This is a genomic window from Aporhodopirellula aestuarii (assembly GCF_023701485.1).
Taxonomy (GTDB): Bacteria; Planctomycetota; Planctomycetia; order Pirellulales; family Pirellulaceae; genus Rhodopirellula; species Rhodopirellula aestuarii.
The window spans coordinates 1-57,671 of record NZ_JAMQBK010000031.1; the positions used below are offsets into that span (position 1 = coordinate 1).

General features: G+C 57.1%; 36 protein-coding genes. 10 read left to right on the forward strand and 26 right to left on the reverse strand.

Going from position 1 to position 57,671, the window contains the following annotated elements:
* Positions 1 to 346: 346 nt before the first annotated feature.
* Together NB063_RS11760 and NB063_RS11765 are read right to left on the reverse strand one after the other, a co-directional pair.
* On the reverse strand, positions 347 to 1,663 hold the full coding sequence (locus NB063_RS11760; RefSeq protein WP_250928925.1) for a DUF3748 domain-containing protein: 1,317 nt from the start codon (positions 1,661 to 1,663) through the stop codon (positions 347 to 349).
* Positions 1,664 to 1,734: 71 nt separating this feature from the next.
* Complete coding sequence (locus NB063_RS11765) at positions 1,735 to 3,330, reverse strand: hypothetical protein (RefSeq protein ID WP_250928926.1); 1,596 nt, start codon at positions 3,328 to 3,330, stop codon at positions 1,735 to 1,737.
* A gap of 134 nt (positions 3,331 to 3,464) precedes the next feature.
* Between NB063_RS11765 and NB063_RS11770 the strand changes: the two genes are divergently transcribed.
* From NB063_RS11770 to NB063_RS11780, 3 genes are all read left to right on the forward strand, one after another.
* The gene (locus NB063_RS11770; RefSeq protein WP_250928927.1) at positions 3,465 to 4,172 is read left to right on the forward strand and encodes a PTS sugar transporter subunit IIA; all 708 of its coding nucleotides are present in this window, start codon (positions 3,465 to 3,467) and stop codon (positions 4,170 to 4,172) included.
* Positions 4,153 to 5,127, forward strand: coding sequence for a hypothetical protein (locus NB063_RS11775; protein WP_250928928.1), 975 nt, complete (start codon positions 4,153 to 4,155; stop codon positions 5,125 to 5,127). The genes NB063_RS11770 and NB063_RS11775 overlap by 20 nt, the downstream gene beginning before the upstream one ends.
* A gap of 582 nt (positions 5,128 to 5,709) precedes the next feature.
* Positions 5,710 to 7,164 (forward strand): Gfo/Idh/MocA family oxidoreductase, encoded by a 1,455-nt coding sequence (locus NB063_RS11780; protein WP_250929142.1) that lies wholly within the window; start codon positions 5,710 to 5,712, stop codon positions 7,162 to 7,164.
* A 237-nt stretch (positions 7,165 to 7,401) separates the two neighbouring features.
* On the opposite strand, the gene NB063_RS11785 is transcribed toward NB063_RS11780, so the two are convergent.
* The 7 genes from NB063_RS11785 to NB063_RS11815 form a co-directional block, all read right to left on the reverse strand.
* A complete protein-coding gene (locus NB063_RS11785) occupies positions 7,402 to 8,211 on the reverse strand; it encodes a lysophospholipid acyltransferase family protein (RefSeq protein ID WP_250928929.1) in 810 nt (269 codons plus the stop codon).
* Positions 8,212 to 9,009: a hypothetical protein gene (locus NB063_RS11790; RefSeq protein WP_250928930.1), complete on the reverse strand. Its 798-nt coding sequence runs from the start codon at positions 9,007 to 9,009 to the stop codon at positions 8,212 to 8,214.
* Positions 9,010 to 9,166: 157 nt separating this feature from the next.
* Positions 9,167 to 9,487 carry an HU family DNA-binding protein gene (locus tag NB063_RS11795; protein ID WP_009095042.1) on the reverse strand — a complete coding sequence of 107 codons (321 nt, stop codon included), beginning with the start codon at positions 9,485 to 9,487 and terminating at the stop codon, positions 9,167 to 9,169.
* A gap of 176 nt (positions 9,488 to 9,663) precedes the next feature.
* Positions 9,664 to 14,517, reverse strand: a complete 4,854-nt coding sequence (locus NB063_RS11800; RefSeq protein WP_250928931.1) for an Ig-like domain-containing protein — start codon at positions 14,515 to 14,517, stop codon at positions 9,664 to 9,666.
* Positions 14,518 to 15,060: 543 nt separating this feature from the next.
* On the reverse strand, positions 15,061 to 16,065 hold the full coding sequence (locus NB063_RS11805) for an ABC transporter substrate-binding protein (RefSeq protein ID WP_407652621.1): 1,005 nt from the start codon (positions 16,063 to 16,065) through the stop codon (positions 15,061 to 15,063).
* 41 nt (positions 16,066 to 16,106) lie between these two features.
* Positions 16,107 to 16,952 carry an ABC transporter permease gene (locus NB063_RS11810; protein WP_250928933.1) on the reverse strand — a complete coding sequence of 282 codons (846 nt, stop codon included), beginning with the start codon at positions 16,950 to 16,952 and terminating at the stop codon, positions 16,107 to 16,109.
* The gene (locus tag NB063_RS11815) at positions 16,949 to 17,764 is read right to left on the reverse strand and encodes an ABC transporter ATP-binding protein (protein WP_250928934.1); all 816 of its coding nucleotides are present in this window, start codon (positions 17,762 to 17,764) and stop codon (positions 16,949 to 16,951) included. Before NB063_RS11815 ends, NB063_RS11810 begins: the two co-directional genes overlap by 4 nt.
* Before the next feature lie 122 nt (positions 17,765 to 17,886).
* Here NB063_RS11815 and NB063_RS11820 point away from each other — a divergent pair, with 122 nt between their 5' ends.
* Positions 17,887 to 18,726, forward strand: coding sequence for an MBL fold metallo-hydrolase (locus NB063_RS11820; protein ID WP_250928935.1), 840 nt, complete (start codon positions 17,887 to 17,889; stop codon positions 18,724 to 18,726).
* A 41-nt stretch (positions 18,727 to 18,767) separates the two neighbouring features.
* Here the strand turns inward: NB063_RS11820 and NB063_RS11825 are convergent, their stop codons facing one another.
* Together NB063_RS11825 and hemE are read right to left on the reverse strand one after the other, a co-directional pair.
* Positions 18,768 to 19,838: a formylmethanofuran dehydrogenase gene (locus NB063_RS11825; protein WP_250928936.1), complete on the reverse strand. Its 1,071-nt coding sequence runs from the start codon at positions 19,836 to 19,838 to the stop codon at positions 18,768 to 18,770.
* The gene (gene hemE / locus NB063_RS11830; protein WP_250928937.1) at positions 19,835 to 21,823 is read right to left on the reverse strand and encodes a uroporphyrinogen decarboxylase; all 1,989 of its coding nucleotides are present in this window, start codon (positions 21,821 to 21,823) and stop codon (positions 19,835 to 19,837) included. The genes NB063_RS11825 and hemE overlap by 4 nt, the downstream gene beginning before the upstream one ends.
* Before the next feature lie 246 nt (positions 21,824 to 22,069).
* Between hemE and trmB the strand changes: the two genes are divergently transcribed.
* On the forward strand, positions 22,070 to 22,801 hold the full coding sequence (gene trmB / locus NB063_RS11835; RefSeq protein WP_250928938.1) for a tRNA (guanine(46)-N(7))-methyltransferase TrmB: 732 nt from the start codon (positions 22,070 to 22,072) through the stop codon (positions 22,799 to 22,801).
* 39 nt (positions 22,802 to 22,840) lie between these two features.
* Here trmB and NB063_RS11840 read toward each other — a convergent pair whose 3' ends face one another.
* The gene (locus NB063_RS11840; RefSeq protein WP_250928939.1) at positions 22,841 to 23,689 is read right to left on the reverse strand and encodes a UDP-2,3-diacylglucosamine diphosphatase; all 849 of its coding nucleotides are present in this window, start codon (positions 23,687 to 23,689) and stop codon (positions 22,841 to 22,843) included.
* Between the two features lie 479 nt (positions 23,690 to 24,168).
* On the opposite strand from NB063_RS11840, the gene NB063_RS11845 reads away from it, so the two are divergent.
* The gene (locus NB063_RS11845) at positions 24,169 to 27,672 is read left to right on the forward strand and encodes a family 16 glycoside hydrolase (protein WP_250928940.1); all 3,504 of its coding nucleotides are present in this window, start codon (positions 24,169 to 24,171) and stop codon (positions 27,670 to 27,672) included.
* A 53-nt stretch (positions 27,673 to 27,725) separates the two neighbouring features.
* Positions 27,726 to 29,201: a DUF7133 domain-containing protein gene (locus NB063_RS11850; RefSeq protein WP_250928941.1), complete on the forward strand. Its 1,476-nt coding sequence runs from the start codon at positions 27,726 to 27,728 to the stop codon at positions 29,199 to 29,201.
* Between the two features lie 28 nt (positions 29,202 to 29,229).
* Here NB063_RS11850 and NB063_RS11855 read toward each other — a convergent pair whose 3' ends face one another.
* Positions 29,230 to 32,715 carry a serine/threonine-protein kinase gene (locus NB063_RS11855; protein ID WP_250928942.1) on the reverse strand — a complete coding sequence of 1,162 codons (3,486 nt, stop codon included), beginning with the start codon at positions 32,713 to 32,715 and terminating at the stop codon, positions 29,230 to 29,232.
* A gap of 580 nt (positions 32,716 to 33,295) precedes the next feature.
* A complete protein-coding gene (locus NB063_RS11860) occupies positions 33,296 to 34,216 on the reverse strand; it encodes a DUF1571 domain-containing protein (protein ID WP_250928943.1) in 921 nt (306 codons plus the stop codon).
* A gap of 366 nt (positions 34,217 to 34,582) precedes the next feature.
* On the opposite strand from NB063_RS11860, the gene NB063_RS11865 reads away from it, so the two are divergent.
* Positions 34,583 to 35,047, forward strand: a complete 465-nt coding sequence (locus NB063_RS11865; protein ID WP_250928944.1) for a hypothetical protein — start codon at positions 34,583 to 34,585, stop codon at positions 35,045 to 35,047.
* Between the two features lie 87 nt (positions 35,048 to 35,134).
* Here NB063_RS11865 and malQ read toward each other — a convergent pair whose 3' ends face one another.
* Positions 35,135 to 36,733, reverse strand: a complete 1,599-nt coding sequence (malQ, locus tag NB063_RS11870) for a 4-alpha-glucanotransferase (protein WP_250928945.1) — start codon at positions 36,731 to 36,733, stop codon at positions 35,135 to 35,137.
* A 634-nt stretch (positions 36,734 to 37,367) separates the two neighbouring features.
* Here malQ and rpoB point away from each other — a divergent pair.
* Entirely contained in the window at positions 37,368 to 41,087 is a 3,720-nt protein-coding gene (rpoB, locus tag NB063_RS11875; protein ID WP_250928946.1) for a DNA-directed RNA polymerase subunit beta, read from the forward strand.
* A gap of 228 nt (positions 41,088 to 41,315) precedes the next feature.
* Positions 41,316 to 45,599, forward strand: a complete 4,284-nt coding sequence (rpoC, locus tag NB063_RS11880) for a DNA-directed RNA polymerase subunit beta' (protein WP_250928947.1) — start codon at positions 41,316 to 41,318, stop codon at positions 45,597 to 45,599.
* A 171-nt stretch (positions 45,600 to 45,770) separates the two neighbouring features.
* Here rpoC and NB063_RS11885 read toward each other — a convergent pair whose 3' ends face one another.
* The 11 genes from NB063_RS11885 to hpf all read right to left on the reverse strand — a co-directional run bounded on the left by NB063_RS11885 (position 45,771) and on the right by hpf (position 57,568).
* Complete coding sequence (locus tag NB063_RS11885) at positions 45,771 to 47,234, reverse strand: sulfatase (RefSeq protein WP_250928948.1); 1,464 nt, start codon at positions 47,232 to 47,234, stop codon at positions 45,771 to 45,773.
* Between the two features lie 111 nt (positions 47,235 to 47,345).
* Positions 47,346 to 48,350: a DUF3500 domain-containing protein gene (locus NB063_RS11890; RefSeq protein ID WP_250928949.1), complete on the reverse strand. Its 1,005-nt coding sequence runs from the start codon at positions 48,348 to 48,350 to the stop codon at positions 47,346 to 47,348.
* Between the two features lie 280 nt (positions 48,351 to 48,630).
* Entirely contained in the window at positions 48,631 to 48,834 is a 204-nt protein-coding gene (locus NB063_RS11895; protein WP_250928950.1) for a hypothetical protein, read from the reverse strand.
* 549 nt (positions 48,835 to 49,383) lie between these two features.
* Entirely contained in the window at positions 49,384 to 50,217 is an 834-nt protein-coding gene (locus NB063_RS11900) for a methyltransferase domain-containing protein (RefSeq protein WP_250928951.1), read from the reverse strand.
* 239 nt (positions 50,218 to 50,456) lie between these two features.
* Positions 50,457 to 51,497, reverse strand: coding sequence for a linear amide C-N hydrolase (locus NB063_RS11905; protein ID WP_250928952.1), 1,041 nt, complete (start codon positions 51,495 to 51,497; stop codon positions 50,457 to 50,459).
* A gap of 43 nt (positions 51,498 to 51,540) precedes the next feature.
* Positions 51,541 to 53,145 (reverse strand): Rne/Rng family ribonuclease, encoded by a 1,605-nt coding sequence (locus NB063_RS11910; RefSeq protein WP_250928953.1) that lies wholly within the window; start codon positions 53,143 to 53,145, stop codon positions 51,541 to 51,543.
* A 79-nt stretch (positions 53,146 to 53,224) separates the two neighbouring features.
* Positions 53,225 to 53,947 (reverse strand): TIGR03936 family radical SAM-associated protein, encoded by a 723-nt coding sequence (locus NB063_RS11915; RefSeq protein WP_250928954.1) that lies wholly within the window; start codon positions 53,945 to 53,947, stop codon positions 53,225 to 53,227.
* Positions 53,944 to 55,689, reverse strand: a complete 1,746-nt coding sequence (gene ptsP, locus NB063_RS11920) for a phosphoenolpyruvate--protein phosphotransferase (protein WP_250929143.1) — start codon at positions 55,687 to 55,689, stop codon at positions 53,944 to 53,946. The genes NB063_RS11915 and ptsP overlap by 4 nt, the downstream gene beginning before the upstream one ends.
* Before the next feature lie 499 nt (positions 55,690 to 56,188).
* A complete protein-coding gene (locus NB063_RS11925; RefSeq protein WP_250928955.1) occupies positions 56,189 to 56,500 on the reverse strand; it encodes an HPr family phosphocarrier protein in 312 nt (103 codons plus the stop codon).
* Between the two features lie 179 nt (positions 56,501 to 56,679).
* The gene (locus NB063_RS11930; RefSeq protein WP_250928956.1) at positions 56,680 to 57,159 is read right to left on the reverse strand and encodes a PTS sugar transporter subunit IIA; all 480 of its coding nucleotides are present in this window, start codon (positions 57,157 to 57,159) and stop codon (positions 56,680 to 56,682) included.
* A gap of 64 nt (positions 57,160 to 57,223) precedes the next feature.
* Entirely contained in the window at positions 57,224 to 57,568 is a 345-nt protein-coding gene (hpf, locus tag NB063_RS11935; RefSeq protein ID WP_250928957.1) for a ribosome hibernation-promoting factor, HPF/YfiA family, read from the reverse strand.
* Positions 57,569 to 57,671: the final 103 nt, after the last annotated feature.

A 57,671-nucleotide genomic window follows, 5' to 3' on the forward strand; every position in this document is an offset into this window, starting at 1 on the left:
ACGGCGCGAGCCGTCCGGTGGCTCGGGACCGGACGGCTCGCGCCGTTCCGCTAAAAAGGCACTCAAACAATCGACGTCCTGAGGGAGGGTGATGGGATTCGTACGATGGGGACAAGTGGGATCGAAAAACGTCAACGACATGGTAATCGGATCTGGCATCGAGTTCGAGCGTCGCAAAGGAGGTTGGGGCGGACTGGCGTCGGTGTCCCTCATTTATGAACCCGAAACGAGCCGATGTTAGTTGGCTGGAGGCGTGGGCTGCGTGAATTCGAACCGTTTTGTGTGGTCCATTCCTTGAACGGATTCCGATAATCTCATTCTCCCGCAGGACCGTTAGATGATCGCTTCACGAATCGACGAACTGCTGAGGGCGTAGCGTTGTGGAGCCCACGAAGATGTGGTTGCGTGGGCCGGCGGGAGTAGCGATCCGACGTAAGTAGGTGATTTGAGTTCCGTCGGGGCTGTACACGCATGCGAGACGCAGAGGGGAATCTGTAGAGTTGACCTTTGGTGCTAACGCGTGAATAGAACCATCGTCTACGTCCACCTCGCAGACGCGGGTGTCGATGACGCAAGCGATGGTACGACCGTCACTGCGGTAAGTAAACGCGGACTGGATCGGTGTGGGAGAGTGGGTGAGTTGGCGCATGTTATCACCACGAGGGGAGATGAGCCACAGCTGCGACACGCCACGTTCATCTCGCATCAGGAATGCGATTCGCTCTCCGTCAGGACTGCTGCGGGGCCAATGCCGTACACCGGAGATGCCGGGATGTTTTCGGTCTACGGTGTGCGTGAGTCGTCGCTGGCGCGTGCCCGCTGGCGGTGAGGGGCGGTTCGTTTCGGTGCCACACAGTGGTGAGTCGCCCGCGACGGTGACGTCGTCGGGGACGTCGACGATGAACAACTCTGTAATGGTGGCCCCTTGTTCGTCGAGGCAATCACCGAGGAAAGCGATGGCTCGGTCCTGGCGTTCGCCATTGCTTTTTCGATAGCCGCGGATACCAACCCACGCGTCGCTGTAGGCGCGGTTGATCTCGTCGCTGCCTGGTGTCGGGCGATCCCAAGTTTGCGTGACCAAAACGCTGAAGTGTGTCCCGTCATGATTGCGTGGATGCGTCTTGGGGACGTCTACGCCGCGGGTCGGGACGCTGACTCCGACCCCACGTTGATTGAGTCGGGCGGCGGGGTGCTTATCGGTCGCCAGTACGTGGTCTTCATACGTGAAGCTGACCCATTTGCCATCGCCGCTGAACACATGCACGTGTGAACCGCCCCGTAGCGCACCGGGTGTGAACGGCGGCGACAGATCGCGAGCGTCCAGATTGCAGGTTTGCTCGGGCCGATTGGGAATCGTCAAAACGCCTCGGCGGTGATAGGCGTTGTACTGCCACGCTGCAGTCGGATTCTCAGGACCGTGAATGAATACGACGCGGTCATCGGTGGGGCAGGCTGTGACAACGCCAACGCATGCACCCTGCCGGGCCTCGAAAACAGTCTCGACCCGCCCGCTCGGCACGTGCACGCGTCCGAGCGTTTGGCTATCGAAGATCGATCCATCACCGTCGCTGCGAGAGTCAAAGTAGATCCACTGGCCGTCAGGTGACCAAACGTCGGCGTTGGTCAAAATATGGTTATTGATCCCTTGAGTGAGTTGTCGCACGCGGATGATCGGTGGGTGGTTGTTTCGTGTTTGGGGGAACTCGATCGGCGGAGCGATCGGCCACGTGGGGGTTAGTATCCGTAGCCGGCGCGGACGATGAAAGCTTCGCCGAGATCTTGATCGTCGGGGGAGAATTCATATTTGAGTTCTCGTTGGAAGACGCCACCGAATTCGATGAACGCGGTGCGTTGTCCAGCGCGAATCAGGTCGCTGCGTCCCCATTCCCAACCGAATGTGACGGCGATTTGATTGACGTCGACGCGTTCTTCGATATTGGTGAAATTGCGTGTGACTGTCCACGAATCGCCACCGTACTCACCGGCGAGATACCACCACACGTCCTGTGTTCCGATCGTGCGCCAGTATTTCGCCAACTTGGGTTCAGGGAAGAAGATGTCGAAACGGGTGTAAGGGTCCGGTTGCCAGAGTAGACCGCCCGCGGGCAGCATCTTGATGCTCTCACGGTCCAGGTAATAAACGCCGGCTTTGAGCGTCGACGCGGGAGTCAGGCGAAACGACACCAGCCCTTTGCCCATGAACCGAACGCTATCGGAGTTAAAGGTATCAAAATCTGAAAACGCACCGACGCGGAATCCGAGTTCGCTCCCGATGATTTGGTTGGGATCCGATTGCCATCCGAAATCGAGAAAGCCGCCGTAGGCGCTGCCAGGGAGATCAGCGTTATTGCTCGCCGTCGTCATCGGTCCGTCGAAGAGGTACAGCGAGAACGAGGGGACGACGTAGAGCGGTCGGTTGCTGTAGAAAAAATTACCAAACGCGAAGCCGAGCGACACGTCCGTCTGGTTGATCCCCAGGTCGTCTTGATCGTCGCCACCGCCACCGATAAATGAGTGACGCAGTCGAGGGCCGTGGAGCAATTGGTAGGCGTTGAAACCGCCGGCGGAAAACAGCCCGGCGGGGAGGAGCGTGCCGCCGTACCCCGGGCCACCGAGTCCGCTGGGGAAGAGCGACGTCGGCGAACCTGATGGATAGGCGGACGCTGGGAATGGATCGCCACCGTATCCCGAAGGCGATGACGGCGACAAAATCGGTCCGTTCCCGTACAGCGATCCGCTGCCCATCGGGGCGGCACCGTAAGCCGGGGGTGATCCGTAAACAGAAGGTGCGTTGTAAGGAGCAGCCGTTGCCGACGGGTAGCCCGCGCCTTGGTACAGGCCCGTGCCGCTGTTGCTGCGGAACCAATTTCCAGAAAACAGACCGCCCAGTAAACTGCCGTTGGGATAGGAGGGATTGGGGCCGACGCTCGGTCCTACCGAGTAGGAGGGCGCGCCGGTGGGAGTGGGCGTGCCCAGCGGTGTGACCGTGCTGCCGCCGAATCCAGGCGGGGCAAAATTAAATCCGGAGCCACCGAGAGTGGCTCCACCAGAGGTCGCGTAGGGATCAAACGACGGCGTGGTGGGACTGAGGGACCCCGAAACGCTGGCTCCGGCCGGGTTGGCACCGTAAATGCTGCCAGAATTCGACGGAGGGTAGACGTTTCCGGACCCGGAGGGACCAATCGGCGCCAAGTTCGTTAGCGGGGTAGGTGAAAATCCGTTCTGGGCGGACACGCGGTCCGATGGTGCGAGTGCGGCAAGTACGAACGCCCCCACTAGCCAGAATCCTCTCTGGCGTAACGATAACCGGTCGTCCGATGCGGTAGACAAACAAAATACTCCGTGTGGGCACGTCGACGTCGGCTCGACGCTGGAATAACTTGAGTCGATTTACCGATTTTGTGTGACTTCCGTCAAGGGAAGTGTGGATAGAAGCCAAACGTTTACTGCCGATTGAAAATCCCATGGAAGACCTCGATATCCCCCAGCTTGCCGAATACCTGCACGTTACCCCTGATCAAATCACCAAAATGGTGACTCGCGGCAATTTGCCTGGTCGCAAGGTCGGGGGTCAGTGGCGTTTCAACGAAGCCGAAATCCACCACTGGCTCGAGGAACGGATCGGTTTGAGCGACCCCAACGAGCTGGACGAAGTCCGGCGGGTGCTGCACCGAAGCTCGGACACCCCCGCGCGAAAACTCAGTGAAATTTGCTCCGTCGATTTGATCGCCAACCCGTTATCCGCACGGACCCGCGGCAGCGTGATCCGCGGGATGGCCAACTTGGCCGCCACGACCGGGATGCTGTGGGACGCCCCGGCGATGGCCCAAGCGGTGTCCGAACGCGAAAAATTGCATCCGACCGCGCTCGACAATGGTGTCGCGTTATTGCACCCCCGCCGCCCGCAGACCTCGATCCTGGCCGACTCCGTACTCGCGCTCGGGATTTGTCAGGCGGGATTGCCGTTCTCCAACCGGGGGCAATTGACCGACATTTTCTTCCTCATCTGCTCTTATGACGATTCGAGTCACTTGCGTATTCTCGCAAAACTCAGCCGGTTGGTTTCTGACGATGCGTTCCTCGATGGGCTGCGTTCGAGCGATTCGCCCGGCGACGCTTGGTTGATTTTGAAAGAAGCCGAAGCAGCCATTGATGAAAACATCACGCTCTAATTCACCGCCTTTCGCGCTCCTTCGGAGCCAGCAAGCGGCCGCTGGCGACGAGCAAGCCTTCGGCTGCGATCGACTGCTGTGGGTCGGCGATAACGAACACCGTCAAATGCGACCGGCTTGGCGAATCTGCCAAAAACATTGCGACACGATTGCAGTCCGCTATGGCATCGATGAAGCCCTGGAATCGCCACCCCGACAGATGCCCACCCACGTGATCGTGGCTCAAACGAACCGTCACGAGCGAACGCGTTTGGCGATCGACGGCGTCGGCTACGCTCGTTTTCGTTCCCTGTATCCCGAAGCCGAAGTTCTCGTCGTACGCGGGCCGTTGGTCGCGTCGACCGTTCGTTTGCCCGAGTCACCTTCACCGCTTGCATCGTTAACGAAGCCCCGCATCGCGGCGAGTCCGGCGGATGCGAGATCCTGCGAGACGCCGATTTGGGTCGATTCGGTTTCCTCCGACGAAGCCCCCACATTCTTACCGCACTGGCTAACAAGTCAGAAACAAGCCGAATCCGGCGACGTGCGATTGGCTACGGGGGAGTCCTCCGCAATTGAAAACGATTCGGATCAGCTGCATGAACCAACGCAGCCAATCGTCGGACCGATTGCCATCGTGGCATCGCGATTTGCCGATGCCGAGAGTTATCTCGATGCGCTCGCGGGACTGTTGCACGACAGCGGGCGGTTGGAACCAATGATTCGGTGGCAGCGTGAGCTGACCCATCGAACGTCGAGTGGCTTTGCGACGGTTCTTTGGGACGAGTCGGCGGCTCCTGCGACGACGCCCGAGGATTGGCGAGAGCGTTGTGAGCGAGCCCCCGAGGCTCGTCACGTGTGGATGACCGGACTTGCCAACCTGGAGCAACGGACGGTGGCACGCGAGAACGGGATTCATAACGTGCTCGAAAAACCGGGCCGGCTAGAATGTCTGATCGCCAGCCTCGCGTTCTAACCCGGATATTGCGTAGGCCGGACTGAGGTCGCGAACAATCCTGCCGTATCCGCATCAACCTGATTTGCTCGAAATACATTCTGTTATTTTCAAAATCAATCGATTTGCGACCGTAGTTCCGGCTTGGCAATGGTTGATGCGATACGGCCTACGAATCGCGTGCAATATCCGGGCTAATACTGAGCGTCTCGAGTTGGGTTGAGTGAGTCCTGCTCGACCGCATCCCGATCGTATCGGCAACGCCTTGGCCGATCCGATCAGTGGCGTGCCCGGCCACACTATGAGGTCGCTCTCCTCGATCTTCAGCTCCTGAGATTGGTTGTCTTTGATGGGCGAAGCGATTGGCTGGTCGGGGTGCATTTCCAAATCAAAAGTACCGTCAGTTTGGTTCCCTTTCACAACACCTGTGGCTGCTTTCGGATAAAATGCGGCGTGATTGCATGTCGGTTGACGTCTGGTCTAAGTCCACCTGTTTGATGGTTTGACTCATCCGCCAAGCGCCCCCACGCGTTCCCTCCTTACACAACCCACCTTTGGTAGTTTATGAATTCCAATAGCACACCCCGCCGGCAATCGGTTTCCATGCCACGCATTGATCGTCGTCACCTCCTCGGCCTCGCTGCAGCGGGTATCGGAAGTGCAGCTTTGCCCCGTTTTGCTCGCGCAGCGGGAGCGAACGAAGAAGTCCGGATGGCGGTACTCGGTGCGGGCGGACGGGGTGGCGAAATCGCTCGTGCAATCCACGGAACACCCGGTGCCAAAGTCGTGATGGTCGCCGACCCGGACAAGGGACGCGCCGAAATGCTGGCGGGTAAATACAACGCGCAGGCCGTCACAGACTTGCGGACGGCATTGGATTCGGATGACATCGACGCGGTCGCGATCACGACGTGCAACCACTGGCACTGCCTTGCCTCGATTTGGGCCATCGAAGCCGGCAAGGACGTCTACGTTGAAAAGCCGTTGTCGCACTCACAGTGGGAAGGACGGCAAGTCGTGTTGGCCGCCGAGAAATCAGGACGCATTGTCCAGCTCGGCACTCAACAACGCAGCGATCCGATCCAGATGGAGGCACGTCAGTACCTTCACGAGGCGAAGGAACTCGGCGAAATCAAGTATGTTCAAGCAAATCGACTTGGGATTCGCGGATCGATCGGCAAACGCGACACGCCGCTGACTCCGCCAGCAGGCGTCGACTACGACTTGTGGCTCGGCCCGGCTGCGGACGAGCCGATCATGCGAAATAACTTTCACTACGATTGGCACTGGGACTGGAACACCGGTAGCGGTGAGATGGGCAATTGGGGCGTGCACATCCTCGACGATATTCGTAACGTCGCGTACCAGGACCAAGTTTCAACGCCGAGTCGTCTGATTTGCGGCGGCGGGCGGATCGGCTGGAACGATGCGGGGGAAACCCCGAACGTGCACTTTGCGTTGTTCGAAACCGAAACCTTTCCGACCCTGATCGCACTGAGCAACCTGCCATCGAAGCCGGGCGAGAAGAGCCCGTGGTCGGTCCAAGGCAAGATGAAGGTCGCGGCGCCGAACAGCGGCTACGCAATCGTTTGCGAAGGCGGCACCTACCTCGGCCAACGTGGAATCGGTCGCGTGGTGGATCAGGATGGAAAACAGGTCCGAACGTTTAAGGCGAAAGTCAGCACGATCCCGGCACACGTGAATAACTTCGTCGAAGCCGTCCGCAGCCGTGATGCGTCCAGTTTGGCGGCACCGATTGAAAACGGTCACCACAGCACGGGATGGTGCAACTTGGCCAACGTCGGATTCCGAGCCGGGGGCAGCTTCGATGCGGAGCAACTGTCTGCCGCGAGCGACCTACCCCAGTGGCATGCGGTGATGGATGACATGACCGCGCCGCTGAGCCTGTTCGGTGCCGACGCGAACGATTTGGTGTCCTGCCCGATGCTTGAGCACGATCCTAGGACCGAGCGTTTCGTGGGTGAGCATGCCGATTTGGCGAACCCCTACCTGCGGCGAGAATATCGCAGCGGCTACGAAGTCAAACCGGTTGCGTAAGTCGCCCAGTCGCTCTGCGGATGGGTGGTTAAAGAGCGAATCGCGGAGCGATTCGGCGACAATGGTTCAGCCTTGAATTGTGGCCAGACGCTCCGCGGCCGGGTGGGTGAAGAGCGAATCGCGGAGCGATTCGGCGACTGTGGTTCAGCCTTGAATTGTGGCCAGACGCTCCGCGGCTGGATGGGTGTGGAGCGAATCGCGGAGCGATTCGGCGACACTGGGCGACGATGGGCGGTGCTAGGCTGCTTTTTGGGCAGCTTGCGGGAGCTCGTTTGCCGGCTTTCGGGCATGGATGATCGCGGCTTCGTCGGGATCCTCCGCCCATTCGAGACGCTCAAGAGACGTCTCGACTTGGCCGGCGATCGCCGCGAGGTCGTCACTTTCCTGAACGTAAATCGGATCGCCAAAACGGCAATCGAGACGGCAGAACGGGATCGGAAGCTGCATCCGGTCCCAAGCGTTGGCGAACAGCCAACGGCGACGGGCGACGAGGACGACCGGTAGGATCGGGATGCCAGTTTTCTGGGCCAACATCGCGGCCCCTTTCTGAACCTTGCCACGGGGCCCCTTAGGGCCGTCTACGGCGATCACGGCAGGATGTCCTTGTTGGCAGTGGCGGATCAGTTGCGAGAGCGCTGTGGCCCCGCCTTTGCGTCCCTCACCGCTGCTGCCGCGGATCGGCACGCAGCCGCACGATTCGAGCAACGGAACGAGCAGATCGCCGTCGCGTGACCGTGACACCAACGCACCCGTGTTCGGGTCGGATAACGCAACCGCGGCGACTTGGTGGGCGTGCAGGATCGCGTAGATGAACTGACGATCGGATTGATACCGAATCTGGTCACGGCGGTCATTGATCACTCGAATCCGCACGGTGCGGCGGATAAGCGTGAAGAACCAGCGCAGACCGAACAGTTCAAGACGTTTGCCGAACGTGAGTTTTTTGGGAGCACTTTGGCGGCGACGGTGAGCCCGCGTTGGAGCGATGCCGCTCGGGGTTTCCTCGGATTGAGGTGGCACGGGAATCCCTGTATTGGATTGATACATTCAGTGCTCGTATTGATCCCACGGGATCTCTTGGAAAAGAACACGCATCGACTGCGTGTCTTTGATTTGTTTGTTAATGGAAGCGGTGATTTGATCGTGAATCGTCGTTGTCGAGCGTAACCGAATTTTGGCTGGTGTGCGGTCGACACCGATGTGGCGGGTCAGGGTGACGACAGTCTCTCGCGGCATGACATGGTGGTCCGTCATGATCGCATTGAGTTTCATCCGGGCGAACGGTGGCACACCTCGTGGGCGAGCGACGTTCAGCCGGCAGACCCAATCGACGAAGCGGCCGTACTCGGCGGCGACGCTTGGAGAGTCAGGCCGTATCGCGGTCACGCGGTAGTGCGTCTCGGCGTAGGCGACATCGAACTCGTTTTCGCTCACGCGGGTCGGCTGAGCGTCCATCCCGAATCGTGTGCGGTCGGCGGGATCGGTAACTTCGGATTCGGCGCGGGCGGACAAGCGGATCAGATCTTCGGTCGCAACGCTGGTCCGCATTTGACGCTCGCGGTCGAGAAGGACCACACTCGAGCGGGGCAGATCGAAAATCGTCCAGGGTTGTTTCGGGTCGGACGGAAAATCGTAGTAGATGCCGTTGCTGAACACGACGTGATGCGTTTCGGCGGGCTGCGGCTCGTCGCCCTGGAAAACATGTGTGACGGCCATCCAGGGGCCGACTGCTGGCAAGGACTGCGGATCGTCCGCGGACGCGTTGTCGAATGCCACGAGGCACAAAGAAGCGATCAGCAGCGCAGCGAGAACACGCGTTTGATAGATGCTTTGCAAGAGAATCATGCTATCACCCCGGCACCGACAAGAGACCAAAAACAGGTCAATAACAAACCGTGGGATTTATCTCTAGATCAGAATGAAACTGCCCTCCGTCCCGATGACAATCGAGAGGAAGGCAGGCGTGCGTCGTTGACGACTTGATCCAAATCCGGGAAACGGATTAGACCATTTCCTTAAGGCCCTTGAGCGGACGGATAGTCAGCTTTTTGCTAGCTGGCTTCGGCGCGAGCCAAATTTCTTCGCCGTTGGCTGGGTTGCGACCTTTTCGTTTGGGTTTGGCAGGAACGTCTTTGAGGACGATTTTGCAAAGTCCAGGAATTGCGAATTGGCCGGGCCCACCCTTCTTGAGCGACTTTTCGATTTCAGCGGCGAGCGCGTCCAAGACGGCGGCGACGTCTTTCTTGCTCAACTCCGTCTCTTCGGCGATGTTGGCGAGAATTTGGGTCTTAGTGGGCGCTTTGGGTGGAATGGCTGCGGGCATGGGCTGCACCTGTAAATTGGAAACTGAGACTGTAAAACGAGGGAAAACAAAATCGTTTCCACTTCGTGGTGGCTGCAAGTGTTATGTCGATACTCGAAAACCTGCAACCCTCCTGACCGACAAAAACCACGTGTTTTTCCGTGTTTTCGTCGAATCGGGACCGCACACCCCCCCGATTAGGCTTCCTCAGTGTTTGTCAAGACCTGATCCACCGCTTCGGTGAACGTTTGGACGCTCTCTGAAGCCTGTTCCGCGATCCGTTCTCCGGGACGTGAAATCAGCTCCAAAGTCTCCGAAACATCGTTCATTGCAGCATCCACGCTCGCCGTTTGTTGCGACGAAGACGAGCCCGAGAGTGGCTCTCCCGAGGCAGCCAACGTGCTGACCTCGTCACTCGATTCGTCCGATGCTTCTTCCTCGAGAGTCGCCAACGCGGCGGCTGAGAGCGGCTCGCCGGCGGGCACGAAGACGTCGTTGACGGACGAAGCTGCGGCAGCCACGGTGGCAGTCGAAGTGCCGGACTCGGTCAGATTCAAAGCACCCGAGCTGTTTTCCAAACTGACGAGCACCAATTTCATTTCACCCGACTCGCCACGCTGTCGAATGACAGTCGCATCGGTCACACTCGCCGCCAAGCCGACCGAGACAGGGTCGGTGCTTGTCGAGCCTGAGGCGGCTGGTTTCATCGCGTTCACCGTCACTGCCGAACCGGTGTCGTTGAGCTGCACCTGCAGATCGAAGACCTCGTCAAGGGCAGCCGTGGACGCTTGGGCGTAGACGGCCGAACTGCCAGGGTTCACGGCGGCCAAAACGGCGATTCGTGGTGCCGATCCGAACCAATCCGAGACGCTGTAGTACTGAGCTTTGATGGGACCCAAATTCAACTCGATCGATTCGTCGCCTTCATCCACATCGCTGCTGATATCGATCGTCTGTGCTTCGTCACCGTTGTGCAAAAACGGAATCGCTGGGACGTTGAGTTTGTAACTACCGGGCAACAGGTTAGGCACCCGGATGCCATTGGCGGTCACCTCCACGCTGCTGTGGTTGAGCGGCAAGGTCACCGTTTGATTCAGCAGGTCAGTGCCGGTGAGTGTGAACTGTGACAAGTCACCGGTAAGCAGTCCGAACGTGCTGCTGCGGAATTTGACTTCGATCGCGCGGCGTTGATAGTCGGCGACCGTGACGGTCATCGTTGCCGGGCCGCTCTTCAATCCGCTGGAGTCCTCGACGTAGAAGTCGAACGTCACTTCACCGGTGAAGTCGGCGTCGGCAGGCGTGAACGAGATCGATTGTCCGTCGGTAGACACCGTGGCCGTGCCGCTCGTCGGCGTGGTCAGGTCAACAAATTTCAATGTCTCGCCCGAATCCACGTTTGCTGGCAAGTCGGAGATCGATAGCACCGTTGATGCGGTCGCACCTTTCACCAATGTGATCGAACCTGCGGAGATCGGTGGGGCATCGTTGACGCTGGTGATCACGAAAGTCGCCGTCGCGGTAGCCAGTCCGCCGCCGGTGTCACGAATGGTGTAGGTGACGGTTTCAGTGCCGTTAAAATTGGCTTTCGGTTTGTACAACAGCGTGGTGCCGTTGTTGCCGATCGAGACGGTACCGCCTGCCGAAGGTGTGCCGAGCGCGGTGATCACAAACTCTTGGTTATCGCTATCTCGCGTGTCGTTGGCCAACACGTCATAGCTCGCCTGAGCCGCGTCTTCGTTAATCGCGGTGCCTCCCGTTCCCGGGAACGCGTCATCAACGGCTGTCGGCGGGTTGTCGGTCGGGTTGACCGTCACGGTAACTGAAACGGTGTCCGTGCTCGTTCCATCGCTGAGCGTGTACTCAAAGGTGTCGGTGCCGACGAACGAGGCGGGGGGCGTGTAGTTGACGGATTTGCCATCGCTGGCGATCGTCACCGTACCGCCGTTGGTCGGAGTCGTGACGCCGGTGACCGTGAGGGTTTCACCGGCTTCGGCGGTATCCGCTTCGTTGGCAAGCACGTCGAGTGAGTTTGCGGTAGAGTCCGCATCGACGATGAACGTGTCATCCACACCGACAGGAGGATCGTTTATCCCCGTGACGGTGACCGTCACCGGTACTGTTTCTTGAACCCCGCCAGGACCGGAGACGCGGTATGTGAACTCGGCCGTTCCGACAAAGTCGGTCGCGGGTGTGAAGCGAACTTCGCCACCGCTCAGAGTCACGCTTCCGCCGCTGGTCGGCTGAGTCACGCTGACCACCGAGAGCGTGCCGGTACCCGAGGTGATGGTGTCGTTGGCGAGCACGTTCAGCACGGTCGCACCGCTGTCTTCGGCAACGGTGAAGGTGTCTGCGAGCGCGGTAAACGATTGTCCGATCGCCAGCGAAACGCTGCCATAAGCGATCGCGTCGGCGGGGATATTGTTGTTGTTAAAGAACAATAACACTTCGCGGTTCGATCCGTCGGCGGGATCGGTTACGAAATTGACCGATCCTGCGGCGAGTGCTTCCATTTGGATCGTTGCGATCAGCGTTTCGACTTCGTTGGAAGGAGTCGTCCCGCTGCTGACGGCACCCAGCTCGTCAATCAGTCCGGTGCCGATGGTTCCCGACCGAGTGTTACCAAACGTGGTTTCGTATTGAATGCTGGTTCCGGGAACCGCACGGACAAGCGTTCCGTCAAAGACGACGTCGGCGTATGCGGCGTAGATCCCGCCTTGGCTACCGCGAGCGCGTTCGTCAGTACCGTAGAAACGCAGCAGGAACTTGTCGCCAACGTCGAGCGAGGTGATCACGTTGCCGTTCAAGTCGGTGGCTTCGAGTTTGATGCCGGCGAGTGGTTCACCAGCGACGGTGACGGAAAAGGTTTCGGTGCGAACGTTACCCGCTCTGTCCGTCAGCGTAACGGTGAAGGTATTCGCCCCGCTTTGTGCTTCCGTCGGCGTCCAATTGATCACGCCGGTTCCCGCAACGATGGTCGCGCCGCTGGGGAAGGTCGACAGCGAGTAGGTGGCGCCGTTGCCTTCTTCGGCGCTGACTAGGTCGGTCGTGTAAGCCGTGCTAACGTTACCGGTGGTCTTGACGTTGGTTACGTCGAAAGTCGGTGCCGCGGTGTCATAGACGACGGTGATTGAAGGCGAGAGGTCGCCGGCGACGCTATCGATCACTTGGCGAGCGGCCAACGTGTAACTGCCCTGGCCCATCGCCGAGAGATTGTTGGTTGTGATCGCAATCGTGCTCCCCGTTGCGGTGCCGACACCGATGACGGTGTTGTCCGACGTGTCGATGATTTGGACGGTGGCGCCCGAGGTTACACCCGTGATGTCAAACGTCAGGGAACCGACATTGGTGACATTATCCGTGTTGCTCGAACCCGAGTCGCTCGAGGCTCGCAGGTCGAGCGAAGTTGGGACCGCGATGGCCTGATCGTCAAACGTGAAGGTGACGGTTTGAGTATCCGATGCGCTGCCCGCACCGGTCTCGGCGAAGACACCCACTGACACGTTGACGCTGCCGATAAAGCCATTGGCGGCGGTGACCTCGACCAATCCCGTAGTCGGATTCACCACCGCGGTCGCGCTGCTCGAACTCGTGCCGCCAATAAAGTACCGGACCGGGTCGCCTTCAACGTCAACGCTTTCGAGTTGCAATTGTGCCACGTTACTGCTCGTGACGATCGGGTCAGCGATCGGTTTGAGGTACGGTTGGCTGTTGATCGGGACGCCTTGGATGCTGAGGTCTTCGGTCACGGTGACCGAGACGACTTCTTGGAACTGATTGCCATCGCTGTCGGTGATCGTGAACGTAACGTTTGTTGTTCCGGTGCCGCCTAGCGCCTTCAACATCACGACCGAGTTTTCGGTGTCTTCAAAAATCGTTGCGTTGTTGATACGTACGGTATTGGTGGGCTTTTCGTTGGCGTCGGTGTGGTTTTGGCTGATCGCTTCACGAACGCCTTCGCCTTCGACGAGTTGTCCAAACACCGAGTGATTGAAGTCCAGGAATCGGGCATCGGTTTCGGCGATGAAGAACTGCGAGTTATTGGTGTCGTCTGATGATTTTGCAAACGACAGCACACCCGACCGGTTGTGTTGCAGATCGGGATGGAAATCATCATCAAACGTGCCCAGCGACGATCCGCCCGTTCCCGTTCCACCTGGATCGCCACCCTGAATGACGAAGTCACCGTCAATGCGGTGGAAAATGATCCCGTTGTAGAAACCGCTCTCGGCAAGCGTCACGATGCGTTCGGTGGCGACGGATGCTCGTTGTTCAAACAGTTCAAAAACCATGTCGTCATAGCCGTCCATGTCCAACCGCAGCGACCGGTTGCCCGTGATGACTTCGGCAGACAATAGCGCCGGGTTCGCGACCGAAACCGTCACCGTGAGCGGTCCGCCTTCGGCGTCATAGGCGTCGATCGGAATGTGCAACGGCGAGCCGATCGCAACCGTTTGCGAGCCGATCGTTTCGAACATGGGGCGTTCGTCGGTCGGATTAACGAATCCACTTGCCTGGATCAGTTCTTCGATCGTGAGGACTTCTTCGTGACGCGTGTTGTCAGGGAATATCCAGGTGGGGTAAATCGTGATTCCCAAACTCGCAAACTGCGGGTCTTGCGAGCGGGTCGCGTTGGGTAACGTCACGTCCGTAAACGGAAGGTACTTGCTGCCATCTTCAAACAATTGCTTCTGTTCGGTACACGCTGGGCACCAGTTTGCCCCGTAGAATTCGAACCCGGTTTGATCGAGCCACTTGGCAAGCTCGACGAGGTTGATCCCCTGTTCACCTTCGGCGGCGAGGCTCGACGTACCGCGATCGGTACTGGATGTGCCCGTGGCTGACGCGTCGCTGAACGCGGAAACGTTCTCCGCCGGCGCAGAGGGATCGGTGAACAAAAGCTCCACATCCCCCGCCATCATCTGTCGCCCCTCGAGCGTCTCGAGCAACAAGCGACCGCGATCAGCCGAAATCTTGGCCTGAACACCGCGTCCGGAAGCATCCATGGCAACCATGCGGGCGAGACGTTGGCGTAATTTTTGAGCGAGATTCATCAGCGGGTGTGTTTCTAGCGGGGATTTTTGGGGCCTGCGTTACCGTGTCGATTCATCTTTTGGGATCGAATCGACTCCGACGAAACGCGTAATAGTCGGAATTGGGAAAGCAGGATGTATCGGAAAAGTCGACCATGTTCGGTCGCAGTAACAAGGTTTTTCAGCACAGGCGTTGTCGTCTCGCCATCCCGGCAGGTTGGCCCAACCGGCGCAGTAGCCTCGATCCATCATCAGCTGGCTAATCCGCAGAAATTGCCACGCCGAGCCTGTCCCGACACGCCAGTTTGACGGACCGGCAACCTCCCATTTACGTCGGGAACTTGCCTTTTTGCCAATGTTTTAGCAGGTGCGCGTCGTCGATTTTGCGACATGAACGCTGAATATGCATGGCAAAACCGCTGTGACGACCTTACCGATATTGACGTTTGCGGGACCAAATAGGTTCCCAATCGGCGGCGTTTTGGGTAACCACCCCTTTGGGGGAGACTGTGTTTTGAGGCGTGGGCATGCGGTAAGGGATTTTCCCGCCGAAGTCCGTCGCGACTACTGCAAGGGCAGGAAATCGGTCGTGAAGCAGTCCTCCGCTCGCACCGCATCGGGGGAGATGACCTTGAGTTCGGCCATCTCGTTTACCAGCGATTCCCAGCGGTCGAGCGTCATTTCGCCAAACTGCGTCGTCTCCTCCGGATACGCCAAAGTGCGCATTTGTTCAGCACCAAACTGAAGAACCTCGGCGGTCATGCCGTGTTTATTGGCGGCCAAGATTTGCTCATTGGCTTGCGCCGGCGATTTGAGGTAGTTCACCCATCCCTGCCGGGTAGCTTCGACGAACTGTCGGACCATATCGGGTGATTCGCGAATGAGCGTTCCGGTGGTAACCAGGACGCTGGAATAGGGATTCCAGCCCAAGTCGCTGACCATCAACGTCCGTACATCGACGCCCTGCTGCCGGGCGAGCAGTGGTTCAGCCACGACGTAGGCTTGGACGGCCATTTTGGGGTCGTTGACCATTCCCGCAATCGAATTGAAATACGGAACCTCCTTAACCCCTTCCAGGTAACCGTGCTTTCGCAAAAACGGCAAAAACGCGCGTCCGGGTTGGCACTGAAGCGTTATTCCGGACAGATCTTCGAACGACTCAACACCGCTATCAGCCCGCACCAGCAAACATCTCGGGTTGTCCTGCACCGCCGCCAACACGGCAACAATTTCCGCACCCTGGGCCCGAAACAGCACGACATCGTCAGCGTTCGTGATCGCAAATTGGCTGCGGCCGAGCAGCAACTCAGCGGCGACAGGAGTTTCGCTGCCCCCGGGTTTGATCTCCACCTCGAGGCCCTCGTTCTCGTACGTGCCGTCCACCAAAGCTTGGTAGACGCCTCCGTGTTCGACCTCGGGAAACCAATTCAATTGAACGCTGACTCGCTTCGTTTGGTTTTCCGAGGATCCATCTACCGTCGTTGCTGTCCGACCCGAACAGCCTGGGATCGTGCCGAAGAGGAGGACGGCGAGGGCGGCCAAAACGGCATTGGAGGATGGTCGTTGAATCACTTCTGTCGTCACTAAATAGGGAGGTCGCAAGTTCCAATTCAATCTACACGAGTGTAGCGACTGAAGAAGAGCCATCCGATGCCGTTGACCAATCCGAAGAGAGCCAGTCCGAGCAAGGTGGACATCCCGAGTGCCGCGATCAACGCGTCGGTTTGCGACAAGCCTTGCCAACGCGTCATCAGGGCGCCGAGCCCGACATAAACGGATCCGTTACTGACAAAGAATTCTGCCACGATCGCTCCGATGACCGCCAACCCGCTGCTGATCCGGGCCCCGAGCAACAAGTAGGTTATCGAGGTCGGAATCTGGAGACGGACGAGGGTTTGTAACCGCGAAGCACCATAAAGACGAAACAAATCGCGGTGTTCCGTCCGACAGGACTGCAGTCCCGTGGTGATGTTGTTGACGATCGGAAACAGGCAAATGATCACCGCGGCGATCACGGTTGTTCGAAATTCGTAACCACTCCAGATGATCAACAACGGAGCGATCGCCACGATTGGGACCGTTTGTAGAAAGATGACGTAGGGAAAGAACGCCCGACGCAGCATGCGAGATTGACTGAAAATAATCGACAACACGCCGCCGATTAGGATCGCCACAGCCAAACTCACCGCGGCCGCGTAGAACGTCACCCAGCTCGCCATGAGCAGTTCTTCACGTCGCTGCCACCCCGCCGCAGCGACTTGGCCCGGAGTTGGCAACAGGATTTTGGGCAGATCGAAAATGCGGACAAAAAGGTGCCACACAAGCAGTCCAAAAACTGCGACCACCGTTACGCTCAGCGTGCTGAACAACGCGTCTTGCCAACCGCGATGGTTCAGGCCGGGTTTGTTGCTCGTCTCAGGGAGTCGATCGTTATCGGTGCGGTCGCTACTTCTCATCGTCCCGCCGCCTCCCGCAATCGATCGCTGACCACGCCGTAGAACGCGGCGAACTCGGGCGTGCGACGTACGTCGACTTCATCGACTGATTCAGTCTCGTCACCGGATCGAGCAACCGGATTATCGAGCACCGCGTTGATTTGGCCGTTGTGCATCACGCAGACCCGATCGCTCAACGCAATTGCCTCGGCAATGTTGTGGGTGACCAAAACAATCGTGAAATGATGCAGACGCCATAACCGGGTGACCAATCCGCCGAGCTGTGTCCTCAAGAGATCATCCAGAGCCGCGAAGGGTTCGTCGAGCAAGAGCAGGTCGGGGCGTGTCACAAGGGCTCGAGCAATCGAGACCCGCATCTTCATCCCGCCTGAAAGCTGATACGGGAAACGCGAGGCGACATCGCGGAGTTCGACCTCGTCGAGAGCCGCACCGGCCGCATCCTTCGCAGCCGCACCGGCATGTTTGCGATTTTGCAGTTCAAGCGGCAGGGACACGTTGTCGATCACCCGACGCCACGGCAATAAAGCAGGCTGTTGAAAAACGAACGACGTCGAGCCTCGACCAGGATGTTCGCATCGACCGGAACTCAGCTGTTGAAGTCCAGCGATCACCCGCAAGAGCGTCGTCTTGCCGCAACCGCTCTGACCGACAAGAGCCAGCCGTTCACCGGAGATCACGTCCAAGTCGACGTTGTCGACGGCTTTGACGCGGTCACCCGCTCGCCGTCCACCAGCGAACTCAACCGTTGCCTGCCTGATCGTGACAGCGGCTTTCGGGGAGGAAATCGTCTCGGGATTTTGAATCAGATTCAAAACGAAAGGGGACCAAAGCGGATAAACGGGCGGGTGTATTCCGACTCCTGGCGGCGTCGATTGGGATCGCCGGAGCCATTTCGACCGAGTTTCCCAGTACATTGTGAGCGAGGCAACTAGACTTGCCAGCCACCACAGACGACGATAGCGAAAAGGAAACCGCACAACAGCGAGTATTTGCTGGAACTCCAGATCACAATCCCATGCAGCTTCATTGCCTCGGCACGGCCGGCTATCACCCCAACGAAATGCGGCACACGTCGTGTTATTTCGTCCCGGACACCGGTCTGTTGCTCGATGCCGGGACGGGGATCTTTCGTCTGCCGTCGCTGCTGAAAACCGAGACGCTTGACATTCTGCTCTCGCACGCCCACCTCGATCATATTGTCGGCCTGACGTTTCTGCTTGATATTCTGTACCAGCATCCGCTGAAACAAGTTCGAGTCTTTGGCGAAGCCGAAAAAATCAACGCGATTCGGACCCTCGTCTCGAGTGAGTTTATTTTTCCCGTTGAATTGCCCGTTCAATGGTGTGCGATCGACGAAGACTACAACACCGATGGTCAACAATCATTCGACGTCGCGGGCGCACACGTGAGCTGGCGACGCCAAGAACATCCCGGAGGATCCGTCGCGTACCGCATCGAGTGGCCGGCCCAGGAACGTGTGCTGCTTTATGCCACGGACACGGTCGGTGCGTCCGAGGACGCGATGTTGGATTGGATGAAGGGGACAGATGTCTTGTTGCATGAATGCAACTTTCATGACAATCAAGTCGAGTGGGCGATTAAGACAGGGCACTGTTATCTCGATCGCGTAGCCCAAATCAGTGCCGTGACTCAACCCAAACGGGTTCTACTGACGCATGTCAATCCGATCGACGAAATGACACTGAATGCAAACGAGAATCGATTTGCGATGCCTTGCGAAGTCGTCAGTGACAGACAAATCATCGAGTTCTGACACGATCTTCCATCGATCAAGCGGTGCGTACGCCAACGCAGCTATTGGATCCAAAGCCGGGACAGCACTTCACCGGGAGTCACCATGTCGCTTGGGATCGGGGCCGAAAGTGGCAGAGAAACCGAACCGTCGCCGCGGATGACCATGCCCCGGCGATGAAGCCCGGCGATGGAACTGGCGCGGTACGCTTTCGCCAAGCGAGGTCCTGGATCGACGCCACCAATCTGCAACGCCGCTGGACGCGAATCGCTGCAGCGTGGCGAACCTAACCGGACATCGAAGGCGGCGTTGGTGAGCTGATCTTCGACCGAAGCGGGGCTTTCATTGGTCTTCCACAAACAAACGCTTCGCAGCGTCGCGGCCGCATCGAGCGTGAGCAGAACGCAGCGAGTGTTTTGGTTACGCAGCCGCGCGATTCGGCACAGCATCGTCGCCGAGATTGTTTCCTCACCGGCCTTAAACGCTCCCGGCCCAACGATGATCGCCGCGTATTGGGCGGAGTGCCAGCGATCGATCTTTTGCGTGGGGCAGGACGCTTTCGCGGTTGTTTGTCCCGCCAACCTAGAGGCTGATTCGGTTGCCGCGGCGAACTCCGCAAGGGCATCTGCCGAGCACGAACCAAATCGCATCACACCGTTCTTGCCACCGTTCGCTGACTTTCGACGGAGCTTTGCCAACAGTCGCGGCCATGTCTTTTCGACATCACCAATCATCCACACGAGGTCCGCGTGTGTGGCGACGTCGGCGAGCGTTGCCGAGACGATTCCATCACGACTGATGACTTCAATCAACGCTTGAATGCTGGGATCGGATTCGATTGTCAAATCGATTTTGCCGCCATGGTGCCAATCCGACAACTGCCTCGCCGTAGCTAGGTCGACACCCGTGGTGACGCCCCGAATCGGTCGTGTGAGCTTTGTCACGTCGACATCGATCTCGCCGCGATCCATCGGTGCGATCAGTTGCGGGCCGAATTCGCTGACGAGCGAGCAGCCATCGGCAATCCATTCACCCGTCTTACTGATCTGTACGTCATCACAGTGCAGCGGACACAGCGGGCAAACGAATGTTTGATCGCTGGTGCAAACGGGATCACTCGGTTTCGGGTTCACAACTCGTCTTGCCCGTCGTTACTTCCCGATGCACCGGAGAAACCATCTCGCACCGAAAGTTCTTGCACGGCGCGGACGAGTTCGATCGCGTTTTCAACGGGGGTCATTTGCATGACGCCGTGACCCAAGTTGAATATATGGCCCGGCCGATTCCCGACTTCGTCGAGTAACTCTTTTGCGGCCGCACGGATCGTTTTTGGATCGGTTAAGAGTACCGTCGGATCCATGTTGCCCTGGACTGAAATGTCGTGGCCGATCCGTTTCCACGCCGTCGCCATATCGATCCGCCAGTCCACACCGACGACGGTGCGGCGATCTCCACGCAGCAGCGGCAGCAGCTCGGGGTTCCCGGTTGCGAAATTGATCAGCGGCACGCCCGGCGTGACTCCCATGATGATCCGCTGCATCCAAGGCAGTACAAAACGGGTGTAGTCTGCGGCCGACAGGCACCCGGCCCAACTATCAAACAGCTGAACGCACTGCGCACCGGCGGAGATTTGTTCGTTGAGATAAACGATGATCGCGTCGGTCAGTCGATCCATGAGCGCCGACCATCCTCCATCATCGGCTCGCATCAATTGTTTGGTCGCCGCGTATTGCTTGCTGCCACCACCTTCAATCGCGTAGCTGGCCAATGTAAACGGGGCGCCTGCAAAACCGATCAGCGGGATCGTTTCAGGGAGATCTTTTCGAGTTTGTCGAACGGTTTCATAGACAAAGCCGAGGTCTTGCGGATTGTCGAGCGGCTTGACGCGATCGACATCCGCGGCGGTGCGCACCGGATTATGGATGACGGGACCGTCGCCTTTGACAAATTCCAAATCGAAACCCATCGGCACGAGAATCGGCAGCAGGTCGGAGAAGATAATCGCTGCATCGACGCCGAGACGTTCGACCGCCGTGCACATCACTTCGCTGCAGAGGGTCGGGTTGGCGCACAGTTCGAGGAATGTTTGCTGTGACCGCACGGACCGGTACTCTTGCATGTAACGGCCGGCTTGACGCATCAACCAAACCGGGGTGCGTGGCGTTGGTTCCCCACGGCACGCTTTCATGAATAGGCTCGACTGTGACGGGTGTTCGTCGACCGCCTCGAGAGGTTCCCGTTCGGATGTCGCCGTCACCGACACGCGTGCGAATGACTCGGCTTGGTGGGCAGCCCGCCGCTTTTCGACGAGTGAGGCTGCTTCCCGTGCCGCTTCGTTGACGAGGTGTCCCATTTTGGGGTGTGATGGTTCCATATCGACATGCAGGTCGCTCTCGCGAAGCATCTCACTGGTGGTCGGACCGATTGAAACGATCACTGTCTTTGCCAGGCCTGCTCGAAGTGCCTCGGTGAGGTTCAGCGACTCGGCCATCCGCAGCATGTTGACGACTTGGTGCGCGCTGGTGAGCAACAGCATGTCGCGTTCACCCGCAGCAATCGCCCGGACGTTTTCTTCGAGCGGCCCCGTGTCCTCGGGATATTCCCAGCCATAAACACGAACGGTTTCCGGGATCGCCCCGCGAGCTTCCAGCCCCGCGATCAAGGAAGTATTGGTGACACCGTATTCTTGGATGCCGACGACTTGGTTGGCGATCGGAATACCTTCATCGATCGTGCGTAACAGATCACGCCACGTGTTGGGTTCGGGAACGCGGTGGGTCGCGGTGACGCCGAATTCTCGCATCGCCGAAGCCGGTTTCGGGCCGCGAGCGATCGTCGTGATATCGCTTAACGCGTCGAGGAACCGTTGGGAGTCGACGTGTTTCTCGGTGCTCTTGAGTAGATATCGAAAGCCGACGCCCGTCATGAAAATCACGATCGGGATCTCACCCGTAATGACACGGTACGCGAAGTCGATCGCCGGTCGATTGGGTTCGATCGGGACTTCTCGCATCGAAGGGCTCACGCAAGCCTCGCCACCAAATTTGGTGATCAGGCGTGCCATGTCCTCTGCCCGGCGGCTTTCGAGCGAAGCAATACGGAGTCCAGAAAAATTCATAGGGGCGGGCTAAGGGCTGAGAGGTCTGGTGATTGAGTGGGCGGGTTTACGCGAGTCTGAATCGGCATGTCGCGGTTTGCAAACTCGGCCGTGGCGAGCGTTGGGGACGGGAGGTTTCGCGGGCGGTGAAACCGGTTCACTGCACCCTATCTGGTCCCGCCCAGATTGTAGAGCAATTCTGACGCGTTACGATGGCGGTTCGCTTTCCCCCATTTTTGTCCGTTCATCCTCCGCAGCCTCCCCTCCATGCCTCGCGCCGCCCTGCGAAAACCGCACCCCGATCTCGATTTGTCCGCATGGTTGAAGACGCCGGAGGACCTGCCGCCGATCATTTCCAGCCAATCGCTCTTCGGCAACGATTTACCGCTCGAAATCGAGGTCGGCAGCGGCAAAGGTTTGTTCATCCAGACCGAATCGGATCGCCGGCCCGAACATAACTTCTTTGGCATTGAGATCGCACGAAAGTACGCCGCCCACGCCGCGGCGAGGTTGGCCAAGCGAAACCGAACCAACGCCAAAATGCTAGCCGGTGACGCCACTCCGCTGTTCGCGACCGGCGCCGGCGAAACCGGATCCCAGGTCGGCGAACCGGCGGCCGCAGATGAACACACGGGGCAACCCGCGGTCACGCGGATCGAGAGCGGTTCGCTGGAAGCCGTGCACGTTTATTTCCCGGACCCGTGGTGGAAAAAGCGGCATCGTAAACGGCGTGTCTTGAGCGATGCCAACATCCGCCAATTCAGTCGCTGCCTGCGGACGGGCGGACGGCTGCATTTCTGGACGGACGTGCTCGATTACTTTGAGTTGACCGTTGAGCTGATCGCTGAGATCGCCCCCGAACTCGGGGTCCCCTTGCCCGAAACGCAACGCGAATCGACTCACGATCTCGACTATCACACGCACTTCGAGCGACGCAGTCGGAAGTTCGGTATCCCCGTCTACCGCGTTTGTTACATCAAACGCGATCGGAACCGATAGATGCTGATGTTGCAGACGTGAAGTTCATGTTTGCGACGATTAACGGCACGTCGCAAATCGATCACGCGTTGATGTGTTGGTTCGGCGTAGGCGTGGGTGCGTGGGCAGTTGCAGCATTCGGGGCGATCCGTAAATGGATTCCAAGCGGATGCTGCCATCGAGGTGCTCGACCAAGCCGGTGCAGTTCTCAACCCAATCGCCGGTGTTGCAATACAGCATCTCTTCGCTGTAGACGATTGCCGGTGTATGGATGTGTCCGCAGATCACGCCGTCGCAATTCTGATCGCGAGCGTGTTGCATGATCGCGGCTTCAAAACCGCTGAGCATCATGACGACGCGTTTGACGAGCGACTTCAACGTCGCGCACGCACCGTAAGGATTCTTGCGTCGTCGTGTCGGCAAGCGATTAAAGAGTCGGTTGGCACTCAAGACAGAGTCGTAGGCAAACGACGTGACTTTCGATATCCACTGGGCCTGTGTCTCGACCATGTCGAACAGGTCACCGTGCGTGATCAGGAACCGCCAACCGCCTTTGGATTCAAACACAAATTCGTTGGCAAACCGAACGTCGGAGAATTTCCCGGGCAACATTTCCAAGCTTTGTTCGTTCCGCAGGAACGCGTCATGGTTACCAGGAACATAAAAGACCTCTGTCCCCTGTTGGATCAGGGCTTCGAGGTGTTCAATGATCTCGTTGCATTCGTCCGACCAATGCCACCCTTGATTACAACGCCAGCCATCGATGAAGTCGCCGACGAGGTAAACCCGTTCCGGTGAGTAGGACCGCAGGAATTCGAGGCACTGTTTGGATTGAGAGTGTTTGGAACCCAAGTGCACGTCGCTGATCAGCACCGTGCGGACCTCGGTCATTTTGGAGTGTTTTGTCATCGTAGTCGCTGACCTTCACCAGTGATTTGAACGCCAGCCCAACGAAGGCAAGCTTTCGGGGTGCAGATTCTATCCAAGGAAATTACAATGCAACCACTGTTTTTTCATTTTGCCGGCGATGAAATCGGTTCGATTCGCGAGCGTATGTGATCGTGAATCGGCATGAGCTTTGTCGTCGCACCCGGTTAAGGTGGCTTTTTTTGCCTCAGTGACTGGTCTCGCCTTTTTGAACGCCCTCCTGGGTGTTCACTTGCCTACCACCAAACACTTGGTTCGTCCACTTTTGCGGCAACCACACTGTTTCCTCACCGCTTTTTTTTCAGAAAACCACGGTGGATTTCTGACCTAAAAAGCGCCGCCCCACCCCCTATTTGAGATTTCTGATTGTGAATTGTCCTGTTGCGCGCCGACCTTGGGCGTGGGTTGTCGGCGTGGTGATGGTTGGTTGTGGGACCACAATTTCTTGCCTCCCTCAGATCGTGAGTGCTGCGGGGACCGCCGATCGGCAGGTTGCCGAGCGTGATCCCGATTTTGCAATCCAAGGAGAATACGTCGGCACCGACCGAGCCATGCAGGTCATCGCAGCAGGGGACGGCGAGTTTGACCTAGTCATCTACGAAGGCGGTTTACCGGGTGCGGGTGCCAAAGGCGAACCGCGTCGCATCGAAAGCGATATCGACTCCATCGAAGATCTGATCGAGTCGATGGGACTCAAAAGGGTTGACCGCGTTAGCCCCACGTTGGATCGGGAAGCACCCGCCGGAGCGATCGTGTTATTCGACGGCACGCAGCGTTCGATTGATGAACACTGGGAAAAAGGACAACTCAGTGAAGATGGCTTGCTCAAGGAAGGAGCGTCAACGAAACAGAAGTTTCGCGACTACACACTGCACCTCGAATTTCGAACGCCGTTCGCGCCGCAGGAACGTGGCCAAAAGCGAGGCAACAGTGGCGTCTATCATCAAGGCCGATTTGAGACTCAGATTCTCGATTCATTCGGTTTAGAAGGGCTTAATAACGAAACCGGCGGCATCTACACGGTCAGTGCTCCTTCGGTCAACGCATGCTTGCCACCCTTGCAGTGGCAAACGTACGACGTTGATTTTACGGCGGCACGTTACGATTCCGCTGGTAAGAAAATAGCCAACGCCAAGATGACCGTCCGGCTTAACGGCATCATGGTTCAGAACGATGTCGAGGTGCCTGCCCCGACACGCGCATCGACGGTCAAGGCTGGTCCCGAGCCAGGGCCGATCGTGTTGCAAAACCACGGAGATCCGGTTCGTTTTCGCAACATCTGGCTATTACCGCGAGATGCCGATCGTGAAGCGGCCCGCCCGATCGTTCCTGGATTTGAACGCTTTGTCGGCGGCGGATCGACATCGCTCGCCGATTCCGGTGAGGTGCTGATGGGATCGCTCGCGTGTGCGGCGTGCCATGCGTATGAAGAAACGATGGCACCGGCCAAGCGTGGGCCTAACTTGAGCGAAGTGGGAGCTCGCGTCCGCGCCGATGCGATCGTTGCCATGATCGCGGATCCCCACTCCACCAAAACCGGTACAACCATGCCTGACCCTTGGCCCGGTGCCGATCCGAGTACACGCCAACAAAATGCCGAGGCGATCACCAGTTACTTGATGCTGCGTGGCAAAAGTGGACTCGCAGATCGCGTCGTCAGCCAAAATCTCGCCGATCGCGGTCGAGAGCTTTATCACCAAATCGGCTGCGTCGCCTGTCACGGTCCGCTCGGCGATGATGGCAAAAAAACACCGCTAGCGACCACCGTACCGCTGGGACAAACGCACCGCAAATACACGGTCCCCTCGCTGATGCATTTTTTGAAGAATTGCAACACGATTCGAGGAGGCCTGCGGATGCCGGCGATGGTCGGCACTGCAGACGAAGTTGCTGCGGTCGCCGCCTATTTGACCGCAAATACCACCGTCGGTGAAACCGATGCGAAGTTCATTCGGCGTCTCTATCGGGGCAAGTGGCAGACGCTGCCGAACTTCGAGGAACTCGAACCCGTGTCCTCCACCGAAGTTGACGGACTGCAAATAGACGACATCAAGCCCAAGAACATGTTCGGGGCCGTTTACGAAGCCAAACTCTCGATCGAAAGCGACGGTGAATACACCTTTGCCTTGTCCAGCGACGACGGAAGTGCGTTTGAAATCGATGGACACCGTCTGGAAAACGATGGGATCCATCCTGACAGGACTCGCCAAGACACCTACACGCTCAAAGCCGGGATCTATCCGATCCGGATCGAGTATTTCGACGCCGGTGGGCAAGTGGCGTTGAATCTGGAGATGACCGATCCGCGTTTGGGGCGGGACGATATTTCGATATGGCTGACAAACGGCAGTCGAGGTGGTCCGATCGATTTACTACCAAGTCAATTCCAACCCGATGAGTCGCTGGTCACAAAGGGACAAACGCTGTTTGCAGCATCCGGTTGCATCAACTGCCACGCGTTTGAGGCGGCCGGCTCCGACGAAGTGAAAATGGCGATGCCACTGAATCGGCTGCCTTCGGAGGGAGGTTGTTTGTCTCTCGATGTGAAATCACCCGCAGTCGATTACGGACTCGGCGGAACACAAGTCAATGCCATCACAGCGGCCCTCGATCGGCGCCGTGGCGGTGATCTGCCGGCCGCAAGCGATTCGCATCTCGTGCACACGACGATGATGTCGCTGAATTGCTACGCCTGTCATGAGCGAGATTCGGTGGGCGGTCCCGAGCCGAGTCGCGACGAGTTCTTCCTCACGAGGGTTCCCGAGATGGGACTAGAAGGACGCCTTCCGCCATCGCTCACGGGTGTTGGCGACAAACTCAACGACACGTATTTGAGTGATGTGTTGAAGTCAGGCGCGAATGCCCGCGGATACATGCATACCCGCATGCCGGCGTTTGACCATGCGAAACTCACCGCGTTTCAGAATGCGATCACCAAGCTCGATCGCAGCGACGAGATGGAGGTCTACCCCAAAACTAAAACGCTGGAAGAAGTGCAGTTCGACGGCCGCAAATTGTGCGGCGACTCAGGTTTGTCATGTATCAAATGCCACAGCTACAACGGAAACGATGCCGGCGGGCTCAACGCGATCGACATGTTGCTGATGCCCAAACGGCTTCGCCAAGAATGGTTTCAACGCTACCTGCAAGACCCGACGAAGTATCGCCCGGGAACGCGGATGCCTAACAGTTTTGTGGATGGTCGTTCCGCGGTAACGGATATCGACGACGGAGATCCGGCAAGACAAATCGATGCGATTTGGCAGTATTTGCTCTTGGGCACGGATGCGAAGGAGCCACAAGGGCTCAACCAAGAAGCCATCGTTTTGATGGCGACCGAGCGACCGAGGATCTATCGCAATTTCTTCACGGACGTCAGCCCTCGCGGCATCGGTGTCGGTTATCCCACCGAAGTCAACCTAATCTGGGATGTAGAGCGAATGTCGCTCGCGAAAGTTTGGAAGAATGGTTTCATCGACGCCTCCAAGCATTGGCGTGGACGCGGCCAAGGCAGCCAACAACCGCTCGGAGACGCCGTCATGACGGTGGACTCGGCCTCGCCGCTGGCGTTGCTGGCGAATTTATCCGACCCGTGGCCAAAAGAAACTGGACGTGACTTAGGCTATCAAATGCGAGGTTACGCCCTCGATAAAAAAGGCAACCCAAAATTCCGTTACACGATCGGTGAGATCGTGGTCGAAGATTTACCGCTTCCCGTCGAGGACGGACTACAACGTGAAATCACGGTCGAAGTGCCAGAGTCGGATGCAAGTGAGATTCTTGTTTGGCAGGTCGCGGCGGGAGAGATCGAGCCTGTCGAAGGTGGCTATCGTGTCAACGGACGAACCAAGATCTCTGTCGATGGCGTTGAGGCTCAATTGCTGAACGTCGACGGAGGGCAAGTTCTGAGGGCGCAATTGCCGACAGGCTCCACCACGAAGGTGACGCAGCGAATCGGTTGGTAACGATCGACGCTTATCTCTCCCATCCATTTTGTCCAACTACGAATTATCCCATCATGTCGCTACGAAAACCCATTTGGTCAGTCATTTCCCTCGCCTTCCTGCTCGCCGTTCCGACCTTGGCCGCCGAACCGAAGGAAGAGGACTACTATCGCATCACGCGGTTTGAATTGCCTCCTGATGAGGTGATTGAAGCGTGTGGATTCCAACGCATGCCCGACGACAAATTAGCGGTGTGTTCTCGCCGTGGTGATATTTTCATGATCACCGATCCGCTCGCTGAAACGGTAACCGCCGACCAAGTGAAGGTGTTCGCACGCGGATTGCATGAGCCGTTGAGTTTGGCCGAACGCGACGGATGGTTGTATGCGACCCAGCGTCCGGAAGTCACCCGGATGCGTGACACCGATGGTGATGGATTGGCTGATGTGTTCGAAACCCACGCCGATGGTTGGGGCGTTTCAGGCGACTACCACGAATACGCGTTCGGGTCGAAATTCGACAGCAACGGGGACATGGTATTGACCCTCTGTCTGACCGGCTCGTTCTCGAGCGAAGTGCCTTTTCGGGGCTGGGCGATGAAGGTCACTTCGGATGGTCAAACGCTGCCGATGTGCAGCGGTGTCCGATCGCCCGGTGGGATCGGAAGCGACTTGCACGGGAATCTTTTCTACACCGACAATCAAGGACCATGGAACGGAACCTGTGGGCTCAAGATATTGCAGCAAGGAAAGTTCGTCGGTCATCCAGGCGGATTCCAGTGGTACGACTTGGCACCGACGATGGGCCCTCGTCCGCCGGAACCGGAGAGTGGCAGCCGGATGCATATTGAAGCGGCAAAAATCCCTGAACTCGTCCCGCCCGCGATTTTGTTCCCGTATGACAAACTCGGAAAGAGTGCGTCGGGCATCGCGTGCGATACGACATCCGGGAAGTTCGGTCCGTTTGCGGGGCAACTCTTTGTCGGCGATCAAACTCAGAGCCGGATCATGCGGGTGTATTTAGAGGAGGTCGACGGTCTGTGGCAGGGAGCATGTTTTCCGTTTTGCAGCGGTTTCGGTTCCGGGAACGTCGGTGTCGAGATGGACGCCAGCGGGGCGTTGTTTGTCGGTGGCACCAACCGGGGTTGGGGATCGGTGGGACGACTTCCGTTTGCCGTCGAGCGTCTCGATTGGACGGGCAAAGTGCCGTTCGAGATCAAGGAGATGCGATTAACGCCCGAAGGATTCGAATTGGAATTCACGAAAGAATTGGATCCGACCACGGCTAGCGATCTCGGGGCCTATCAGATGTCGACCTACACGTATGAATACCGGTCTCAATACGGTAGCCCTGAGGTGGATGCGACAGAGCCGAAAATCACGTTGGTGAGCGTTTCGGAGGACCGGATGCGGGTCAAGCTGGCGGTCGATGGGTTGCAACTGGGGCACGTCCATGAGCTACATGCCGAGGGCGTCCGCAACGTCGATGGCGTTGGGCTCCTTCACAACGTCGCCTACTACACCCTCAATCGGTTGCGGAAAACGCAATAGTCATGAGTGTGCTCGAGCCGATCGCACTTCAGGGCGCTGCATCAAACCTGACGGCGTGAAGGGTGAGATGTTCGTCAACGTTGTTGACCATCGTGATGACTTGATCCTCATCTTTGGACAGCCCGATGCGGTAAACCCTTTGTCCGTTTAAGGGAAAACCTAATTTCCCGATCTCGTGGAAGTCACGCAAGCTCCACATCCGGCTACTGTTGCTCTCATCGATGCTAATCAACGTTTTTTGATCGTAACTCGCTGCGAGTTCAGAAACCTCCGCCTCATGGCCATGGAGAACTGCCAGTTGCGATCCCGAATCGATGTCCCAAACACGGATTGATGAATCGCGATGGCCAGTGACAAGTGTGGCACTGTCTTGGAGAAAAATCCCACAGCGCGTGCCGTCACCGGCTTCGACCACCCATTTCAATTCAAAGTCGTTTGTCGAAAAGAGTTCCGTTTTCTCGTAATTCCCCCCGGCGAGTAACCATCGACCGTCATGCGAAAAGGAAACGATTTCCCCGCTGTCGGTAAATTCACGCAGGAAGACTTTTTTGCCGTCATCAACCGACCAAACATGCAGCCATCGGTTACTGCACGTGGCAGCGACAAGGCGCCCATCGGGTGAAATTGCGATCGAAGTAATCAGCTCACTTGCGTAGGGTTCGATCCCGGTGTGAAAGTGCGTGATGGATGCTTGCGACTGAAGGTCAATGACAGCAATGCGACCGATGTCGTTACAGGCAACTGCCCGGGATTCGTCCCGACTGACCGCGAGCCACTGTTCGTCACCGGCGGTGTCAATCTTGCTGAGTGATCGCCAATTGGGAGACGGGCCGATCTGATCATTTCCGGTAGTCGCAAACGACGCGGTTTGGGACCACGCAAAAGGGGACTCGGGATCACGATCGAGAACGACGAGCCTCGCGTCGCAATCCAGCACGTAAATTCTCCGCCCGTTCCGACTACAACAAAAGTCAACAACCGCCAAATCGGGCGAAACGATCGGACTGGTCGGGGTCCCGGTCGGGTTGTAGGTGATGATGCGGCCATCTTCACCGGCGCTCACCAACCATTGGTCGTCGAGGTAGGCGATCGACATGCAAGGACCGTCATGCAGTGCGTCGGTGTGAAGCGGCGAGGCGGGGGCTGAATTTTCGGCATCGACACGAGCGTCGATTGTTGAGGCGTTCTTGATTGCCCACGTCTGCACGATGCCATCGCCATTGGCCATCGAAACTTGCGTCGCGTCGCGATTAAACGCGATTGATTCAGCGACGCCAACAGCGTCCTCAAGCAACTGTGTTTGTTCCCATTTCGGCGAGATGCGTCCGACGCGGATGAATTTCTTGTTGGACCGACGGTAGGCTAGTAGATTCCCGTCGATCGATACGTCAAAAAGCAAACGCCAGTCACCATCACCAATTCGCTGGACCACCTCCCCGGTCTCGACATCAAAACTGACAAATTCCTCCTCGTTGGGCAGCAGAAGTTGATGCGTGTCGCCTCGGATCGCAATGTGCAGGTTTCGAGTTCCGGTAGCCATTGTGCGAGTGATTCCCTGCCCACGCTTCCACAAAAAGGTGTGCCCGTAGCGTGCACCCAACGCGAGCCAATCTGCATCACGCGTCCACGCCAGCGTCTCGACCGTCGTCGGGGCACCTTCAATTTCATGCGACTGAGATTTGGTTTTAGGATCCACGAAGACGACACCGTTGAGCCCATGTTTGCTTTGGGTGACGCCGACCGCGATTTCAGATCCGTCGTATGTGATGGCGAGTGCATGCAACGAACCGGCATTGAGATCGATCTGATCGATCTCAATGCCGCGTTGAAAGTCAAACCTTCGGAGGATGCCATCCGTGCCGACGCTCCAGAAGTCACCAGTTGATGGATCGACTGCGACCTCGGTAGCTGGGCCCTGGTGGTGGGCAACAATCAAGTAACGGGCGCGGAGCTGAGCGTCGAGCCACTTCCAACTGAGGTCTCGATGATCCGTCGGATAGCCAACCAGAGGATAGTTGTCGAGCAACCTACGAGTGCTCGCCAAACGTTTTTGCTCGTAGAACCGATAGGCCTGTTGCATGTCAGTCTCATAGACGAGTTGACGTGCCAACTGTTCCTGACGCAGCGCCTTTGCTTGGGCGAGTCGAGCTTCCTGGAGCAGTCGGTCTGCCCTGGCACGTTCCTCGATTGACTTTGCCAGTGCAGACGAAAGCTGAGTTTCGTGACTCAATAATCGACTGGAATAAATCGACAATCCCCAAACACCAATTACCAAAGACGCGACGCACACGAAAACCAACGCGGCGGTGGACGGTGATCGGCGACTCCAGCGATGCAGTTCTTCCAAGATCGGGACTGGACGAGCGATTGTGGGGTGCCCGCTAGCGAATCGCCTGAGGTCGTCGCGAAGTGCCGCGGCGTTCTCGTATCGCTTGCCGATTTGTTTTTCAAGACATTTCATGCAGATCGCATCGAGGTCGCGTGGTATCTCACTGCGAATGGCGCGGGGACGTTTTGGCGTTTCCGTTTCAAGAGCAAGATGCGTGGCGCCGATCGACGTTCGCGCGAACGCTCGGCGGCCCGTCAAAAGTTCGTACAAAATGACGCCGAGCGAAAACACATCACTGGGGAAGCTGACTTCATCGTGCCGTGCGGCGGCTTGCTCGGGAGACGCGTAGCCGGCCGATCCGAGGGGCTGTCCCGGTTCGGTCAACACGTAGTCTTGCTCGTCCATCCGCGCTAAACCAAAGTCCGTGATCCGCGCCAGGTAACCCGCCAGCGATTCCAGACACATCTCGTCGGCATGCGGGTCACGCAACTGAAGCAAGATATTCCCTGGCTTGAGGTCGCGGTGCAGGATTCCCAATTCGTGGGCGTATTGCATGGCGTCGGCAAGCGATTCGATCAGCGACGCCGCTTCCATAATGTCGACCGGTCTCGTTCGGAGACGCATCCACTGCGCTAAGCTCGGGCCCTCGATGTATTCAGCAGCGATATAGGGCGTGCCCCCGGAGACTCCGGTTTCGTAGACGCCGATTAGATTGGGGTGCCGCAGTTGGGCCGCCGATGTCGCTTCCTGGTGAAAACGCTGAAGGACCTTTCGGTTCATGAGAGAATGCTGATGCGGAATCTTGATCGCAACTTTGCGATTAAGCAAAGCATCGTCCGCCAAGTACACGCTGCCCATTCCGCCCGCACCGATAAGCCTTCTGATTTCAAAGCGACCGATCCTCACAATCGGTTTGTCGTTCACTTCGCTAGGCTGCTCGACCTCATCGACGTCAAACTCAGACTCGTCTAGCTCCAAGAAATGCGCCCTGGTCTTGGCGTGCGTCTGCGAACTGGAATCGGTTCCGCAAAGCTTTGTGACCGTGCTGGGGTCGGCGTCATTCGCCGAAGTGTCAGGCGATGATGATCCCGACGCCGCGTGGGCGCGGCCCGACACTTGTGGCGTGATTGCGAAAACCCACTTGGGCAGATAACGCGTCAGGAAGCTGGCGGATCTTGAAGCCATGGCACTCGTTTCACGGTGTGATACGGTTCGACGGTACAGGGCTAGCGTTTCCCGCTGTGGCATTCAGCAGTTGCTGAACGATCGGGGCACCGTGTTTCGGCTTATCAAACAAAGGTCTGTGTCAGTCGGCAGACACGGTGGAGTAGCGGTACGAGTTTTATTGTAGACGAAACGAGAAAGCGATTGCGACATCTCGAAAAATTGCAGAATCGTCCGGCGTCGCCGTGAAACCGTCTCGCCGAACGATTCGGTTCTTCGGTACGAGATGGCGGCGTCCCTGACCAGGCGGACACGGTTATGTTTCTGGTGCGAGCAAATTTGGATCAAAAAGGAGTCGAGAAACAAACTTTCCAAACGGCCAACCGACGCCACTTTGATAAGCAGATCTCATCTCATTCCTGGAGGCGTGGTGGGTCACAAGTCGCTATCATCGACGAGATTGTCGCTGTCGCGGGCCGACGCGAGTGCCTCATTCACTGCCACTTGTTCGCTGCAATTCGTTCGCTATCAAACGACAAAACCCTGGCTCAATTTGCATGAGCCAGGGCGTCGAGTGACACACCAATACGGAGATCAGGAATCAGGAATAGAAGTTGTATTCCTTGTTATTGGGATCAAAGTCCGCGTCGGTCAGTCCCACGTTGACTTTGAGGTTGAGGTAGTTGTATTCCTCGATCACTTGACCAGGCTGTCCTTCGCGTGTCGGCCAGCTGTAAGCGATATAACGGATCGGCATGTTGAGCTGATCGTCCATGAAGACTTGGGCTTGATAGAACTCAGCATCTGGACGTTGCGTCGGCTGCGTGACTTCGAGGACCGTGCACACGCGGTCTTTGAGTTTTGCACCGCGACGGAATTCGCAAGTGACGTCTTCGTAACGCAATGCTTTTTCACCGCGTTCGATCAACTTGACAATCATGTTCTCGACACCGATTTCGGTGAGCGGATAGCGTTGGCCTCTCATCGCCAGCATGCCATCGACCGGCAAGCTTACCGTCGGCAGGAAGCGGCCTTTGAAACCGCCTTCGTGTGCGGTCAATTTGCCGTCGTTGCGGTTTTCGACGTAAACAACTTCGCGTCCTTTGACGGAGGCGGGTTTGAGGAAGCCGATGTAAACGCTGAACGGTTGGATGAGCTGCCCACCGGAGACTTTCCGGTTGCGAACTTTGATCGTCATGTATTCATGTTCGCCGATCGTGCCGTCGATTTGCTCACGCTTGACCAAGATCGCGGTGTAGTCACGGATCTCGTTACGTGAGATTTCAAGAGATTGGCGTGCCATCTCGAGTCCGCGTTTCAGCGCCGCTTTGCCAGGAACTTCCCGCGGGACTTCCGTTTTGGGTACCGACATGGCGTTGGCGACACGGTGAACCGGATTGGCCCATTGGGGGTGGCCCCCGGGGGACTGTGCCGCAGCCCGAGAGGCCATCGTGGCGGAGAAGAAGCCACCGGTGAGCAGTCCCGTGGTCAAACCTAAAAATTGGCGTCGTGGCGTTTTCATATTCTTTCCGTTCAGCGAAGTCCGTTTGCTGTTCATGCGATCCGAAGCGATCGCTGCACTCTCTCGCGAGAAGTACCTGAGTCCTTGGTTAAGACATCGACTTCGGCGAACCGCGGCGCCAACATTCTGGCGTCCCGTCCGATCGACCCGTTTAACTGACACAAACCTCAGGTCATCCAGATATTCGACGAAACGACGTCGTCGTGAAACTAGCAGAATAATTCAGTCGGCGACCAGTCGGATTGCAGATTTGACTTGCCACTACCCGGCCGCTTACCCTAGTGAGGTGTCGATTGACCCATCGGGTTAGGTCGTTTCGGTGCTTTGTGTCACCGCCTGTTTTCCGCAGAATCAAAGAGTTGACTGATGAAAAATCGAATGTTGTCCTGTTTTGCTGTGCTTCTGATCACTTCTGCCACGGTGTTGGCCGCCAACGGTCACCTCAGTAAAGACGTCGATCTGGAAGGTGTGAAATGTATTGTCGCTGACCGCGACGCTCAAACGGGGAAATCGGCCGACTACAAAGACGGGAAGGTTTACTTTTGTTGCGGTGGGTGTGCCGGCAAGTTTGCCAAGACTCCCAAAAAGTTCGCAACCCAAGCCAACCGCCAACTCGTTCAAACCGGCCAATACACCCAAACGGGCTGCCCAATCAGTGGTGGGGCAGTTGATGAGTCGACAATGATTTCGGTCGACGGTGTCAAAGTCGGCTTCTGCTGTGGCAAGTGCAAAGCCAAAGTGGAAGGTGCTGAAGGCAAAGAGGCCAGCAACTTGGTCTTTGGTGAAAAAGCCTTCGCGGAAGGTTACAAGAAGACCGAAAAAGAAGGCTAAATCAACCGTTGGTTGAGCCTGTTGTATTCACATGAATCAGCCTGGAACATTCGTTCCAGGCTGTTTTCATTGAATGCGAGTGCATTCTTACGAGCGGTTTGCCCGGGCGGTCATTTCCTTGAGCCTCTCGGTGAGTGCGGGCGTCAGCGCCGACTCGCTCATCCGCCACGTCCAGTTTCCTTTGGCCTGTCCCGGAACATTCATCCGGGCGGCGTTGTCTAGCCCCAGCAGATCTTGCATTGGGATAATCGCCGTTTCACTCGCGGATTGCAGCACGGCATTGATCAGCTGCCAATGCACCGGTTCACCTTCGGCGTATTGGTGGTCTTCGATCCAGGTTTCCAGCGGGTCGGGAGATTTCGGTTTCCGCGATTTCAGCCACCCGACGAGGGTGTCGTTGTCGTGGGTTCCGGTGTAAGCCACCGAGTCCTCCGGATAGGTGCTGGGGCGGTGGAAATCGTCTTCAAGGGTATCAAACCCGAACTGGAGCACCCGCATTCCCGGGAACCCGAGTTGTTCTCGCAGCTGGTGCACCTCCTCGGTGATGAGCCCCAGGTCTTCGGCGATGAACGGCAATTCGCCCAGGACTTCGCGAGCGGCGTCGAACGGTTTGCTCCCCGGGCCAATTTTCCACTTTCCACCGATGGCGGTGCGAGCGGAGGCGGGGACTTCCCAATACGCTTCAAATCCGCGGAAATGATCTACCCGAAGAAGGTCAAATTGGCGCATCGCGGCCCCGAACCGTTCGGTCCACCAGCGATAATGCGTTTTTTCGAGCGCGTCCCAATTGTATTGCGGGTTGCCCCAGAGCTGTCCCGTTTTGCTGAAATAGTCTGGCGGCACACCTGCGACGAGCGTCGGTTTTCCATTGCTGTCGACGGCAAAGAGTGACTGGTTTGCCCAAACGTCGGCGCTCTCATGAGCGACAAAGATGGGCATATCGCCACAGATCTGCACGCCTGCATCGTGGGCGTATTGCTTGAGTGCTTGCCACTGGCGTTCAAACAAGAACTGTTTGAAGTTCGAGTAGTGGATCGCGTCGGTGAGTTGGTCGTCCCATTTCACCAGTGCCGCGGGTTCACGAGCGATGAGTTCGGCAGGCCATTTTGACCAATCCGACTCATTGAGTTCGCGCATAATGGCCTCGAACCGGGAGAAATCTTCCAGCCAGGCGGCATGTTTTTTGCAAAATGTGAGCAGCGGCGACCGGAGCGGATGAGACGCGGTGTTCTGAAAACGCTCAAACGCACGACTCAGTGCGGCTTCTTTGCGGAAAGCAGCGGTTGCAAAGTCGACGTGAGACTGCTGAGCGACGGGTGCGGAGACCGCCGTGGCTGCCCCCCCGGACGAGACGCTTTCGCTGTCGTAGTGGCTTGCCGGGTCGGGACCGAGGTCGGGCGGGGTGAGTTGTCGGGTCTCATTGAGGTCTGCCTGGTCGAGAAGTCCGTCTGAGACGAGTCCCGCGAGGCTAATCATCAGCGGGTTGCCCGCGAACGCGGAGTAGGCGCTGTACGGCGAATTACCCTCGGCAGGGGGAGAGAGCGGGAGGATCTGCCAGATGGACTGCCCACTCGCTGAAAGAAAATCGACGAATTGATAGGCCGTCGCCCCAAGATCGCCGACGCCGTCACCTCCCGGTAAACTCGTGATATGCAACAGCACGCCGGAAGATCGAGGGAATTTCATGGCGTTTTTACCGAATGAGCGTGGAGGATTCGTGATTGGGCACCGGTTGGCAGAACCGGTTTCAACATGCGCCAAAGTCGGGCTGCGACCAAGGTACGCGATGAAAAGAGTGGCAGTTTGACGGTTTCTGCGGCAGTTGTCTGCCCTAGTTGTGGTAAGTCAGGCGGGTGAGAGCATAAACGGGACCAAATTCCTCGCGTTGCCCTTTGCGAAATGCAGATTTAGGGTTACATTTCAAATTCGACTATCGCCCCCCGGTATCCCGCAACGCGTCTCCACTATCTGCCGCCCACTCTCTGGATGCAAACTTTTCGTGGAATTGTGCCCTCCACGGCTAGCCAGTTTTTTGTCCTGAGAGATTTTTCGTTTCAACTCCGCCCCTCGATTGAAGAAATGTTCGATCTGATTGAACATTTTCGTGTGGGTCGTTTGGAGCGACTTGTTTTGAGTGCAGGAATGGGTCCGCCACATGTGGCCTGGCACGAATTTACCGCGGGTTTCGGTAGTCTAACTTAAGTTTAGTCATCTCACTCGTTTCCGGCGTTGGACGGATCTGGCCGCACCGAAATGGTGGCAGATTTCAACTCCGGGATGTGGTGAATTTGTTCTTCCCCGCGAAGGAGCTTTCCTCTCGATGGCAACCACGACTCAGCGTCGACTCGAGCCCACCAGTATCCGCAAATTTGGAACCGGCTTGGGCCAGTTCGAATTGCCCGATCTGACCGCACTGCAAACCGCTTCCTATTCCGCGTTCCTGCAGGCCGACACGGCTAGTTCAGAGCGTGCCAATCAAGGGTTGGAGTCAGTGCTGAGGGAGATATTCCCGATCAGCAGTTATGACGGCAACACCACGCTGGAGTACCTGCGTTATGAATTGGGCAAGCCGCGGTACACGGTTCAAGAATGCCGGCAGTTGCGGTTGACCTACGGGCGGCCGATGCGAGTTTGGCTGCGTCTGAATCGGGAAGAACCGATCGAGGAAGAGGTCTATCTCGGTGACCTTCCGATCATGCTCGGCGGCGGCGAGTTCGTGATCAACGGTGCGGAGCGTGTCGTTGTTAGCCAGTTGCACCGTAGCCCCGGTGTCGACTTTGTGCTCGAGCAGGACACGACCACCGATCGTAAGTTGCCTTCGTGCCGCGTGATTCCGGAACGTGGTTCGTGGATTGAAGTCAACGTCACGAAGAAAGATTCGCTCACCGTGCGAATCGACCAGAGCGGTAAGTTCCCGGCGACCATGTTGCTGCGGGCGATGGACCCGAAGTACAGCAGCGATGCGGAATTGCTTGCCGCGTTCTACGAAACCAGAGTCGTCAAAATTGCCGGCGGAAAAGATGCGCCGAAGCTAGAAAACAAGATTTGCGTCGACGACGTGGTTTATCCAAGCGGTCACGATCGTGCGGGCGAGATCATCGTCGAGCCAGGCCACAAGATCAGCACCGAACTGGCTGAAACAATTGCCACAGCCGGGGTGACGAGCGTCGCGGTGATGGACCTGCCAAAGGTTCCGTTGATTTTCCACACGCTCGCCGAAGACACGACGGCCAGCCACGAAGAGGCGTTGCTGCGGATTTACCAACGCTTGCGTCCTGGTAACCCGCCGCAGTTGGAAAAGGCACGCACGCTGTTCCAAGAGAAGTTCTACGACGAAAACCGGTATCGCCTCGGTAAAGTCGGCCGATTCCGGCTCAACCGTAAACTCGGTCTCGACATCAGCGAAGAGGTGATGACGCTGCGACCGGAAGACATGATCGCGGCGATTCGTTACCTGATCGATTTGTTCGACGCCGACAGCGATGCGGAAATCGACGATATCGACCACCTCGGCAACCGCCGACTGCGAACGATCGACGAACTCGCCAGCGAAGAGCTCCGCAAGGGCTTCTTGAAGCTTCGTCGTACCGTGCAAGAGCGCATGAGCGTCAAAGATGCTCAGGACATGACACCACGTTCGCTGATTAATCCGAAGAGCGTTTCGGCAGCAATCGATTACTTCTTCGGTCGCGGTGAACTTTCGCAGGTGGTTGACCAGACCAACCCGTTGAGCCAATTGGCTCACGAGCGACGTTTGTCGGCACTCGGCCCTGGGGGTCTGAACCGGAAACGTGCCGGTTTCGAAGTTCGCGACGTGCACATTTCGCACTACGGTCGTATCTGCCCGATTGAGACGCCGGAAGGTACGAACATTGGTCTGATCAGCTCGCTGGCGATTTTCGCCGGCGTGGATGACTACGGCTTCCTGATCACTCCGTTCCGTAAAGTTATCGACGGAAAGATCAGCGAAGACACCGTTTGGTTGCGTGCCGACGAAGAAGGCGAATCTTACGTGGCTCCCGCCGACACCGAAGTCAAAGACGGGGCGTTGGTTCCTGGTCCTAACTTGATCGCCCGGTTCCGTAGTGACTTCGAAATCGTGTTGCCCGAACAGGTCAGCTACATGGACGTCGCGCCGGCCCAGATGGTCGGTGTGTCGGCTGGGTTGATTCCGTTCCTCGAGCACGATGATGCTAACCGCGCGTTGATGGGATCGAACATGCAGCGGCAAGCCGTGCCGTTGCTCGTTGCCGAACCGCCGATCGTCGCGACGGGGATGGAACGTGAAGTCGCCAAAAACAGCGCGATGGTCGTACGTGCCCGCCGTGCCGGCAAAGTGACTTACGCCGATGCCACACGCATCGAAGTTGGCAGCGATCATTACCCGCTCAAGAAGTACCAAGGGCTCAACGAACGCACCTGCCAAAACCAAAAACCACTCGTTTCGGTGGGCGACAAGGTCGAGAAGGGCCAGATCATCGCAGACGGTGCGGCGACCCGCTTGGGCGAACTCGCTCTGGGCCGGAACGTGCTCGTCGGATTTATGTCGTTTGACGGATTCAACTACGAAGACGCGATCATCATCAGCGAAGAGTTGGTTCGCAACGATACGTACACTTCGATTCACATCGAAGACTTCGATGTCGAAATTCGCGAAACCAAACTCGGCCGGGAAGAGTTTACCCGGGATATCCCGAACGTGTCCGAGAAGGCCCTACGCAATCTCGATGACAGCGGTATTGTTCAAGTCGGTACCTATGTTAAGCCAGGCGACATCCTGGTCGGCAAGGTCAGCCCGAAGAGCAAGACCGAGCTGACTCCAGAAGAAAAACTCCTGCACGCGATCTTCGGTCGTGCCGGTGAAGACGTGAAGAACGATTCACTCGAAGTGCCTTCGGGCATCGAAGGGATCGTCATCGACACGCACAAATTCTCTCGCCGGATGAGTCTCGGCGAAGACGAGCGGAAGCAGTTTGAGAAAGAGCTCAAACAGCACGAGACCGAAGGCAACGACGAAATCGCTAGAACGTTTGAGTCGTTGATCCGTGATCTCGAAGCCGCTGCGGGAACCAAGCTCAAGGACTCGACCGGAACGCCACTGGCTGACGGTCAGGATCCAAAGTTCGTTGCCGAACGTGCAACCAGCTTCCGCTTCGACATCGTTCTCGACCAAGTCGACGAATCGAAGAAAGAAGAAGTCGAAAAGGTCTACGCCGCCCAATGGCAAAACGTTGAGAACGCGATCGATGAACGTGACCGCAAGCTGAACTCGATGAAACGCGGCGATGAACTTCGCAGCGGCGTGTTGCAGATGGTCAAGGTTTACATCGCGACCAAACGGACGATCAGCGTCGGTGACAAGATGGCCGGTCGTCACGGAAACAAAGGGGTTATCGCCAAGATCCTCCCGATCGAAGACATGCCGTTCCTTCCAGACGGTACGCCGATCCAAATCATGCTCAACCCGCTGGGCGTTCCCTCGCGGATGAACGTGGGGCAGATTTTGGAAACGCACCTCGGTTGGGCCGGTGCCAAGCTTGGTTTCCAAGCGGTCACGCCGATCTTCGACGGTGCTTCGGAGTCGGAAATCAATGATTGTCTCGCCGAGGCTGGCTTGCCCGCCCACGGTAAGATCCGTTTGACCGACGGCCGAACCGGCGAACCGATGGAGCAGGAAACAACGGTGGGTTACATCTACATGTTGAAACTGCACCACCTCGTCGACGACAAGGTTCACGCACGTAGCACGGGGCCATACTCGCTCATCACGCAGCAGCCTCTCGGCGGTAAGGCCCGCTTCGGTGGTCAACGCTTCGGAGAGATGGAAGTGTGGGCACTCGAGGCTTACGGTGCGGCGTACATCCTTCAAGAGTTGCTCACGGTTAAGAGTGACGACGTCGAAGGCCGTACGAAGATCTACGAATCGATGGTCAAGGGCGAGAACACCTTGGAAGCCGGCACACCAGCCAGTTTCGACGTGTTGACCAACGAAATTCGTGGTCTGGCACTGAACATGCAACTTGAAAAACGCCCGATCTAGGCGTGACGTGACTCAGCCGGACGGCGTCGTGCGAAGCAACTTCTTCTCATCGACGCCGTTCCGCGAGAGATCTTCCGCCTGAAGATAAATTGACGTTGGGCTATTGCCTGACTGTATCGCGACAAAATCGCTTGAAACCTTCCACTTCAAAACGCTCAATGCCTTCCTGCCAAACAAACATTTGGCCGCAGGCGACGAGCTAAAAGCTAATAGCTAAAGGCTTCTTCCATGTCAGTTGGCGAAACCAGCAACTACGATCGCATCAACGATTACGCTTCGGTCCGCATCTCCTTGGCGCGTCCCCAAGACATCAAGAGCTGGTCGTTCGGTGAAGTTAAGAAACCCGAAACGATCAACTACCGTACCTACCGTCCGGAGAAAGACGGTCTTTTCTGCGAACGCATCTTCGGCCCTGAGAAAGACTGGGAATGTGCCTGCGGCAAGTATCGCGGGATGAAGTACAAGGGCATGATTTGTGACCGCTGCGGCGTGAAGGTCACTCACTCCCGTGTTCGTCGTAAACGCATGGGCCATATCGAATTGGCCGCTCCTGTTGTGCACATTTGGTTCTTTAAGGCAATGCCTTCGCGACTGGGCAACCTGCTCGCAATGAAGACCAGTTCGCTCGAGAAGGTGATTTACTTCCAAGATTATGTGGTCATCGATCCGGGCGAAACCGATCTCGAACCGCTGCAACTGCTCACCGAAGAAGAGTATCGCGCCGCGCGGCAACAGTACGGCCCCGGTTCATTCGAAGCCGACATGGGTGCCGAAGCCGTTCGGAAACTGCTCAACAAACTCGACCTCGTGCCGTTGTCCGAGCAACTGCGTGTCGACCTCGAAGAGACCGGCAGCAAGCAGAAGAAGAAAGACCTGATCAACCGGTTGAAGATCGTTGAGTCGATCCGTGACAGCGATAACCGTCCCGAATGGATGGTCCTCGACGTGATCCCGGTCATTCCGCCCGATTTGCGCCCACTCGTGTTGCTCGACAGCGGCAACTTCGCGACGAGCGACTTGAACGACCTCTATCGCCGGATCATCAACCGCAACAACCGTTTGCGCAAACTGGTCGATTTGAATGCCCCGGAAGTCATCATTCGCAACGAAAAGCGGATGCTGCAACAGTCCGTTGACGCGCTGTTCGACAACAACCGTTGCAAGCGACCTGTGCTCGGTTCGTCGAACCGACCGCTGAAGTCGCTGACCGACATGATCAAAGGAAAGCAAGGTCGTTTCCGCGAAAACTTGCTCGGTAAGCGGGTCGATTACTCGGCACGTTCGGTCATCGTGGTCGGTCCTCGCCTGAAGCTGCACCAATGCGGTCTGCCAAAGAAGATCGCCCTTGAACTTTACCAACCGTTCATCATCCGTCGTTTGAAAGAACTCGGCCACGCCGACACGATCAAGTCGGCGAAGAAAATGCTTGAGCGTAAAGACGAAGAGGTGTGGGATATCCTCGAACAGGTCATCACGAATCACCCCGTGATGCTCAACCGGGCTCCTACGCTTCACCGCATGGGTATTCAAGCTTTCGAACCTACCCTGGTCGAAGGCAACGCAATTCACTTGCACCCGCTCGTTTGCAAAGGCTTCAACGCCGACTTCGACGGTGACCAAATGGCGGTTCACTTGCCGCTTTCGATCGAAGCTCAAGTGGAAGCTCACACGTTGATGTTGAGCACGAACAACGTGTTCGCACCGTCCAACGGTAAACCGATCATGAGCCCTTCCCAGGACATCGTCATGGGTTGTTACTACATGACCGTCGAATTGCCTGGACGCAAGGGCGAAGGCATGGTGTTCAGCAGCTACGAAGAAGTCGACTACGCACTCGCTCAAGGCGTCGTGGAACTGCACACCAGAATCAAAATGCGGTTGCCGAAGTTCCAGAAGCTCAAAACGGATGACGACTCGGGCGTTTATGGCGCGACGATCGACACCACGCCGGGACGCGTTCGCTTCAACGAAATGCTTCCTGACGGCATGGACTTCTACAACCGTGCGATGCGTAGTGGCGACTTGGCCAAGACGATTAGCGATTGCTATCAACGTCTCGGTCGCAAGCCGACGATTCACTTGCTCGACGACATGATGCAAATGGGCTTCCGGGAGTCGACCTGTAGCGGTTTGTCGTTCGCGACGGACGACTTGGTCACACCGGACACCAAGCAGAAATTCATCAAGGACGCCGAAAAGACGGTCATGAAGCACAAGAAGGCTTATGACCGCGGCTTGATGACCGGTAAGGAACGGTACAACCAAGTTCTTGACGCTTGGACCCATGCTCGCGAAGCCATTACGGCGGACATGATGAGCGCGATGGAAAACGACATCCGAGAAGGCGGCTGGTACATCAACCCCGTGTTCTTGATGTCGCACTCTGGTGCACGGGGTGGTATTGAGCAAATTCGTCAGCTCGCCGGTATGCGGGGTCTGATGGCGAAGCCAACCGGAGAGATCATCGAGACGCCGATTAAGGCAAACTTCCGCGAAGGCCTGTCGGTGCTCGAGTACTTCTCGTCCACACACGGTGCTCGGAAAGGTTTGGCCGATACCGCACTCAAGACCGCCGACAGTGGTTACCTCACTCGTAAGCTCGCCGACGTCGCGCAAAACGTGGTCGTCACGATGCACGATTGTGGCACAACCCAAGGTATCACCAAGGGTGTCGTGTATCGCGGTGAGAAGGTCGAAGTATCGTTGGCCGATTCGATCAACGGTCGGGTCAGCTTGAAGTCGATCGTTAACCCGGTGACCGACGAAGTGATCGTCGAAGCCAGCCAAATGATCACGCCGGAAATCGCCCGCAAGATCGAGCAGATGGGTCTGGAGAAAATCCAAGTCCGAACTCCGATGGCCTGCGACGCACCGCTGGGTGTTTGCCGCTGCTGCTACGGAATGGACATGGCTACCGGATCGATGGTCGAGGAAGGCATGGCGGTCGGTATCATCGCGGCTCAATCGATCGGTGAACCTGGTACTCAGTTGACGATGCGTACGTTCCACATCGGCGGTAGCGTGAGCAAGCAAGTCGAAGAGTCGGACATCAAGTCGACGCGTGACGGTGAAGTTCGCTTCACCCGCATGAAGGCTGTGACGAACACTGAAGGCCGCGACGTCGTGTTGACCCGTAACGGTCAGGTGATGTTAGTCGATGAACGAGGCCGCGAAGTCGAGTCATACGACATTCCGACCGGTTCGACATTGATGGTCAAAGAAGGCGACAAAGTCGTCGCTGGCCAAGTCCTTTGCGAATGGAACCCATACTCGATTCCGATTTTGTCGGAAGTCACCGGTAAGATTCGCTTTGAAGACGTCGTCGAAGGCGAAACGATGCGTGTCGAACGTGAGGCCAGCGGTAACATCCGTTTGGTGATCGTCGACCACAAGGGTGATTTGCACCCGCAGCTCGTTATCGAAGACTCCGAAGGCCGACCGCTGCACGCTCAATACCTTCCGGAACGGGCGACGATCTCCGTGAAGGAAGGCGACGAAGTGATCCCAGGTACCGTCCTCGCGGAAATGCCGCGTGAAACCGGCGGTGTTTCGGACATCACCGGTGGTCTGCCGCGGGTTACTGAGATTTTCGAAGCTCGTAAGCCGAAAGACCCCGCCGTGATCGCGGAAGTAGACGGTGAAGTCGAAATCCTGAGCGAACGGAAACGTGGCAAGCGAACGATTATCGTCCGCAGCGAGTCGGGCATCGAACGTGAACACCTCGTGCCTCACGGGAAGCACTTCCTCGTTCACACCGGTGACATCGTCAAAGCGGGACAGGCTCTCGTTGACGGTGCACTTGTGCCTCACGATATCTTGCGTGTGACCGGTGAAGAGGCCGTTCAGCAATACCTGCTGCACGAAATCCAGCAGGTGTATCGCAGCCAGCGTGTGGAAATCAATGACAAGCACGGTGAGATCATCATCGCCCGCATGTTGCGGAAGGTGAAAGTCGAATCAGCAGGCGATACCAACTTGCTGCCAGGCAGCGTGATGGACAGGTTCCACTTCCGCCGGGCCAACCAAGAACTCCGCGGCTGTATCAAGATCGCCAACCCTGGTGACACCGACTACACCGAAGGAACCATCGTGCCGAAGGATGCTTTCGAGCAAACCAACGCCGAAGTCGAAGCCATGGGCGGAACGCCTGCTAAGGGCAAACGCTGCAAGAGTGCAACGGCCTCGACACAGCTGCTCGGTATTACCAAGGCGGCTGTCCAGTCGAACTCGTTCATCAGTGCGGCATCGTTCCAAGAAACGACGAAGGTGTTGACCGAAGCTGCGTTGGCAGGCAAGGTCGACAAACTCGTTGGTCTGAAAGAGAACGTTATCCTTGGACACTTGATCCCAGCCGGTACCGGCTTCCGAATCTTCCAAGAGTCGGAAGTCAACTACCGCCGCGAAGCTCTCGAAGAACTCGCTGCAGCCCCTGTGACCGCTTTGGAAGAGTCCTTCCCGCTTCTCGGTGGTGACGGTGAAACGGCTGAAGCATCCGCGTCCAGCGGCGAATAACGCAGCGTCCTGACGGACCTTAGAAAACGCATAAACCCAGCGGAGTTGACTCCGCTGGGTTTTGTTTTGGATTCACCACACGTCACGGCTCGATTCGCCTGACCAGATGAGGGAATCAATCCCGCCTGAGTCTGCGGTGATTGCGAATCCAACGCCGTGCCAATTGAGGCACTACTGCGATTTCCGCTTTGGACGCTTTGCGACGTTGGACGCCAAGTCGGGATCGTAGTTCGGATTCGGATTCGGTAGTTGAGCGTCTACGGTGTCGAGCCACTGATGCAGTTTCGCTTGCAGTGATGCTGCTTTCTCAGGCTGCACTGCCGCCAAGTCAACTTGTTCACCGAGGTCTTCGGCGATGTTGTACAAGTGAATGGAACGATCTTCGTGAAATTCGATCAATCGATAGTCGCCCGATCGAATGGCGCTGTAGGGGCCGTCGCCGCCGGCATGATAGTGCGGGTAGTGCCAAAACAAGTCACGATCCACAGTGGTGGAAACATCACGTAGCAACGGCGTGATACTTCGCCCATCGATTATCTGGCCTGCGTCGACCTCCACTGCGGCCATCTCAAGAAAGGTCGGAAATAAGTCGGTCGTGATAATGGGTTCGTTACAGATGGAACCGGCGGCGGTAACGCCAGGCCACGATACGATGGCGGGAACACGCACGCCGCCTTCGTATGCCGAACCTTTTCCGCGACGCAAAGGGAAGTTGTCAGTAAACCCGTCGTGTTTGCCATTGCGTTGGGTCAGTCCGCCGTTATCGCTAAAGAAGACGACAACGGTTTTCTCGGCCAATGAATGATGATCCAAACGGTCGACGATACGGCCCACGCTTTGGTCCAGGCTGGCCACCATCGCGGCGTAGACCGGATTGCGGTGGACTGCGTTTTCGTCGACTTTACGCTGAAAATATTCGACCAAGTCCGCACGTCCCTGGATCGGTGTGTGGGGAACGTTGTAGGCAAAGTACAGAAAGAACGGACGCGATCTGGATTCGTCGATGAAGTCACAGGCTTTGTCGGTCAACACATCGGTTAGATACCGTGAGCCCGTTTTACTTTTTGACGAGTCTTCTAATAAATAACCTTTGGCCCCTTTTGGCCGTTCGAAGGATACGTCAAAGCCTTGATCGGTTGGTGATGTGCCCGCGGCGTCGGAACCACTGCCGCTGAGATGCCATTTGCCGATGTGCCCCGTTCGGTATCCGGCAGCGCGGAGTGATTCGGCGATGGTAATCTCATCGGGTGCGAGACGTTTGGTCCAATCGGGAATCATCAGTTTTGCATGCGGACGGTGTTGCCCGGCTATAAAGTCCGTGAGATGCAGGCGGGCGGGGTATTTGCCCGTCATGATCGATGCTCTGGTTGGAGAGCAAACGGTGCAGGCGGCGTAGGCGTTGGTGAATTTCACTCCTTTCGCGGCGAGTGCATCCAGATTGGGCGTCTCATAGAAATCGCTTCCAAAGGAACGGAGCCCGGTCCAGCCTAAGTCGTCGGCTAGCAGCAAAATGATATTGGGCGGTTCGGCGGCACAGCGATTGCCCCCAATCGACCCTCCACCACTGATGATCAGCGCACCGATCGCCGAAGCGATTCGCAAAGAGAGACGGAAACGCATAGTCGCTTCTGACATGATGGTCACCACTATCAAGCTAGGGGTCGATCAGGGGATTCCGATTCGACTCCCCCGCGGCCGTAATGGAAGCGTCCCGCAATGTGTGCAAGACTGCTTGTCGTTACGTTACTAAGCGTTGAGTTCGACGTCCGGGCTGTCGGCTACGTTTACCCAGACGTGCACGTGCGGAGCGCCTCGGTAGTGCCAGACAAACGCAGGCCCCTCTAGTCGCCAGTTATCCCAAACACCGTCATCGCCGATATCCTTGTCGCTATAAAACGCCAGATGACAGGCATCCAATCCGCCTTGTGTCTGCAAGCACGCCATCACTTCCGCTTGATCGGTGGAGCGATACATCTCGACGAGTGTCTTGAGTACCAGCTGCAAGTGTTCTTTCTGGTCCGATGACAATTCAGTAACCGGGAGCCCCGCAATCTCGCCGCTGCTGCCTTTAAATCCGACGGCTTGTTCGCGTGGTGTTTTCGGGAGCAAGGCTAGTTTTTGTTGTCGGCCATCGAGCATCTTGAATAGGTCATTTGCAGCGACGGCTTGATGCCAGAACACGTTCCCAGTGTGATTGGGTCCTTCGTTGAAGTCAGGTGCATGTCCATAGAACAGAGGACCACCGAACGCGACATGGTCCGCCGAGTTGCCGTCACAACGGAGAGTCATGTGACGGCCCGTCATGACCAATTCAAACTTGCCTTGACCGGGAGTTCCAAAAATCGCAATCGATTGCTCGTGTCCGAAACCGCCAGCGTCGTCTTCGAGTTGTTGGTAGTATCGCTCGTGCCAAGACGGATCAATGATCGACTCGAATACCTTTGTGATCAGATCTCGTTGTTCATCGTTGTAGAAATCGGACACGATTTCGTGATTGGTGATGTTCCAATTGTTTGCGACAAACGTTCTCAGGAGTCCACGTTTCTTGTCTCGGTGGTCCCAGTCAAAGCAAACTGCTTGCTTTTGTTTCTCACTCAGGGATTCGTAAAGCAAACCCGTATACGATTCGGCTGATTGAACCGGCGTCGCCGAAGCAAGAAGATTGGTGGACGCAAGCAGTGGTCCCGCGCTGAGAGCGGCCGATGCAGTTCCTAAAAACTGACGACGATTGAAACTGAACTGGTCACGCATTGTTTTGACTCCCTGGTCCCAAAGAACGATCCGAAACACGACTTCAGTGTATCACGTTTCAGAGCGCAATCCGAAGTTTGTTCGGTGAGACTCGAGTCAGGAAGCGGAGGCGGTACCCGGTTGCCGGCGCGTTTCAAAAGCTTAAAAGCCACGCGTCTATTCACGCAAGACAATCGGAAGAGTCAAAGAACGAACTCAGCATCGATACCTGTCCACACATGGACATACACACCCTGAGCGGTTTGTGTCTTTGAGTTGCGTCACCGAAACCTGCCGGCATTCACGCCGTGAACCGCTTGTTGTTCACTGAATGCATCGGGCGACTGATTTGGAGCAACATCGCGTGCAGATTTGTTTGTTGCCAGAATTCCTTTCTTGCAACCGGCGAACTCAACAACAACTGTTCCAGACTTTCCTTGGATTCCTGGGTAAGCCCGCCATCTAGATAGAGCCCGAGTAAGTGCTGAAGTTTTTCCATCTTCATCGAGATTCCTTTCTTTGTGTGCAGGGCTCCGCCCCGGGAAATCGGCCCGCGTTGGCAATTCGTCTCTCGGAAATGCCATCCAAAACACCGACGAAGTCGACCACCTTCCATAGATATCGTCTGTCGCCAACATCGACTAAACGCCGATTGAGCTCTTTTGTTTGGCTCGATCGGCAACCATCGTCGACCCCGTCGCGACCGTACGACACGCACAAACGGCGTAACCCGTCTTTGCGAAAAATCGTAGACGAACGTCGCCGATGTCTGATGTTTTGCGAATGAACATCGCATCGACGCCATCTCGGGGAGAGTTTGGGTCCAGCCATTCGAGGAGCTCCGGGGGTAGAGTGATCTCAGTGCAATGAAATGAGGGCATGCACGCAAATCTGAACTACCCCATCGAAGGGTTTCCGAATATTTACTGCCATGGTTGTTCTCGGCGACGACGTGCGCGGTTTATGGCGGGCATGTGAGGCTTGTCTGAGGCGAATTTTCGCAAATAGCGAGGATAAAAACCGGCCCCACTCCCCCCCTTCGGCATGTGGTGCGTTAGCGTCGTCGAAGCAGCAGGAGGTCAGCGGCGAGGGTCACAGACATTGCTTCGACCGTTTTCAACCGTTCCTGTTGCGAGTGCCGGACGCCTCGATACGTCATAGCGAGTGCATCCAGAATGGCGTCTGGTGCGAGTTCCACCTTGAGTTCCCAGTGGGTTTGCTCGGCGCACCGGAGCCCAGCGGCCTCCATTTCTTCGACGACCAATTCCCACCGCCGCCGTCGATGTCCGGACTGCTGCACCTTTTCTCGCAGCTCGATCAGATCCTCTTCCCCCGGCACAGCGATGATGCACACCCCATCTGGAGCGAGCACCCGTTGAATCTCGGCGACAGGTCGGCGGCCGAAGAGCGAGATCACTCGATCCACGCTCGCGTCCGTCGCCGGCAGTTCGCGGTCGGCGTTAGCGAGCACCCAGGTTGCCTCCGGCCAACGCCGGGCAGCTAGCTTCATGGCAGTTTTGGAGAGATCGATGCCGCAGTAGCCTTCAGCTTCGTTCGCGAACAAGGCAGGACCGAAGAAGCCTTCTCCGCAACCAAGGTCGAGCGTACGCGGCGGCGAGTCAGCACCGGACCGTGTTGGAATTGCGATCCAAGGCGATAGCGTCTGAACTAAACCGGCGGCGTGCCCGCGTGCGAGCCAGCGGTGCCTCGCCATCACGGCCTCGGTGCAATCGCCCGGCTGTTTTGACTTTCGATCCTGGGGCTGCGTCAGATTCCAGTAGCCCTGTTTGGCACGATCGAAGTGGTGTCGCGCCTCACAGGTGAGACCAGAGTCGGAGGGTACCAAGATATTTTGGCAATCTCGGACGGTGCAGCGTAATTCAAACATCGGAGCATTCTAAACGAAGCGAAACCAAGGGGAAGTCTTGGGCCGTGTTTATCACTCGGGTACATGCGGGTCCGCAACAGCGAATGCCCATCGAGCATCATTGCGGATGCCGGCGACGCGGTGCCAGACGACACAGACGAGAGACCATCGCACCGGTCAGGTTTCGGGGACGACGCGAGTAATCGCCTGATGCCGAGTTGCCAATTGCAAGTTGGGTCCAGGCCGGTGCATGCTCTGGTCTATTTGATCAAAGCGGGTTCGAGGGCTTCGCCGTAGTTGAGGACCATCTGCTTGATCGTCGATCGTACCAGGCCAGCCGGGAGGATCGCGTCGAACGCGTCGTCCACGATTCGGCTGTTCGCTTCTCGGGTGAACTGCTGCAAGTGTTGCTGCACGTCGCCTTCGTGGTCCGCGTTGATGTCGACGCAGAGCACCTCAGCGTTTTCCTCGAACTGAAGTTCCTTGAGATCGATCCGACGGAGTTTGGGAGCGACTCGTGTTCGAAACGAGATGCGAAGCCGCTCGGGTTCGTAGACCAGGTTCCACTGCGTGTGGGACTGGGCGACTCGGTGTAATGCCGCAATCGCGTCATTGACGGGCGCGTCGGAGTCTTTCGTCTGAGACAACAACTTGGCCTGCATGAACCTTCGTTCGCTGCCGTTGGTTGGCCGCTCTCGTTCGCAGGCTTGCCATGATCGTTCCCAGGTAGAATTGGCAAGAATGCACGCCGTGACCGGATCGTGTTGGACGATCGGTTTGCCATCGAGATATTCGATGATCGCGACGTCACCACTCGCGTCGGTCACGAAGTAGTGCACCTTTTCGAGCATCGCGATGAAAGGTGTCGGCGTGATTACATCGAGGCTCTCAATCACATCCGCAACGCTGGCGGACATATCGAGCTGGTACTGAACCCACTGCACCACATTGACCGACGCGGTGTCATCGCCGGCATTAGGAAAGGCAGCGTCGCCGAGTTGAAGCAGGTCGACGGTGAGGCCTTTTTCGTTCATGCCCGCGAAGGGGATTTCGCGACCGAACTGGGCGAACGAGACGCTACCATACCGCGAGACCCACTTTGCCGGGTTGACCGGGGTGATGGCGGTTTTTTCGATCCCGCGTGGGTTGACGATCAAGAGTCCTCCGCCAGTTCCCCAGTCATGATTGCGGGCGACAATCAGTTGATCGGCGAGTTTCATCCGCATGACGGTGCACGCCGCAGCCGGGTGAGCGACTGCGGCGACCGCGAGAATCAATCCGATGCAAAGGAATCTTCTCATCGACGGAATGCCCCAGGGAAGGTGACTCAGGAGGTTGGATAACTCAGGAGTCGATTTCGACTCGTTCGCCGTGACTGTCCCGGCAATCGACTTCGAGGTGTTCGGGGAACAACCCTTCGCTGCCGAGGATCTGCACGGTCATGTTACCGACGTCTTCCATTTCAGTTACGGCACGGCGTTTCTTGTTGTTCAGGAACGCGGCGACGGCGTCGTTGACGCGGACGGTGACTCGCACAATGTGCTTGTTCTTGACCGCCAGAGCGAGCATGCGAACAACTTCGATCGACATGCTCTCGGGGGTTTTGACGAGACCCCGGCCTTTGCAGCACGGGCAATCTTGATAGATGCTGCGTTTGAGGCTGGGGCGAATCCGTTGACGCGTCATTTCGATCAAGCCGAACGGACTCGTCCGCAGAATTTTGGTACGGGCACGATCCTTAGCCATGGCGTCCCGCAGCACTCGCTCGACTTTGCGACGATAACTTTCTTTACGCATGTCGATGAAGTCGTTGACGATCACGCCGCCGAGGTCGCGCAGACGAAGCTGCCGCGCGATTTCTTTGGCGGCTGAGACGTTCAATCGGAACGCGTTTTCATCGGCCGAAGCGTTGCCCCGGAAGTTTCCGCTGTTGACGTCAATCGCAACCAAAGCCTCGGTGGGGTCGATCACGATCGATCCACCGTCTTTGAGTTGGACTTGGCGTTGATTGATTTTCACAATCTCTTCTTCGAGATTGTATTTATGGAACAGCGGGACGGCACCGTCGTAGAACTTCAAGCGATCGACGACGCGTGGCATGACGCTTTTGAGGAAGTCGCGTGCCTTGTTATACGACTCTTCTTCGTCAATCAGGATGTGATCGATGTCATCGCTATAGATATCGCGAATCGTCCGGATAATCAGATCGCTCTCTTCGTAGATTTCGCCCGGTTCGGTTGTTGTTTCGATACGCCGCGCGATCGCTTTCCAGAGACGCAGGAGGTAGTCCATGTCGCGGTGCAGTTCATCTTCGCTGCGACCGGCACCGGCGGTGCGGACGATGAACCCAAGTCCCTTGGGCGGGTTACAGGCGTGAAGTGCTTTCTTGAGACGCTTGCGATCGTCTTCATCTTCGATCTTACGGCTGACTCCGACGCGGGAGAGCGCTGGCATCAAAACAAGGTATCGGCCGGGGATCGAGATGTATGTGGAGAGAGTGGGGCCTTTGGTGCCAATGCCTTCTTTGATGACTTGGACGAGTACTTCGTCGCCGCGTTTGAAGATCTCTTGAATGGGTGGCTTGATCCGTGGTCGTCCGCCTTTGAAGACTCGTGAGCTACCGCGTCCGCTTTCACGGTTACGCGCGGCCGAAGCGGCGGCCATCTCGTCGGACTCCCGCATGATTTCTTCAGGGTCGTAACCACCTTGGCGAAAGTATTGTGGTTCGACGTCACTGATGTGGAGGAACCCGTTTCGTCCGACGCCGAAGTCTACGAACGCCGCTTGGATACTCGGTTCCAAGTTGACGATTTTTCCTCGGTAGATATTGCCTGCGAACGCTTCGACGCTTTTTCGCTCCACGTAAAGTTCTTCAAGCACATTGTCTTCGACCACCGCGATGCGGCTTTCTTCAGGCTGAAGCACATTGATGAGCATTTCACGTTTCATAAATAAATTCCCCTCATTAGGGTGTTGAGATCAGCTGGATGCCGCCATCCCTCCAAGGGTGGCCGCATGGACGCCGACGTTACGAGTGTTTCAATTCGCCCTTCAGATCCATACCGGTACGAACGAGCGTCGCACCTCTTTCGGGCCAGTCACTCAAACCGAGCAGATCCAGAATGTCTTGAATTTTCAAAGACGCTCCGTCTCCAGTCACGATCCGAACGACGAGTTTGTCTGTTTGCAGATCGAGTAAGGGCAGTTGCGTGGCCACGTGGGCGGTCACCGTTTTCCCTTTCCGCTCGATCGATACGGTTTCTTCTTGCTTGATTCGATTGATGGCTTGTTCAACACGGGCCGATTCTTCGTCGTCGAAATCGTCCGGCAGTGTGACGGCATAATTCATCGCCGCGAGTTGCGACTTGCCGTCGGCGAGGTCGACGCGGGAGACCGAGTTGATGGTAAGCCCGGGCTGGTCATCGAGCTGTAATCTCTCCAGCAGTTTTTCAGCCGGCCAGTCTTCACGGAGTTCGAGGTCGAGTACTTCGTCGAGACTTTCCACGCCAAGAGACAACGCCGACGGAAATTGCATCCGCGGTTTCGGATTGAACCCTTCCGTCATGGAAAATGGCAGCTCGGCGCGGCGTCCGATACGTTCCCAAAGATTGGCCAGGTCCCGATGGCTGATCCAACGAAGCAGCCCGGTTTTGGCGAATCGAACGCGGTAGCGATAGCGAGGTGTGCCGACCGGTTGAAGGTTTGGCGACGGGTTGCTGTTGGAGCGAGGATGGCGTCGGGAGCGACTCATTGCATCACCAATTCGGGAGCCAAGTCGGCGAGACGGTCAAGAAGATACAAATCCACGTCACGTGCCGATTCGAGTTTGCGCACTCGTTCGGCGATCGCTTCACACTGCTCGATGGACACGTTGCGGATCGCCTTTTTGACCCGCGGTAACGCCGACGGTGGCACGCTCAAGTTGCGAACCCCCATACCAAGCAGCAACAACGCGCGGGCGGGATTGCTACTCATTTCACCGCACACGCTGATCGGCGTTTGTGTTTGGTCGGCCACATCAATACTGGCTTGGATCAACCGCAGCACCGCCGGATCGCTTGACTGGTACAAGTCGGCAACGGATTCGTTGGATCGATCAACCGCAAGGGTGTACTGCGCCAGATCGTTGGTGCCGATGCTAAAAAAGTCAACTTCGCAAGCGAAGTGATCGAGCATGATCACCGCGGCAGGCACTTCTACCATCATGCCGACGGGCAAGTCACTGCGGAAAGGAATGCCAGCTTCTTTCAAATCTTCGGCGACGACGTTGAGCAGCATGCGGGCTTGGCGGAGCTCCGCGATCGTCGTGATCAAAGGAAACATGACGCGAACGTCGCCGAGCGCGGCGGCTCGCAGGACGGCGCGGAGCTGCGGGCGGAAGAGATCGAGATTGCGAAGCGACAGGCGGATGCTGCGTAGCCCCAGGAAAGGGTTGTTTTCCTCCTGGCTGCGTTTGCCGTGCCCCATTTTATCGGCACCGAGATCGAGTGTTCGGATGACGACAGGGCGCCCATTCATCTGCTCGATGACTTCGGCGTAGGCTTGGTAATGGTCCTCTTCGCTGGGTTCCTCATCCGAGGAAAGGTACAGGAATTCGGTGCGGTAGAGGCCGATGCCGTCAGCCCCGCGTTGCAGGCAGGCGGCGGTTTCGTGCGGGAACTCGATGTTTGCGTTGAGCGAGATTCGGGTTCCGTCGGTGGTGGTCGCCGGCAGCTGGCTCTGCTGTGCCAGTCGCTGCGCCAGAGAACGGCGGTACTCAGCCCGTTGGCGATAGTGTTCGAGAACTTCTTCGGTCGGGTCGATAATCAATCGGCCGCGATCTCCGTCGACGATGACGCAGTCGGCGCCCGCGATAACGGGGAGAAACTCCCCGATTCCGACCACGGCAGGGATTTCGAGTCCCTTGGCAACGATCGCGGTGTGACCGCCAGGGCCGCCGATTTCGGTGCAGAAGCCTTTGACGAATTCCCGGTTGAGCCCCGCGGTCTCGCTCGGAGTTAGCATGCGGGAAAGAACGATGACCGGTTCATTCAGGTCCTGCAGCGGTTGCCGGGTAACGGCACCGAGCTGCGTAAGCAATTGCCGCTCGATATCGAGTACGTCTTGGGCACGATCGGCCAAGAAGGGGTTCTCGAGTTTCTGCAGCGCCGAGGCGTAATTGTGTAGCACGCCGCTGACGGCGAACGCGGCAGATTGCCGTTCTTCGCCGATACGTTTTTCCAGTTCGCTGTGAAGCCGCGGGTCGTGCAGCATCTGCAGCTGAGCTGCGAAAATATCGCCGGTCTGTCGACCGGCCGTTGCGGTGGTTTCGAGCCGGCTCTGCTCGAGCTGTTCCGAGACGACATCAACGGCCTCGCGCAGACGCGCGAATTCATCGTCAACGTCCGCCGCGGGGACGATGCACCGCGGGATTCGATAGCCATCAGCGTCGAGCACCAAGGCGGACGCAATGGCAACGCCCGGTGAAACGGGAATGCCTTGTAGTTCCAGCATCGCGATCGATGCTTTTTGAATCCAATTCGTGTCGGTCTGTTGGGTCGCCTTGATCAGGCGGGTCAACAGGCGGTCAGGTGCAGTATCCGCTTGGGAAACCCGTATTCGCTCCGTTCAACGGTGCCCAGTCGGCGATGACGCCAATCGGGGCTGCCAATTGCATGTTGAAAACGACGATGTGATTCACCGGTCGATCTTCCCAAATCAACATTCCCGTGGTGTGGCGATGGGGCCGACGGGTGTGCAGCAGAGGGGAGGAGACGACTCGTTATCAACACGGCCGTCGGTGTGACGGAGCGGAAGCGTGGGTTTATGTGTGGGTAGAGGTCCTGTTGAAATTGGAAGCAAAAAGCATCCTGTGATCTCTTGTAAAAAGTAGGTTGTCAGGGAGCGTTCCGGGGAACGCAGTTGCGTCGTCCTGGAGCATTCGGGACGGTTATCATGTCGACGAGTGGACCAGGTGGATGTGTCAAAACGGGGTGAGCCAAACCGTTCGTGGTTACTGAGACGGCTGACCCAATTCGTGGAACCCGAGTTCGAACAGTTCACCGATTGCCGCGAGGGCTGCTTCGGCGTCGTGCCCTTGGGCAGTCAATTGCAGTTCGGTCCCCTCGGTTGCGCCCAGCGTCAGCAAAGACAAAATGCTGCGGCAATCAACTTTCTCAGAACCTTTTTGGATCATAATGGTCGAATCAAACCCCTCCGCACATCGAACAACCAGGTCGGCTGGGCGGGCATGCAACCCCTGCGGGTTGATGATAACCACAGTTTTTTGAAGCTGCGTTGGCTCGTCGGGCGGGTTCTGGTTCATATGTTCACCAGGTGGCCGGGTGATGGCGGGATTTTGACCGATATGGCGCCGAAGGGGAATCCCTTTGGCGTCGTGGATCGCTGATTTTTCGGGATAGACATCGTCGGAGCGGAGCCCAGGAATAGGGTCAATAGTTGGCCGGAGTCGCTGGGGGTCGGCTGTGCGGCGTTGTCTTCGGTTTAGCCAGCAGCGAATTGGTTATCGTCGGCTTCCTGCAGCAATTGCTGGATATCGTCTGGCGTCTTGCTCTGCTTGAGGAATCGGCAGAACGACTCGTCGCGAAGTTGTCGCGAGATGTTTTCCAGGGCCCGGAGGTGATCGCCGGGGCGTTCGGGGGGGCTGATAAGGAGGAAGAACAACTGGACGCGTTCTCCGTCGAGGGAATCAAAGTCGACACCGACTTCACTGACACCGACGGTTCCGACGAGTTCGGGGACGCTGGGGTGCTTGGTGTGGGGGACGGCGACGCCACGGCCGATGCCGGTGCTGCCGAGTTCTTCCCGTTTCATGATTGCGGCAATGATGTCGTCGCGTTGGTCAGCGGCGATTTCACCGGCGTCCAGCAGCGATTGGACGAGCTCGTCGATCACAGCCTCTTTGGTGGTGGACTGCAGGTTGGCGCGGATTGCGTCTTTCTTGACAAAGTCAGAGAACTTCATAGCAAAGAGTTATGTCTTGGGTTGGGATGGAATGTATGTGGATGTCGGGGCGAAGGGAGTTGTTTTACTCGTCGTCGCCGACATCTGCTGTTTCAACGTGTTTATGGTCTGCCGTTCGGTTGCCCGTTTTACGTGCTTTGAGCTTGCGTAATTGCTGCTCTACCTTGGGAATCGCGTTGTCTAACGCCGCGAGTACGTTGCTCGCTTCGGCTCGAGCGATGGAATCTTCAGCGTGCTCGGCGGAAACCTTGATTTCGACGACTGGTTTGTCCAACTGTTTCAAGTCGATGGTGACCTCGATCGCGTTGATCCGGTCATACAATCGCCGAAGCCTGATCGCCTTTTCCTCAATCAGTTCCTGATCCCCAGGCTGAAGAGTGCCGTGGCGGGCTGAAACATTCACCTGCATGTTCAAACTCGTTTGATTAGAGAATCCGCTCGTCAATATTCCCGCACGCATGGTCGAAGCCGGCTCACGGTCGGTGGTCTCTAGCGGTCAGAGAACATCGATG

What these genes read in the sequence shown, in the direction of transcription:
- trmB (WP_250928938.1), top strand. Translation starts at nt 22,070, where the DNA reads ATGCCTCGCGCCGCCCTGCGAAAACCGCACCCCGATCTCGATTTGTCC.
- NB063_RS11905 (WP_250928952.1), bottom strand. Translation starts at nt 51,497, where the DNA reads ATGAGAAGATTCCTTTGCATCGGATTGATTCTCGCGGTCGCCGCAGTC.
- NB063_RS11860 (WP_250928943.1), bottom strand. Translation starts at nt 34,216, where the DNA reads ATGAAAACGCCACGACGCCAATTTTTAGGTTTGACCACGGGACTGCTC.
- NB063_RS11850 (WP_250928941.1), top strand. Translation starts at nt 27,726, where the DNA reads ATGTCGCTACGAAAACCCATTTGGTCAGTCATTTCCCTCGCCTTCCTG.
- NB063_RS11785 (WP_250928929.1), bottom strand. Translation starts at nt 8,211, where the DNA reads ATGTATCAATCCAATACAGGGATTCCCGTGCCACCTCAATCCGAGGAA.
- NB063_RS11930 (WP_250928956.1), bottom strand. Translation starts at nt 57,159, where the DNA reads ATGAAGTTCTCTGACTTTGTCAAGAAAGACGCAATCCGCGCCAACCTG.
- rpoB (WP_250928946.1), top strand. Translation starts at nt 37,368, where the DNA reads ATGGCAACCACGACTCAGCGTCGACTCGAGCCCACCAGTATCCGCAAA.
- NB063_RS11840 (WP_250928939.1), bottom strand. Translation starts at nt 23,689, where the DNA reads ATGACAAAACACTCCAAAATGACCGAGGTCCGCACGGTGCTGATCAGC.
- NB063_RS11795 (WP_009095042.1), bottom strand. Translation starts at nt 9,487, where the DNA reads ATGCCCGCAGCCATTCCACCCAAAGCGCCCACTAAGACCCAAATTCTC.
- hpf (WP_250928957.1), bottom strand. Translation starts at nt 57,568, where the DNA reads ATGCAGGTGAATGTTTCAGCCCGCCACGGCACTCTTCAGCCTGGGGAT.
- malQ (WP_250928945.1), bottom strand. Translation starts at nt 36,733, where the DNA reads ATGAAATTCCCTCGATCTTCCGGCGTGCTGTTGCATATCACGAGTTTA.
- NB063_RS11925 (WP_250928955.1), bottom strand. Translation starts at nt 56,500, where the DNA reads ATGAACCAGAACCCGCCCGACGAGCCAACGCAGCTTCAAAAAACTGTG.
- ptsP (WP_250929143.1), bottom strand. Translation starts at nt 55,689, where the DNA reads ATGCTGGAACTACAAGGCATTCCCGTTTCACCGGGCGTTGCCATTGCG.
- NB063_RS11780 (WP_250929142.1), top strand. Translation starts at nt 5,710, where the DNA reads ATGCCACGCATTGATCGTCGTCACCTCCTCGGCCTCGCTGCAGCGGGT.
- hemE (WP_250928937.1), bottom strand. Translation starts at nt 21,823, where the DNA reads ATGAATTTTTCTGGACTCCGTATTGCTTCGCTCGAAAGCCGCCGGGCA.
- NB063_RS11855 (WP_250928942.1), bottom strand. Translation starts at nt 32,715, where the DNA reads ATGGCTTCAAGATCCGCCAGCTTCCTGACGCGTTATCTGCCCAAGTGG.
- rpoC (WP_250928947.1), top strand. Translation starts at nt 41,316, where the DNA reads ATGTCAGTTGGCGAAACCAGCAACTACGATCGCATCAACGATTACGCT.
- NB063_RS11775 (WP_250928928.1), top strand. Translation starts at nt 4,153, where the DNA reads ATGAAAACATCACGCTCTAATTCACCGCCTTTCGCGCTCCTTCGGAGC.
- NB063_RS11810 (WP_250928933.1), bottom strand. Translation starts at nt 16,952, where the DNA reads ATGAGAAGTAGCGACCGCACCGATAACGATCGACTCCCTGAGACGAGC.
- NB063_RS11770 (WP_250928927.1), top strand. Translation starts at nt 3,465, where the DNA reads ATGGAAGACCTCGATATCCCCCAGCTTGCCGAATACCTGCACGTTACC.
- NB063_RS11890 (WP_250928949.1), bottom strand. Translation starts at nt 48,350, where the DNA reads ATGCGTGACCAGTTCAGTTTCAATCGTCGTCAGTTTTTAGGAACTGCA.
- NB063_RS11895 (WP_250928950.1), bottom strand. Translation starts at nt 48,834, where the DNA reads ATGAAGATGGAAAAACTTCAGCACTTACTCGGGCTCTATCTAGATGGC.
- NB063_RS11800 (WP_250928931.1), bottom strand. Translation starts at nt 14,517, where the DNA reads ATGAATCTCGCTCAAAAATTACGCCAACGTCTCGCCCGCATGGTTGCC.
- NB063_RS11885 (WP_250928948.1), bottom strand. Translation starts at nt 47,234, where the DNA reads ATGTCAGAAGCGACTATGCGTTTCCGTCTCTCTTTGCGAATCGCTTCG.
- NB063_RS11900 (WP_250928951.1), bottom strand. Translation starts at nt 50,217, where the DNA reads ATGTTTGAATTACGCTGCACCGTCCGAGATTGCCAAAATATCTTGGTA.
- NB063_RS11865 (WP_250928944.1), top strand. Translation starts at nt 34,583, where the DNA reads ATGAAAAATCGAATGTTGTCCTGTTTTGCTGTGCTTCTGATCACTTCT.
- NB063_RS11790 (WP_250928930.1), bottom strand. Translation starts at nt 9,009, where the DNA reads ATGATTCTCTTGCAAAGCATCTATCAAACGCGTGTTCTCGCTGCGCTG.
- NB063_RS11915 (WP_250928954.1), bottom strand. Translation starts at nt 53,947, where the DNA reads ATGAGTCGCTCCCGACGCCATCCTCGCTCCAACAGCAACCCGTCGCCA.
- NB063_RS11910 (WP_250928953.1), bottom strand. Translation starts at nt 53,145, where the DNA reads ATGAAACGTGAAATGCTCATCAATGTGCTTCAGCCTGAAGAAAGCCGC.